Here is a 43,186-nt window from a genome sequence, read left to right on the forward strand (position 1 = left end):
CATACCGAACACGGAAGTTAAGCTCTTTAGCGCCGATGGTAGTTGGGGGCTTCCCCCTGTGAGAGTAGGACGTCGCTAGGCACCTTAAAAAGTCGTGGATTTATTCCTCGGCTTTTTTTTGCAATTTTTTTAGTCAAACATATTGGTTCCTGCCAATTATTAATCCAAAGGTGGGAAATGGAGAATCTTATTATAAAGATCGATGCTAAGAAACTTTTATTAAAATAGCTTACGTCTTTCGAAGCTTATTATCTATATCTTTTTATAAAAGTGAAGTTAACATAGGGCAAGATTGACAACAAGTCATACAAATGTTGTTTGGAAGTACTTTCTGTAAAAACTTTATAGCATTTAAAAAAAAAGTATATTGAACAATGATTGATCAATATACTTTCTTTTCCTGTAATATAGTAAACAGTTTATATAACGTTGATGGGTTAACGAGACAAATCTCTTTTTCTCCAAGTCGTTTTTCAAATTTAGGCTTAGCATTAACTTTTCTATGGTATCGTCAGTTTCAAAAATCCTTAGTATTGTAGCATTTCAGGATATTCTTTACCTAGTGTCTCCACTTTCGATTGGATTTTTCATTCCTTTAATCCCAAAACCTAGTGATGTATAGAGTGAAAACAATGAATCAATAACTATGTCAAAAATAATCACCCTTCATCAAAACCTAAATTAATCGGCTCTAATGGCAAGTTTTTTTCTTGACCAAGCATATTTGTTGATGTAACAGATAAATCTACTTCTTCAAACTAAAATCCATCAGCCCACACTTTACCTGTTCCTATTAATAGAATACCGAAGTGAATTGAAGCACTTTCTTTTGGTACATCTAATACAATCGAATAGAAGTTCCAGTCTGTTGTACCTTGAATAGGTCTATTATCCATATTATCAAACTGAATCACGTCACCTGTACTATTATCTACGCGACACCAAGCTCCACATTTTACAACTTCGTCTGTTTTTAAGAAACAAGACAGTTTTATACGTTTCCCTAACCAATTTTCTGCTGAAAAACTTTGCATCATTGTCCCGAATTGCCCTTCACCTACATCCGTTTTCGAAGCCAGTAAACCTGATTTCATGCCTGTATGAAATATTTGTCCATCCGTTTTCATTTCGTAAAAAGTAGGGTGTGAACCACTTAAAATCCAGCCTTTAATAGTCGTTAAATCACTCATGTTTTTTTCCTCCATCCCTTGAAGTGTTCGCATGATCTTGCGATATTTGCCAGGTGGCATTTTATATAGCTCTTTAAAAGAACGTGTGAATGCTTCTTGTGATTGATAACATAACTCAAACGCAATTTGAATTATTGATTCATCTGAATATAATAAATACATTGCTGCTATTGCCAGTCTTCGTTTTCGAATATATTCACTTATCGTCAATCCAGTTTCTTGTTTGAAAATACGTGATAAATGAAATTTTGAATAGCCAATATGTGATGCGTAATCATCTAACTGCCATTCATCTAATAAACACTCTTCTAAAGAATAAATTACATCTTGAGTCACTTTGCTATACACATTGCTCACCTCACTTCCTAAGTTTAGAGGATATATCATTTTATTTTTTTATATTAATTGCTATTTTATTTCTCTTTCTATAATCGGATGTATAGTATAAAAATTGATTTTGCAATCTAATCCCAAAAGAGGGGGGCAAACCGAGACACTTATTAAACAATCGCGCGCCAATCGCTGAGATGATTAAATCCCATAATAATCTCCCTTACTTATACCTATTTAATATTTCTTCTGGAATATGACAATAATCATCTGGGCATCTAGCTAACCTATCTTGATGTTCTTCTGCACTTCTCATATAGTTTGTAAGAGGTAATACTTCAACAACTATAAGGTTGTAATCATTTCTCTCACTAAGAAACGCCTTCGCCTCTTTTAAGTGGTCATGTTTTTCACTATATATTCCTGTTCTGTATTTCTCGCCAACATCCTGTCCTTGTTTATTCAAACTGTATGGATCAATGATTTCAAAAAAATATCCCATTAATTCCTTGATTGTTACAACTGTCGGATCAAATTCTGTTTTTACACATTCGGCGTACCCATCATAATCACCTTCAAGTGTACGACTTGTTCCATTAGCTCTTCCTGCTTCCGTAAACTTAACTCCAGGTAAAGTTTTTATAAAAGCTTGTACTCCCCATAAACATCCACCTGCAAAATATACTATTTCCATATTGACTCTCCTCTTTGTGTAAAAATAAAAAAATTCATTCCAAGTAAATAGGGGGAAATGTAGTAACTAAGTCTACTACAAATTAAAGTAATGACAAATTTTATTATTCTACAATATGGCTCGATTGTTGAACTAAACTGCGCCGGTAGTTCAATAAAGAAAAAAAGAGCTGCATATGCAACTCAGTGATCTATAATTCACGTTAGTTCAACAAGCACATTCACGTATCTTTCGCTACTGACTCGTTTATTAATTTGCAAAGATAGCCGACTATGTACCCTCTGCTTGTCGTTTCTTCAATATCATTATTCTCGGCAAGGTCATCTATACCTTTATTAATTGCGTCCCATAGTGGTGTGCCCTCAAATTGTTCATACGGATGTGACATACTACTGTATACCTCCAAAGCGTCCTTGTTAGTTCATTTCTTTAATCATAACATATGCTTTGTTGAACTATCCTGTTCCGTATTTCTTCACACTCTTTAGAGTGATATAAATTTAAATACCTAATAAAGAATTACCTTTAGCATAGCTGCAAGGAGATATCTAATCATGATAATAGGGTCATCGATTTACTCCCTTTGAATTTATCATAGCTTTTAGAAGCCAAAGAAAACTGTATGAAAAAAGTGAAATTACTATCATGCGATAGTAACTTCACATAGCTTGTTGACGAGGTTATTTCCAATTAAAACCTTTTTTCGCTAAGAAATCTTTAATATGAGGACGGCGCTGTTCAATTAAGAAATCAGCCATTTGCTTTGTCCAGTTATCAATTTTTCGATTGGATGAGCGATTATTATAGTATGCTTCCATTGTGTCATTGTAAGCTGGTAAAAGCTCCTCGTATTTTTCTGTATTGTATTCATTTTCATGTAATACTGCTGCGACAGGTAAACGAGGTTTTACTTCATTGCGACGTGCAGGAACCCCGATTGTTAAGCCGAATAGTGGGAAAACATAGTCAGGTAGATTGAATAATTCGCTTATTTCTTCTAGCTTATTACGCACTCCTCCGATGTAACAAATTCCATATCCCATAGATTCTGCAGCAACAACAAAGTTTTGCGCGAATAATGATACATCGGCCACCCCAACAAGTACATTTTCTGCGGAATCAGCAACGATGTCTACACCTTCTAATTTGCCTGCTGATTGAAGACGTTTGAAATCTACACAGAAGACAAAGGCACCGCCAGAAGTTTCGTATTGACGAGGATTACCTGAGAGTAACCCTAGTTTTTCTTTTTTCTCTTCATCTGTTACCCAAATAACACTATAGGCTTGCACAAAATGTGATGTAGCAGCCATTTGTGCAGTAGCAATTAATTCTTCAATAATTTCCTTTGAAATCGGATTTCCATCATAAATACGAACCGAAGAGTGGTTGCGTAATAATTCTTTAACCATTTATTAAATCTCCTTTTCCTCTTTCTATATATCAAGAGCATATCACGCTTCATCATCAAAATCGAATTTTTTTGGTACTCAAATTATTTTTAAATAATTTAAGAATGCATAAAATTTCTCGTAAAGTAAAATATTTTGTTACTTATAGATTAAAAATTCCGAATAGTTTAAACTTATATGCGGGAGGTTTATTTGGTTGGATTTCTAATAAATGGATAAAGGCGCCGATAGGAATAAACAGGGTAATCTAGTTGAGTATAATAAAGTGGGATGGAGGAATAAGGATGGAAGAAAAGTTGGTGAAAAAGCTTCGAAATGAACAGCTACGGAGCAAGGTAGTAACAGCAGATGAAGCAGCGTCTTGGATTAAGGATGGTATGGTACTTGGGATGAGTGGATTTACTCGTGCGGGTGACGTAAAAGTGGTACCACTTGCGCTTGTGGAAAAAGCTAAAAAGGAGAACTTCAAGGTAGATGTATATACAGGTGCATCACTAGGCCCAGAAGTCGACCAATACTTAGCAGAAGCTGGCGTTATTCGTAAACGTGGGCCTTTCCAAGCAGATGCCGGCATTCGTAACAAAATCAACAGTGGTGACATCACATTCGTTGATGCGCATCTATCACATAATGCGGAGCTAGTACGTCAAGGTATTATCGGTCCCATTGACTTTGCGATTATTGAAGCAGCTGCTATTACAGAAGACGGCTTACTAATTCCTACAACTTCAGTTGGTAACTCTCCGATTTTTGTGCAAGAGGCAGACCAAATAATTATTGAGTTGAACGTAGCTCAGCTTGATGAATTAGAAGGTGTCCATGATATTTTTGTACCAGGATTACAAGGGCAACGTGATCCAATACCATTGCAAAATGTATCCGATCGGCTTGGCACAATTGGTATACCACTAGATTTAAATAAAGTAAAAGGCATTGTAATTTCAGATATTTTAGATGCGCCGTCCACGATTGTTCCTGCGGATGAAGAAACAGATATTATGGCTAATCATTTATTAAATTTCCTACGTGAAGAAATTAAAGTAGGTCGTTTAACAACAAGCTTAAGGCCCATTCAATCGGGTGTGGGCTCAGTAGCAAATGCCGTTTTATTAGGTTTTAAAGATTCTGAGTTTGAGAACTTAGAAGTATATTCAGAAGTATTGCAAGATGCGGTATTCGAATTAATTGATGCCGGAAAGGTAAACTTCGCATCTGCTACTTCAATTACGCTTTCCGAGGAAGTTGGACATAGAGTTTATGGTAATTTTGAAAAATATACAGATAAACTAGTATTACGTCCGCAAGAGATTTCTAACCAACCAGAAATTATTCGCCGACTCGGGTTGATTTCTGTTAATACGGCATTAGAAGTAGATATTTACGGGAATGTGAATTCTACACATGTTTCTGGCACAAAAATGATGAATGGAATCGGCGGTTCTGGAGACTTTGCGCGTAATGCACGATTAGGTATTTTTGTCACAAAATCTTATGCAAAAGGCGGAAATATTTCTAGTATCGTTCCAATGGTGTCACATGTAGACCATACAGAGCATGATGTAGACGTCATCGTAACAGAGCAGGGAGTAGCAGACTTACGTGGGCTTGCTCCAAAAGAGAGGGTTGGACTCATTATCGATAACTGTGCACACCCGGAATATCGTGAGCAGCTATGGAAGTATTTTAATGATGCCAATGAAGCAACTGGTGGACATCATACGCCACATATTTTAGAAAAAGCGCTCTCATGGCATGTGAATTACGCAAAAAATGGCACGATGAAGAACCCAGCTTTATCGAAATAATAAATTAAAAAAGCCTTGAAGGATAGTTTATTTGTTCCTTCAAGGCTTTTCATTGTTAATAACATAATCCAAAAAGCTCAGGTATCTGTGGAATAGACGGGGAGGCCTACGAAGTGATCGGGTAATCCCCGAAATGCTCTGCGCCCGAAGAAAAACAAAGTTCCAAAGCTTCTTTTTACAATAATCCAATCCATTTCCAATATGTTGCGGAGAATAGAAGAACTAGGATGTATCCAATGATCGTTAATGGAATACCAGACTTTAAGAAATCCTTTGTTGTAAAGGCTCCTGTACCATAGGCAAGCATATTTTGCGGTGCACTAATAGGTAAGAGGAAGCCGAAGCTAATAACGAATTGTTGCACGATAACGAAACCAACCTGATCGACATTAGCTGTTAATGTTGAGGCTAAAACGATAAATACTGGTATAAGCGCAGATGCTAAGCTTGTTGCGCTCGCAAAGCCTAAGTGAATAAGAATATTGAATAAAGTGACAAGGGCAATGGTTGCAAGAATTGGCATAGAATCTAAACCGAGTGAACCGAATACTTTATCAGATAACCAAGATGCACCTTTAGTATTAAGCAAGACTGTTCCTAACATAATTCCTACTGCAAAGACGATAATTGTACCCCAAGGAATATGCGGTTCAACTTGCTTCCACGTATAGACACCGATTTTGGGCATTAATAAAATGGCGATTGCAACGATTGTGACCGTTGTCGTATCGAATGGGTGGAGTTTGCCCTCAGTAGCCCAGAAAAATAGTAAAACGGCAGATGTTATGATTAATCGAATTTCGGGAGCTTTTAGTGGGCCAAGTTCTGCAAGTTGTTTTTTGATTACTTCTCGGCCACCTTCGATATTACTTGTTTCAGGCTTAATTAGTGTAATCATAATGAAAAATAGAGCTACTGACATGATGATGGAGAAGGGGGCTGCGTAAAGCAACCAAGCACCCCAAGAAATATCCACACCAAATTGTTCTTTAATGAAATTTAAAGCAACCATATTTTGTGCTGCTGCTGTTTTAATACCGATATTCCAAATGGAGACAGCTTGCACAGAGGTAATGACAAGTAAAGCAGCAAGTCGACTATCACGTGGTAAACCAAATGCTGCTACCATTCCGAGTAGTATTGGTACAACTGCGCCTGCACGTGCAGTAGCAGAAGGGACGAAGAATGCGAGTGCAATAGATACTAAAATAGCACCGAAGACAATGGCTTTCGTTTTTGTCCCTACTAGTGAAAGAATCCATAGCGCAAGACGTTTATGTAAATTGGTAATTTGCATGGCTGCCGCTAGGAAAAGAGCTGCGGCTACTAGTGCAACTGCTGAATTACTAAATCCGCTTAATGCTAATTTTAATGCATCTGATGTTCCTAGCTCTCTCGTGGGATCTTCCATTGATGGAGCTAATCCTAGTAAAATTGTAACGAGAGCAATAATCATGGCAGAGCTAACGGGATAGGATACTGCTTCTGTAACCCATAGGATGACCGCGAAAGCTAAAATAGCCAAAGCCCGTTGTCCAGCTACAGGTAAATCGCCGTTGTTCGGTAAAAAAGTTATGATGATGAGGGATGCGAACGCTAATGCAATCCAGAGTGGCTTTAAATTACGTTTCGGTTTTGCTTGTTCAGAAGTAGACATACTTTCTCATCCTTTCTAGCATTTTCTATAACATCGACTAGTAAAATGCTTTATTAAGAAAGTAAATTGTCTATTTATTGTAAAAAAGCTAGTGTGTTCAAATGCTTTCTAGTAATAGCGATAATGGGCAGTTACGAGAAAATACGCGGTCATAGAAAAGACAAAAATATCCAAAGATATTAGTTTTTCTTCTTGAATGCTGAGGTAACTTTAGGCTCAGTTCCTAGCATCAATCGTTTAATATTTTCGATATGCAAAATGATGGCTATACCAAAAAGAAATAAGGCTATACACGTTGGGCCGACCCCAGGAATCCATAAATATGTGGCTGTGCAAAAAACGAGATAAAATTCAAGTACACCGACAATTAAAAAGCTCGTCACGAAAGAAAAAATAACAAATAAAATGAGTGCAAATAAGCCAACTTTCCAATCAATCGCAAGTAATATCCCGATAATTGAAGCAGTTCCTTTGCCGCCATTGAAGCCCATATAAAATGGGAAATTATGACCTAGAATGACACCGGCTGCTACGATATAAATAAAGAGCCAAACTTGTACTTCAGTTAATTGTGTTATATCAGCAAGATAGACATGTGCACCGATTATAGCTACAACACCTTTACCGATATCGATAAGTCCGACTAATATGCCGTATTTCCATCCAAGGGAAAGCGTGGCATTAGAGGCACCTGCATTGCCAAAACCAGTCTTTTTTAAATCTACCCCAGATAAAAACTGAGCAACTTTAGAGCCATGAATACAGCCAATCAAATAACCGACAAGAAGAAAAATGATAACGGCTTTTAACATAAAAGTCCTCCTTTCTATATAATAAGCTCATCACCAAAACGTGTGATTGATTTCCGTTCCGGCTGGGCGCTTTGTTGCTGACGCTGGCTTCGCCTCCACTCCAATCAACTAATAAAAAGGGCGTATATTTTAACAAATTTCATCCCGAAACTTTTAGTGATGAATTATGTAACACTAAAATAATGTATGCGTTCGTAATACGTAAAAAAGCAGACAGAAGTTTCGGAAAAAATAAAATTTTAGTGTTGACAGAGAAAATGTCTATGTTTATACTTTGTAACAACGATGGAAATTGAATCACATACTCTTATCAAGAGCGGCGGAGGGATAGGCCCTATGATGCCCGGCAACCAGTAAGTGACGAGCTTGCTAAGGTGCTAATTCCTACAGATTCTTACTTGGATCTGACAGATAAGGGGAGGAAAACTTGCAACCGCAACCCTCTTCTTAGCTGAAGAGGGTTTTTGTTTTCTACTTAAAAAATCCTCCTCATCTCCGGTGCCATCGTAAAAAAATAACCATATGGAGGTATACAATGACAAATTTTAAACCAGAAACATTGCTGTTACACGGTGGCCAAGAGCCGGACCCGGTAACAGGATCTCGTACAGTACCCGTATATCGCTCAACGGCATTCGTTTTTAAAGACACTGCTCATGCGCAACGTCTTTTTGCCTTAGAGGAAGCTGGCAATATTTACACACGAATTACAAACCCAACTGTAGATGTTTTTGAAAAACGCGTCGCTTTATTAGAAGGCGGTACAGCAGCGGTAGCACTTTCATCTGGTGCAGCAGCTATTGCATTTTCAATTTTAAATCTAGCAGGGGCAGGTGATGAAATTGTTGCAGGTAGCTCTTTGTACGGAGGTACTTATAATTTATTCGCCAACACACTACCAAACTACGGTATTAAAACAATTTTTGTAGACGAAACAAATCCAGAAAATTTCCGAGCAGCTATTACAGATAAAACAAAAGCAGTGTTCGCTGAAATTTACGGTAACCCAAGTTTAAAAGTGCTAGACATCGAATCAGTAGCGAATGTAGCACATGAAAACGGCTTACCATTAATTATTGATAGCACATTTGCTTCACCATATGGCTCTACACCAATTGATTTCGGTGCAGATATCGTTGTTCATTCCGCAACAAAATGGATTGGCGGCCATGGTACAACTTTAGGTGGCGTTGTAGTAGATGCAGGGAAGTTTGATTGGACTCGTGGACGCTTCCCAGGCTTTACAGAGCCAGATGCTTCTTATCACGGTTTGCGTTATGGTATTGACACAGCAGCGGCTGCATTTGCCACAAAACTGCGAGTGCAATTACTACGCGACTTTGGACCAACATTAAGTGCAGATGCAGCATTTAATTTATTACAAGGTTTAGAAACGCTTCATTTGCGTATTCCTAAACACAATGAAAATGCATTAGCGGTAGCTGAATATTTACGAAACCACCCATCTGTGGAATATGTAAATTACAATGGCTTAGAAGATTTCCCTACCCATGAGTTAGCTAAAAAGTATTTGAGAAATGGCTTCGGATCAGTGCTTACATTTGGTATTAAAGGTGGGCGTGAAGCAGGGCGTAAATTAATCGATAGTGTGAAATTATTCTCGCACGTAGCAAATGTAGGGGATGCGAAGTCATTAATTATCCATCCAGCATCTACTACACATCAGCAACTATCAGCTGAGGAGCTAATCCAAACTGGCGTAACCGAGTCGCTCATTCGCTTATCCATCGGTTTAGAGGCAGTAGAGGACATTATTGCAGATTTAGAACAAGCTATTGAACAAGTAACAGTTTCACAACAACAAGTAGAAGCCTAATAAATAAAAGAAATTGGCTAATGTTGTAGCGTTTACGTGTTTTCCCATTCGATAGGCCTCATTTGGTAATACGTAAAACGTTGCTGCATCATCCACTTGCCTCATTCGGTAAAGGTAACTGAAATTCTTTAAAAATAATACCTAGTAATTCAATAAGTATTGTTGACTTGTTTAAATCCTTGTTTTATACTAGGAAATAAGAAAATCGTTCGACATTTAGTTTTCATAAGTGCTCCCCCACTTTTGAAATATATGAAGCGGAGTAGTTGCTAAGTCAGTAACTACTCTTATCTACCAATACTGATGATAAAGGAGTGTTTTAAATGGGAAATGTGTATAGTGCGCAAAACATTGCATCTTATCTTATTTATGAGTTAAATGAAGGTCATGTTTTTGTGAACAACATGTCCATTCAAAACATACTTGCATCAGTTGAGAGTAAATGGCAAGAGAACTTTGGACATTCAGCTTTTAAGGAGTTTGTTTATGTCAAAGAAGAAGGCTATACAGTAAAAGAAGTTTTTGAGACTTATGAAGGCTACGGAGCAAGTCATATTCCTCTACCTGCGACAGAGTATTACTTAAAATACGGCACGTTCCAATTAGTTGAACGTACGTATGCAATACCAAATTTTAAGCTAGAGGAAATAAGACTGGTGCAACAAGTGCTAACACAATATCGTTATAAATTACTAGCCAAAGCTAGTTAAATCCCTCATATAATTATGCTCATTCTCTGCTGCTACAGGGAATGAGCTTTTTAATTAGATGTTGGAAGATATAGTAACATAATTGAAAAAATTTTTATTAATATATTTCAAAAGAACAATTTTTAGGAATGTATTTACATAAATATAATAGAAGAAAGGCATTTATTTTTGGCTCATCGCCAAAAGCTATGGGTGATATTTGTTAAAATTAAACAAATATAAGTTGATTGGAGTGGAGGTTGGGCGACTCCTTGGGGATCAGCGTCACAGATGAGACCCTGGAGCGAGCAATGCGAGTGAAGCGGCTCATCGGACGCCCCCAGGAAAGCGCCCAGCCGCAACGAAAATCAACCCCACACTATTGTGATGATCCTTATTTTTATATGAATCGTCAATATTTGTTCAATTATTTTATAGATCAAGTGAAAAATCATATAATAAAAGGAATGAAAACGATTTCCTTTGCACTTCTAGGGGAAACAAATGTCCATCCTAGAAAGATTTTTCTTGTGCAATGTATGTATTTACGATACAATCTTCAATAAGTTAAATTTTGAATTATTTGAATTTGTGTGTTTCACAGACTGTATTTTCATTCAGAATATTTTTTGTAGTGAGAGTGAAACACCATGACTAAATATCTGTCTGAAGACGAAGTGTTAAACACGGCAAACTGACCTGCTTTGTAAAGTCAGCGAACAATTCAAAATCTGTACGAATTAAGCTGAGACGAAATAAATATAATGAAACTGCGGAATGTAAGTTGGAGGGAATAACAGAAATGGCAACTATAAAGGCAGCTATATTAGGATTTGGAACGGTAGGTCAAGGAATTTACCATATATTAAACGAAAAGCGTGAAGAGCTTAAAAATAAATTAGGCATTGAGCTAGAAGTAGCAAAAATTTTAGTTACAGACGCCAGCCGTGAACGCGTACCAGGGACAGCACATTTAATGACAACTAGTATGGATGAAGTTTTAGCTGAACCAGGTATGCAAGTTGTTTTTGAGGCGATCGTGAATGAGGAGCCAGCATTTACTTACTTAAAGCGCGCTGTTGAACATAAATGTCATGTTATCACAGCTAACAAAGTAATGTTTGCAAAGCGAGGCTTAGAGCTACAGGACCTTGCAAAAGCAAATGGTGTGTTTGTGGGCTTTGAGGCAACAACCGCTGGTGGTGTACCAGTCATTAAAACGATGAAAAACATTTTGCTTGTCAATGATGTTAGTCGTATTCAAGGTGTTTTAAATGGGACATCCAACTATATTTTAACGAAAATGCGTTCACAAGGCTGGTCGTTCGAAACTGCTTTAAAAGAGGCGCAAAATTTAGGTTATGCAGAGGCAGATCCATATAATGATATTTCCGGGCAGGATGCCTTTAAAAAATTAATGATTTTAAGTGCTTTAGCATTTGGTGAACAACCAGATTGGGCTGACGTCGAGGTAGTTGGCATCGATAGTATATCGGCAGAGCAAGTAAAAGAAGCGTGCGAAAAAGGCTTGCGTTACCGCCACGTTGCTGAGGTTGAGAAGCTAGCCGATGGGAAAGTGATCGCAAAGGTTGGTCCACAATTAGTAGATAAAGAACATCCGCTTTATCCTGTTGATGACGTCAATAATGCAGTGGCATTGGATACAAATTATATTGGTACTTTAACGCTAGTTGGACCTGGGGCAGGTATGTATCCAACAGCCAGTGTAATGGTAGAAGATTATGCCGAAATTATCGGTAAAAGAGCCGGGTTTGTCGTAACAATATAATAGATATGCCTATCATTCAACAATGCTCAATTTGTTTGAATGATAGGCATTTTTTTAATCCTCATCTTTAACATCAATATCCTCTGGAATAGGAGTATTCCGCCAAATTTCAATTTCCTCTTTAATACGATCTAGCTGATCAAAATAAGTACTAAACTGCCCGCTATTAATCAGTATTTGGTCCCCATCGTATACTGAACGAATACGGCCCTCGTAAACTAAGCGAAGTATTTGATCCTCTGGCATACCAAGGTCGATGGCTGTTTCTTCAATTGTTTTATACATAATTTCGCTCCTTTTGTTGTTTATATTATAACCTCCCGTTAAAAGAAAGCCTACTGTAGGTTAATAAATGAAAGAAAAAGGAAAATGGTAATTGTTTACTTTTTGATAAATCTGTATTATTAATGTTAATGGGCTGTGGGGCTATTATTAACAATGTCTTTTTTTCTAATTAATTCGTCTAACAGGTACAACCATTTGAACGATTGATAGCACCTTTGTCTTTTTTTGTTTAGAAGGGATACTATGTTATTGACTTGCTAATATCCTGTATATAAGTTTGATTTCCGTTCCGACTGGACGCCCCCCGGGAAAGCGCCCAGTCGGAACGGAAATCAACCACACGTTTTGGTGATGAGATTCATTAAAATCTTAAGAATTTCTTCATTTTTATAATAACTGGTTTTTAAGATTTAAAAGGTACACTATTTATTGAGAGCGAGGTGTATATCATGACGAAACTAACAGTTCTTGTTACAGACGATGATCAAGATATTCGTGATGGTATTGAAATCTATTTAAAAAATGAAGGCTACAATGTCATTAAAGCTGCTGACGGCTTAGAGGCAATTGAAAAATTAGAAAACAATGAAGTACATTTAATTATTTTAGATATTATGATGCCGAATATGGATGGAATTACAGCGACGTTTAAAATTAGGGAAGAGCGCAATATTCCAATTATTATGCTTAGTGCAAAGGCAGAGGATGGCGACAAAATTCATGGTCTATCTGTAGGCGCAGATGATTACGTTACAAAGCCTTTTCATCCGTTAGAGCTATTGGCTCGTGTGAAATCTCAGCTGCGACGTTATGTACAACTTGGGACGTACAATGAAGGTGCAGCAAAGGTGGAAATCGACGGTCTTGTATTAGATGAAGATGCAAAGGAAGTCAACTTAGAAGGCGAACCTGTTCGATTAACGCCAATCGAATATAAAATTACGGAATTACTAATGAAAAATGCAGGACGTGTATTTTCGATAGGAGAGATTTATGAGCGTGTATGGAATGAGGAAGCTTACAATGCAGAAAATATTGTGGCTGTACACATTCGAAAAATACGTGAAAAAATCGAAGCAGATCCGAAAAATCCACGTTATTTAAAGGTGGTGTGGGGCGTTGGCTATAAAATGGAAAAATAAAGTAGAGCAGTATGTTACAATTGCAGGGTTTGTAGCAGGGGTTATTGGACTAATTTATTTTGGCGTGTATGCGTATCAGATAGTAACTGCCCACTCTCCGGGGATGTTACAATTGCTCGAGAGAATTTTCTAGAGAGGAGTTAAAAATATGGTGAAAAATTGGAAACCTCTTCTCGCTCTTTTATGTTTAATCTGGGCAATATTCGGTATTTTTACGTTTTCAAAAATTGGGTATCGATATATTGGGAAGTCTTATTTTCAATCTGAAAATTTACAACCTCAACTTGATAATTTTCAGTCGGAATTAGGACCATTAGTGTTAAATGTACCAACGGCTGAAGATTTAAAAAGTAAAATTGTGGTGACACAAAGCGAAATCGAGGAACACCGTAATCGCTATGGATCATTAGGAGAACAGATAGGTAATATTAAAGCCCAATATGAGGCGCGTATTCAAGAAGCTGCTAATGTAAATGCCGCGGATTTAAAAGCAAAGCTTGAGAAAGAGCGAGACGCCAAAATTAAAGATATTACAACTAATTTTGGGGATGATGAGCATGTCCGCAAAAAAATTCTCACTCAAAGGGAAGAGCTTGTTGATAAATATATAAATGCAGTACAAGAAGAAGCAAAGAGTTTTGTGAAAACTAATAATCACTGGTCTTATGAATTAACGAACACTGAATCAGGTAAAACATTTCGTTCGGGTAATGTTTCAGATAGTAGTGCTTTCAAAATAAAGTATACGGACCAACATCCATTAACGACTTCAAATATTAGTAGTGGTTATTTAAACGGGATTGTTTATCAAACTGATACTGTCTTGGATACAGAGGATCTTAGTGAGAATTTTGATTACACTGGCATAATATCCATCTCAAAAAAATCAGCACAAGCAGAACAAATCATGGTGGGATATAACAATTTTATAATCCATCAATACATTTTCTTCTTTATATGGTTAACGAGTATTGTGGCAGCTATTTTTGCATGGAAAGGACGCAAAGAAGTACTACAGATGATACAAGCTTTAAAGGGAAAAGAAGCTTTGGCAAAGATGAGAATTGATTACCCAATCGGATTATTATTATTAAGCGCATTTGTATATTTGGTAGCATCTCAAATTGCTTATGAATCGATTGTAGGCAATTTCGATTCATATAATTATGTAAGATATGTAATGATTATTTTGTTTAAAATTTGTGTATTATTCATGGTTGCTTTGGTGTTCTTTGTACAGCTAATTTGGTTGTATGATCGAGTGAATACAGCGCAGAAATTAGAAGAGAATTTAAAAGCTAGTTATTTATGGTCTCTAGGTGAATCCATTACAGATTTATTTATAAACCGTTCCATTGCATTACATTCCATTGTCATGATTGGAGCAGCATTTTTTGGTGGCGGAAGTCTTGTTGCCACACTGATAGGAGGTGGCGGATTCCCCTTCCTAGTATTGGCCTTCTGTGCGATGATCGGTATTCCAGCTATGCTTCTTTTCCTTTCTAGAATGGGCTACTTAAACCGAATTATGAAGGATACAAAAGACATGGCAAAAGGGCGTTTAAATCATGATGTCAAAGTAATGGGCAAATCACCACTCGCGGAGCATGCTGAAAACCTTAATCATTTAAGGGAAGGCGTCAGTACGTCTATGCATGAGCAGGCAAAAAGTGAACGTTTAAAAACAGAGCTTATTACGAATGTTAGTCACGACTTACGCACGCCACTAACATCTATTATTACGTATACAGATTTACTGAAAAATCCTGATATTACAGAGGAAGAACGTAAGCAATACATTCATATCCTTGATAAAAAATCAGAACGTCTAAAATTACTAATAGAGGATCTTTTTGAAGTATCTAAAATGGCGAGTGGTAATATGGAGCTTCATCGCAGTCGAGTTGATTTAACCCAGCTTGTCCAGCAAGCAGTAGGGGAGCATGAGGAAGATTTAGCTCAGGCGCATTTAGATTTACGCATGACAAAACCACATGAGCCAATCTACGCCTATGTAGATGGACAAAAATGGTGGAGACTAATCGATAATTTAATCGTTAATGTATTGAAATATGCATTAGAAGGCACACGAGTTTATGTCACATTGAAACGTACAGCAGAAGGTGATGCTGAATTCACAGTGAAAAATGTTGCAAAATACGAAATTAGTGAGAATGCCGATGAGTTATTCGAACGCTTTAAGCGAGCGGATGCTTCACGCCATACAGAAGGCTCAGGCCTAGGCCTAGCCATCGCACAATCCATTGTAGATTTGCATGGTGCTCGCATGAGTATAGAAGTAGATGGAGATTTATTTAAAGTAATCGTTCGAATTCCAACAGCATAAACCAAAAACAGCGGCAATCATTTTGCCGCTGTTTTTGTTATGACGGTTTTATCCGTCGATATGGTTCTTAGTTCCGTCGATATGGCCGATACATCCGTCGTTACGGCATATCATACCGTCGCTTTGTGGGGCTATCCACGAAATTGACGGTTCTATCCACGTTTTTGGGTGTTCTATCCACGAAATTGACGGTTCTATCCCGTTTTAGGGTGTTCTATCCACGAAATTGACGGTTCTATCCCGTTTTAGGGTGTTCTATCCACGAATTTGGCGATTCAATCCACGTTTTGACGGTTCTATCCGTCACTTCGGCTCTTCAATCCGTCGTTAAGGCCCGTCATACCGTCGCATTTGCGGGACCATTCACGACCTTGGCTACTATATCCGTCACTTCGCACTTAGTTCCGTCGCTGGGGCGGATACATCCGTCGATATGGCCGATACATCCGTCGTTACGGCATATCATACCGTCACTTTGTGGGGCTATCCACGAAATTGACGGTTCTATCCACGTTTTAGGGTGTTCTATCCACGAATTTGGCGATTCTATCCACGTTCTTGGGTGTTCTATCCACGAATGTGACGGTTCTATCCGTCACTCCGGCTTTTCGTACCGTCGCTTCTGCGCATCCATCCGTCGTTACGCCCCATCTATCCGTCACCTCGGCTCTTCACTTTAAATCGTGCCAATTCTCTAGCACTACACTTTCAACCTACACACCATTTGCGCCAGAATTTTATATTATCAAAACGAAGCGGTTCACCGGACGCCCACAGGAACGCCCCAGTCTAAACGAGAACCAACTCTACTGTCGAAGAGCCACACACACCACTTTCACAGTTATAACCCTAAATTCTTAGCAATAATTACTTTCATAACTTCGTTGGTACCTGCATAAATGGACATGACGGGAATGTCTCGATATCTTCTAGCAATCTTGTATTCCTCCATATAACCGTAGCCACCATGTAACTGCATACATTGGACAGCGAGCTCACGTGCATTCTCCGTTATCCAGTATTTTGCCATTGAAACTTTTGTTACAACGTCATTTCCTGCGATATGTTCTTCTATTAAGGATTCTAAAAAGGATTTGCCGAGTTCAATTTTTGTTGCCATTTCGGCAATTTTGAATTGCGTGTTTTGGAAGTCGCTAATTGATTTTCCGAAAGCTTCACGTGATTTTACATAATCAATTGTTAAAGCAAGCATGTCTTCAGCGGCCGTTTGTGCGGCGATGGCCACTGCTAAACGCTCTTGCTGTAGCTTTTCCATCATATAGATAAAGCCTTTACCTTCTTCACCAAGAAGGTTTTCTACAGGGACGCGACAATCCTCGAAATATAGCTCGGCTGTGTCCTGCGCGTGCATGCCAACTTTTTCGAGTTTGCGGCCTTTCGTGAAGCCTGGTGTCCCGTCCTCAATGACAAGGAGGCTAATGCCACGATGTTTCTTTTCTGCCTGAGGATTTGTTTTTACAGCAACGACTGCTAAATTTGTATGAATACCGTTTGTAATAAATGTTTTTTGTCCGTTAACGACATAGTGATCGCCATCCCGAACGGCAGTTGTTTGGATGTTTGCCAAATCTGAACCTGTACCTGGCTCTGTCATAGCAATGGCTGTAATATTTTCGCCTGTAACGCATTTTGGTAGCCAACGTGATTTTTGCTCATTGGAGCCGTATGCCTCGATATAGGGCACGACGATATCGTTATGCAGACCAACGCCGATAAGGCTTGAACCTACACGCTCTAACTCTTCTTGAATAATAACGCCAAAACTAAAATCGAGCCCGAGACCGCCATATTGCTCTTCTACTTGAGGGCATAAATAGCCCATTTCCCCAAGCTTACGCCAAAACTCAAGTGGAATAAGATGATCTTTCTCCCATTGTGGATAGTGTGGCTCGGCTTCCTCTGCTAAAAACTTACGTAAAGTTTTACGGAATAACTCATGCTCTGTTGATTCAAATTTATATTTTGTCATATGAACAACACCCCTTTTTTGCTCGTACATGCATAAATTTCCTCTTGCAACTATTATGTTACCCAAATATTCAGAAAAATTAAAGTGTATTATTTATAGTTTTTTAGGTTGCCTAGATGACAATATTGTAACTTTCCTAATTAGATTGTCATGTAAATCATACGATTAAATTATATAGAAGATGTACACTTGCAATACTGATAGTTGCCCCTTTACCCTTACTTTCTAGAAGAGAATGCTATAATCAACTAAGACTATATGAAAGTAGGGAACTAAAATATGCCTAAAGTAATTGGTGGAATTCTTTTAATAAGTATATATAGTGGTTTAACTTTTTACTTAGGGTGGGGATTAAAACAGTGGCTTGTGGCGATGGGGTGGTTCCGCTATCCAATTTTATATTGGTTAGTGCTGTATATCATTGCGTTTAGTATTATTATTAGTAGATTGCATGAGTCTTTGCGAATGTTTTCAATCATCAGTAATTACTGGATGTTTATTTTTGAATATGGATTATTACTTTGCTTAGTAGCACACTTGATTATTTGGCTAAGTCCCTTTAGCAGTGTAAAGATAGTTGGTAGTATAGCCATTGCTATGTTGTTTGTATTAGGGGTTGTGGGCACCTATCTAGCGTATTCACCCGTTGTCCGTCATTTAGACATAACGATGGATAAAAAGAGTAGTGAACTAGAATCGATGAGAGTTGTAGTTGCATCAGATTTTCATTTAGGAGTTCTATCAAATAAAAGTCATTTACAGCGCTTCGTAACTTTATCGAATGAAGCAAAGCCAGATATCGTCTTTTTAGCAGGAGATATTGTGGATGATGATCCTAAATGGTTTGTTAAAGAGGGAATGGCAGATGTGATGAAGCAATTATCATCTACATATGGCGTGTATGGTGTACTTGGCAATCACGAGTATTATGGCAAGAAAATCCCTGAGTTTATTGAAGAGATGGAAAACGCAAATGTAAAAATTTTGTGTGATGAAACTATTAGAATCGATAATGTGTTAGTATTAACGGGTCAAGAAGATATTACAAACAAAGATAGAAAGCAATTAGATGCATTGAAGACAACTGATGATTTACCTTGGTTTGTCATGAATCATACCCCGAATGATTTAAATACGCCTGCAAAACTAGGCGTAGACTTCCATATGTCAGGTCATACACATAAGGGTCAACTATGGCCCAATCAGTATATTACTGCTAGTGTATTTGAGCTTGATTATGGTTATAAGTTGAGGGAGAAAATGCATACACTTGTTTCATCAGGTTTTGGCTTTTGGGGTCCTCCAATGCGACTAGGTAGCCGCTCTGAACTATGGGTTGTGGATATAAACTTTCGTTAAAAGGTGAACTGGACACTCAGAAATCAAACCCACGTTATGGCAATGAGCTCATAGTGTATTTTATAATATGTTTGTATTTAATTAACAAAAGGTAAGGTGACAATGTGGATATCATTGAATTATTAAAGGCGCTTATTTTAGGCTTTGTCGAGGGTATGACAGAGTTTGCACCAGTGTCGTCGACAGGTCATATGATTATTGTGGACGATATGTGGTTAAAGACAGAGGAGTTTTTAGGGATGTATCCCGCCAATACATTTAAAATCGTTGTACAGCTAGGCTCTATTTTAGCCGTTATCGTTGTTATGTGGAAACGAATGTTAAATTTAGTGGGACTTTATAAAATTGAAGGCCAATCGAACTCAGTGAAAGGTCACTTCAATTTAGCACATGTTATTGTGGGTATGTTGCCAGCGACTATAATTGGCTTTGCGGCGAAAGATTTTATCGATGATCATTTATTTAAAGTGGAGCATGTTATTTATGCTTTAGTAGCTGGGGCAATTTTAATGATTATTGCAGATAAATTTGCAACGAAAAAACCAAGCGTTGATTCTTTAGATAAAATTTCTTATGGTTTAGCATTTAAAGTAGGGTTAGTACAATGTTTATCACTTTGGCCAGGGTTCTCTCGTTCGGGTGCAACAATATCGGGTGGTGTTCTATTTGGAATGAGTCACCGCGTGGCGGCAGACTTTACTTTCATTATGGCAGTACCGATTATGGCTGGTGCTAGTCTAGTATCTGTACTGAAAAACTGGGATACGCTATCTATGGATTATTTAGGATTCTATGTAGTGGGCTTCATTAGCTCATTTATCTTTGCGTTACTATCTATTAAATTCTTCTTAGCGCTTATTTCAAAAGTGAAATTAATGCCATTTGCTATTTATCGTTTAGTATTAGCTGCTGTACTAGCTGTTATTATCTTTATGTAATGTATAAAGTCACTCTTCTATTAAAGAAGGAGTGGCTTTTTTTTAGCGATTTTATTCTGTTCTAAGAAAAATGGTATGGTTATTAAGTATTGTTTGTAAGGTTGGTAGATTAATGCTTTTTACAAAAATAGATATTTTCTACCTATTTATTGTCATTTCAGTTGTATAGACAGTATAATTAATTTTAGAATTATTTGTTTTTAGTAGAATATACATAGGTGCGATGGGGTGTAGAACTTGTTTCATATTGGAAGTAAACCTAAGAAAAATACAATTGAGATTAGTGACGAATCAAGTATAGGCGTTATTATTCAAGATCAGGAACGTTTACAACAGTTAAATCTAGTAAATCTGACGAATGAAGATTTGCAATTAATTAAAAGTTTAAAGCCATATGTTGAACGAAATGTCGCAGAGGTGGTAGCCGCATTTTATCAGGCAATTGAAAGTGTGCCAGACTTATGTGAAGTTATTGAAAAGTACAGTTCTAGTGAGCGTTTACGCCAAACATTACGCCTCCATATTATAGAAATGTTCGAAGGGCGTATAGATGATGCATTTTTGGAGAAGAGAAGACGGGTCGCAAAAATGCATGTAAAGATTAACCTGTATCCCAAGTGGTATTTAGCAGCCTTTCAAAATCTTGAAAAATTGTTAAGAAAGATTGTATATACGCTTCAATTAACGAGGGAAGAAGAAGAAAAGTTTTGCGAAGCGATTAGTAAAATATGTAGCTTTGAACAACAGATTGTCCTAGAGGAATATGATCATTATGCTAAGACATTAATGGAACAGCAACAGGATAGCGTTCGAGTACATGTGAAGGAAGTTATAGGTGGGATATCTACGCAGCTAGATACTCAATCTCATAGCACGAATGAAACAGTGACCGAACTTGTTGATAACGCTAAGGAAGTGAATGAATACTTGAAGGACAGTATCGACGAGGCAAAAACAATGCAAAAGGTATCGTCTGAAGGTTATTCAAAAATAGTCCAAATCAATGAGCAAACAGGGGAGATTCATCATAAAACAGTTGAAATGTCGGCTATGGTGGAGCGATTAAATCACTCTTCCTCTAAAATTAATGCTGTTATTGAAATAGTGAAAAGGATTTCTGATCAAACAAATTTACTTGCGTTAAATTCAGCTATTGAGGCTGCACGTGCAGGGGAGCACGGAAAAGGCTTTGCTGTCGTGGCGAGTGAAGTTCGTAAGCTTGCAGACCAGACGAAAAGTTCAGTTGAACAAATTGGGGACCTTATTACGATGTCGAATGGTATTACAAAACATGTTGTTCAAGCTATTCATGAGATCCAAGAGCTGGTGAACGATAGTATTGAGCAAAACTCGGATTCTTTAAAAGCGTTTGATGCCATATCTGGTTCAGTAAACGGTTCAATCTCAAACTTCCAAAACGTCGGACTAAAAATAACAGAATTGGCGGAAATTATAGAAACCATTGGAGAATCATCCGAGGAATTAAAACAAGTTGCCAATCGTTTAGATACAACAATTAGAGAATTTTAACGACTATGCATAAAACTGTGCATAGTTTTTTATTTATTAGCATAGTGAAGGGGTGATTTCCGTTCCGGATAGGCGCTTTGTTGCTGCCGCTTCGCTTTCGCACAGAGCAAAGCTTCCTGGGGGTGTCCGATGAGCCGCTTCACTCGCGATGCTTGCTCCAGGGTCTCGGACCAACAGATGTTTTTTGCGCGAAAGCGTAGTGCTAACGTAGCGGCAGCAGAGGGTTTTGGTTTTGTTTATGCGAAAGCGCAGCGACAGCAACAGCATGATGTTGGTCACGGATGTGTTATCACAGGACATGATGCTTTTAGCCTTCGTGCCTCTATCGCTGATCCCCGAGGAGTCGCCCATCCTCCACTCCAATAAACCTATTTGCATGGCATACGTTTAACAAAATGTTATCCCTAACCAATTCATTAGAAATCACTTGTATGGCCTATTACCATAGCGAGTTTCTGTTCACTGGGCGCTATCAACTTAGCTCATGAACAAACCTTTTAAATAATATGCTATCCATAATTGATAGGCCTAGTTTTATTTTTCATAAATAATAAGACAAAATCACTTTTCAGAAGGACAAAACACAAAATAGGCGGATGAAGTTTGGGAAGTGATAAAAAAGGAATAGTGTCATAAATGCAAAAATAAGAAATCCCTAGAAAATGAGCGTTCTAAGTGTTACGCTATAGGCGAATTGAGTAGAGAGGTGTTCGAAATATGAAAAAGAAATTATTTATTACACGTAAGTTTCCGCCACATATAGTTGAACCATTGGAAGAGTTTTATGATATTAAACAATGGGAGGAGGAGGAAATTGTTATACCGCGGGAAAAACTATTGGCAGCTGTCGCAGATTGTGAAGCACTGTGGGTAACGCTTGCTGATCAAGTCGATGAAGAGCTATTAGTACACGCACCACATTTAAAGCTTGTGACAAATTTAGCAGTTGGATTTAATAACATTGATATTAAAGCTTTGCGTAAGCGCGGAATAATGGCGACAAATACGCCAGGAGTTTTAACAAATACGACGGCTGATTTTGTGATGGGATTATTGCTTGCAACGGCTCGTAGAATTCCAGAAAGCGATCGATATTTGCGTGAGGGTAAATGGAAAAGCTGGTATCCGATGCAATTAGTAGGCAAAGATGTTTCAGGGTCCACTATAGGAATTATTGGAATGGGACGTATTGGTCAAGCTGTTGCAAGACGCGCAAAAGGTTTTGATATGAAAATTTTATACAACAATCGTAGACGTCGCCATGAGGCAGAGGAAATGTACGGCTTTCAATATGTATCGTTAGAGGATCTTTTAAAACAATCGGATTTTGTTGTGATTATGACACCTTTTAACGATGATACAGTAGGACTTATTGGGGCAGAGGAACTTGCTTTAATGAAGGATGATGCGGTATTAATTAATGCGTCACGTGGTGGCATTATCGATGAGAACGCACTTTATGACACATTAAAAAGTGGTAAGCTGTGGGCTGCAGGGCTAGATGTTTTTGAGCAAGAGCCTATTGCGTTGGATCATCCATTGTTGACGCTTCCTAATGTTGTAGCACTCCCGCATATCGGTAGTGCCTCGCTCCAAACTAGAACGGCTATGCTGATGCTGAACGTTAAAGCACTTACTGCTTACGGGCAGGGCCAAACTCCTTCGAATCGAATAGATTGATGATAATGAAGAAAGGAGCACATCTAATTGTTTTTATTAAAAGTCAAGTTATAAGCTGAAACTACTTTAAATAGTGAATTCTTATTTAATGTCACACATTATATGTATAGAAATTTAGAGGATAGAAGAGCTTAAATAAATTCGCTCTATCTATCCTTTTTTCACCAAAGATATAGGTTGTTTTCTAAAAGATTGTTGCTATTCAACTAACGGGGCAGGTTACTTGAAGAAGGAAGAGTGCCCTCTTTTGTTGAAATAAAGGAGTAGGCAAGAAGGAATTATAAGAAGAGAGTGTTGTATATGGGTTTTGAGGAGAAAATCGTCAAACTTCTGTGGAAAGAAGGCAAGTTTACAGAAGAACTGCTGGAAATATACGAAGAAGCTCCAGATGACGAGGATTTTGTATTGTTAAAGATGAAGCTAACCGATGAGGTTATCAGTTTTAAAAGTGAAAACTACTTTGAGGCATTAGAACAACTTCGACATTACTTTGAACAAAAGAACATCCAAATCCAGTGTAACGGTGCAGCATTGAATGTTTATCCGTCTCCAATGACGCTTTCAATGGGAGTTGGACGGTTAGCCTACAAGCTGCATTTGGGAAGGCAAGCCAAAATGGAGAATTTGGTTGATATATTTAATTGTGATGAAGATTTAAAGTTTGTCACTATCAATGAACAATTGAATCACTACGAAGATTGGTTAAAGAGTTTGTGAAAAACTGTATTTAAAGTAACGGGTGCGTTAATTGAAGAGCAAAGAGTGAAAGATATTGTACAGTAACGAAAGGAGGAAATTTAAAATGATTTTAGGTTCAAATTGTTTAGTTTGTATAAATAACGGCTTAGTTTTAGGGAAAGTACAAGCTGTTTATCAGCATAACGTAGTCGTTGAAATATACGGTGACAAGATAGAAAAGAACCACAAGTAATAAGTAAAGAAAATGTGATTAGTTCAGTTTCTTCGGAAACATTTGAAGCAATTAAAGACCATTATCAAGTGTTAGTGAAAAAAGATTTTTGTAATACATATCGAAAGAAATTGCGAAACAAAGGAAGGAAGGAAAAAACGAACACCGTGAGATGTTCGTTTATATGTTTTTATTTTTCAGTTGCTGTATTCCCCATTGCAATAGAAATTCTATTCCAACTGTTAATCTGATTGATGATTAGAACAAGGTCAACATACTGTTGCTCATCATAGTATTCACGGACCCGATCATATAGGTCATCCGGAACTCTTTTAGTAGGAATTAAAGTTATATGTTCAGATAATTCTAGAGCAACTTTTTCTTCAAGTGTATAAAAAGTACATTCATTCCAAGCACTTAAACAATAAATACGCTGTTCGGTTTCACCCATCTTACGAGCATCGGAAGTATGTGTGTCAATGCAGAAAGCACATCCATTAATTTGAGAGACTCTAATTTTTATAAGTTCTCTAGTTGCCCGATTAATTGTAGATTTCTTAGTGTATTTCTCCATGTCCATCATAATTTTCATACCATCCGGTGCAACATCATAGTAGGCAACTCATTTTGCGGACCTTAGCAAGAATTTTCATAGTTTCAGTAGTGATGAAATACGGTTCTTCTTTGTCACGACCTTTAGGAATAGCATAAAAGGAATGTTTAATATCTTCATTAACTTTAATGGACTCTAAACATTCTTTTGTATAGTTGATTTGCAACAATTCATTTAGTCTCGCACCGGTAGATGTACAAATATCAATTCCCAGTAAACCGAAGGTTGCAGCTGTATAAAATGGCTCTACGTCGAATAAAAGACCTTCAGCTTTATCTTTGTTCCTAGTGATATAAGCGCTTTGTCCAAGGATTCCTTTATGATTACCATAAAACGGAATAGGTAACTCACCTTCATTTCCATAGCCCCATGAATTAAGTAGTTCAAGTTTTCGTTGGATTTTCTCTTCAGAAATATTATTAAATATTTGACTACCAATAATATCATTTTCGATTAATTCTAAAAACCATAGCCCTTCAGCTTCGTCATCATCGTTCAATCGTTCGGCCTTGATGAATTCTATGAAGTAATGATTGTTTTCGTCCGAAAAAGTTGAACTACGTCTATTCGCGGTTTCAATTCTGAGGGCATACGGGGCTTGTTCTTCCTTACACTATCGTTTTTAAGTTCATTTAAAACGGCAGAAGAATCTATCATAGGATTAGAATACTTGTATTTTTTTAATCTAATCAGAGATTTATAGAAAGATTTTAATGCTGAAAGAAAACGACTAACCGTTTTGATGCTTTTGTTTGTTTTGTTAACGAATCGAAAGGTATCTTTTTCTCTAACTTTACAATGCATATTATTCATCAGGTAATCTTCCACAGCTACTCGTATGACTTCAGGATTGTCACCCCATTGAACCCTTTTACCTTAATAGTTACTATACTTGTCCAACCAATTAAAGAAGGGAATAAGGTTGTTCAAATAGCCATTAGCCGTACTTTTGGCATTTCTCCCTATACAATCGTGATAATAGTCTGTTAAAGGCAGAAAAGGTCCGTTTTTATTAAAAACCAATAATTCATAACGGCTTTCTTTTCCTTTTGGGCAATATTGGTAATAATATTCATCACACATATTTAACCACCTTACTTTATGGATTTTAAACTGCTTTCAGCCCGTTATTAACAGGGATAGAAGGTTCTCAGTTGTTATTTATAACGGGGTTTTTAAACATTTTCGTGATAGGTCATACTCTCGTTTGCCTGATGTCTTCGATAGGAGTTGAAATCGGACTTGAATTTTCACGTATTGCTTTTTTGATGAACCCACCAGGATCCTTCACTTTCGATGGTGCCTGCTGCATTATCAATAATATTTCCAAGGTCCGTTTTATCCCCACGACAGACAGGGTTGATAACATTTCATCAGTAGGGAAAGTGAGAGTAACTGCTTGATACGCCAATTTCACTAACTCTGTTTCATCGACTTCTGGTTTTATAGTATCTATCTGTTCAACCTCACTAACTGGAACACTTTATTAAGTTTCAATAAATCAGATTCAATAACTCTCCAACCTTCTTTATCACTATTTCTATAAGCGTTAGGGAATTTACCTGACCGTATCCAACGTTTAATAGTTTCTTCGTGTTTACCTAATAAGTCCGCCACTTCTTTTACTTTATATTCTTTCAAGTTATTGCCTCCAAACAGAATGCAAGTTTTAGGAACGTGCGTTCTATTTTATCGCAACGTTTAATTACTGTGAATATTTCCTTACGCAGGTTAGTTGTGGTAGTGAATAAGTTCATTTAGAGGTCTAACAAACAAAAAAGCACACCACTATATATAAGTGATGTACTAATTATTTAATATAATGTGTGACATTAAAGACAACCTCTTGATATTACTGTTTTATAATACATTCACTTGTCTTTAATTTTACAGAGGAGATGTGCTCCTTTCTTGTTGATTAAGTATGGCTCTTTGCAAAACGAGGGGGTGATTTCCGTTCCTCTATTGCTAATCACCGAGGAGTCGCTCAGTCTCCACTCCAATCAACCACTTCAATTTAAGGTGAGTAGCCATAGCCTTCACTGCATAAAAATTATACGCGAATGCTGATTGGTTTCTTAAATAGCGTCTATTATTTATTAAACATATCAAATAAACCGCCGATGCCACCTTCGCCTTTAGATTGACCGCCACCGCCTTGGGAAATTGGTGCAGCAGCGAAGACGCGGCTTGCTAATCGGCTAAATGGTAAGGATTGAATCCATACTTTACCTGGCCCCTTTAAAGTAGCGAAGAAGATACCTTCACCACCGAACAATGCAGTTTTTACGCCTCCAACCATCTCGATATCGTATTGTACATCAGATGTCATGGCTACTAAACAGCCTGTATCAACACGCAATACTTCGCCATGCTGTAACACCTTTTCATGAATAGCGCCGCCTGCATGAACAAATGCCATGCCGTCTCCTTCAAGTTTTTGCATAATGAAGCCTTCACCACCGAAGAAGCCAACGCCGATTTTCTTTTGGAATTCAACGCCTACTGAAACTCCTTTTGCAGCAGCTAAAAAAGCATCTTTTTGACAAATAATTTTCCCGTTTAATTGACTTAAATCCATTGGAATAATCTTACCTGGGTAAGGAGAAGCAAAATAGACGTGACGTTTACCTGAACCAACGTTCGTAAATGTCGTCATAAATAAACTTTCACCAGTAATTAGGCGTTTTCCAGCTCCAAATAATTTACCCATAAGACCACTATCTTGGCTTCCTTTTGAACCATCGCCAAAGATTGTTTCCATATGGATAGCATCATCCATCATCATTAAAGCACCAGCTTCAGCTACTACTGTTTCTTGCGGGTCAAGCTCAACTTGCACATATTGCATATCGTCGCCATGTAATTTGTAGTCAATTTCGTGATTATTCATAATGGGATTCCTCCAAAATTCAATTTAGTATTATATACGATTATATGTTATGTAAGTTTCAATGAATAATTAATTATTTAAGAAAAAAAAGGAATAAGCTAGAAAATGTCGAATATAAAAAACTAGTATGAGTATTTTTTATTTTCGTTTAGCTGAAAATTTGTGATTGTTTTTTCAGTGATCACATAAGATTTTCATCTGTAACTTAGCTAAAAGGAAATAAAATCTCTGGTGATTGTCACCAATATTATTTTATCAAAAGCATGCTTGATAGATTGTTATATATTAAAAATTCGGAATTTTGACATATTTGATTCTGCATAGAGATTAATAGATGACAGCTATCTAAAAGCAATGCGACTGGTAACGATGATATAGAGGCAACATAGATACTTCAGGGGGTGTTTGTAGTGGAAATGAAAAACTATATCGGTGGTAAATGGGCAACAACTTCCCATTTACAAAGTATAGTAGTGACCAATCCTGCAAATGGGGAGCAGCTAGCTACGATTCCGCGTTCTACGGCAAGTGAGGTAGATGAAGCGGTAGCGGTTGCAAAACAGGCACAAAAAAGCTGGGCATTAGTACCTGCGCCTAAACGTGCTGACTATTTATATGCCATCGGTCAAAAAATGAAAGAGAAGAAGGAACATTTAGCGACCGTTTTAACAAAAGAGATGGGAAAGGTTATTGAAGAAGCTAGAGGTGAAGTACAGGAAGGGATCGATATGGCCTATTATATGGCTGGTGAAGGGCGAAGGTTATTTGGGGAGACAACACCGTCTGAGCTAGCCAATAAATTTGCCATGAGTGTACGGGCACCTATTGGCGTTGTAGCTTTAATAACTCCGTGGAATTTCCCTGTAGCGATTGCCACTTGGAAGTCGTTCCCGGCAATTGTTGCTGGCAATACGTTCATTTGGAAGCCGTCGAATGAAACACCGATGATGGCGTATGAAATGGGTAAAATTTTTGAAGAGGTTGGCTTACCTGATGGAGTAGCAAACATCGTCTTCGGTACAGGGCCAACAGTTGGAACAGCATTAATTGAACATCCAGACGTTAAGGTCATTTCATTTACTGGCTCTACAACAACAGGGAGTAAAGTAGCGGAGTTGGGTGGTAAACACCTGAAGAAAATTTCATTAGAGATGGGCGGGAAAAATGCAGTCATCGTGATGGATGATGCCGATTTACAGCTTGCGACTGAAGGAATCCTATGGAGTGCATTTGGAACTGCTGGTCAAAGATGTACAGCATGTAGTCGCGTGATCGTGCATAAAGATGTAAGAGAGGAACTAGAAAAACGCCTATTAGACGAAATGCATAAGCTAACAATTGGTGACGGTCTAGATGAAAGTGTGAAAATCGGACCTGTCATTAACAAAGCTGCATTGGAAAAGATTAATCACTATGTGCAAATAGGCAAACAGGAAGGGGCGACGTTGTTAGCTGGAGGTAGAATTTTAGCTGAGCCTCCTTATGACAAAGGGTTTTATTATGAGCCTACACTATTTACCAATGTGAAACCTGACATGATTATTGCACAGGAAGAAATCTTTGGCCCGGTCGTTTCTCTTATTGAAGTAGCAAGTTTAGATGAAGCAATCGAAGTAAACAATGGCGTAAAATTTGGCTTATCCAGTTCAATTTTTTCACAAGATGTGAATACGATTTTCCGCGCACAACGAGATTTAGATACAGGTATTGTTTATGTGAATGCTGGCACAACAGGTGCTGAAATTCATTTGCCATTTGGTGGGACAAAGGGTACGGGGAATGGTCACCGCGACTCGGGTGTAGCTGCCTTGGATGTCTATACAGAGTGGAAAAGTATTTATGTAGACTATAGCGGGAAATTACAAAGAGCACAAATCGATACAGAATAACAGATCAATGAAAGGGGATGTTCTTGATGAAAGTTGTTGTATTAGGTGCAGGTTTAATGGGTAAAGAGGTAGCTCGTGATTTAATAAAAAATAGCAAAGTGGAGTGTGTATTTTTAGGGGATATTGACGTGAAAATAGCACAGGACTTTGTAGATTCGTTAAATACAGATAAAATTGAGGTTGTAGAGCTTCATGCAGAGCGCGATGACTCGTTAATGGAGGTTATTTCAAAAGGTGATGTAGTCGTTAATGCATTATTTTATGCCTTTAATGAGCGTGTAGCAAGAGCAGCTATCGCGGCGGGTGTTCATTCTGTGGATTTAGGTGGTCATATTGGCGGTGTCACAGAAAAAATATTAAATCTCGACGAAGAGGCAAAAGCAAAAGGTGTAACTATTATTCCGGATTTGGGTGTTGCTCCGGGTATGGTCAACATTTTAGCGGGCTACGGTGCTTCGAAATTAGATGAGGTAGAATCTATTAAACTATTTGTAGGCGGTATTCCTACAGAGCCGAAGCCACCTCTTCACTATACACGCGTATTTTCTTTAGATGGTGTCTTTGATCATTATACAGAGCCATCAAAAGTGATTCTAAAAGGTAAACTTCAAGAAGTTCCGTCATTATCAGGCGTTGAACCTATTTATTTCAAAGATTTTGGTGTGCTTGAGGCATTTTATACATCTGGCGGTATATCGACGTTGGATAAGACATTCCCAAATGTCCAAACATTAGAATATAAAACAATTCGTTATAAAGGACATGCAGAGAAATTTAAGCTACTAGCTGATTTAGGATTCCTCGATGCTAGTAATAAGGTAGAGGTAGAAAATCAGGAGGTTTCTGTACGTCCAGTTGTTCGTGAGGCACTTAAAAAGAAACTTGAGCTTGGTTCAAAACCAGATGCTGTGCTATTGCGTGTTATTGTAGCGGGTGAAAAGGCACAGCAACAAGTGACGTATGAGTACGAAATGGTTGTAACTAAAGATATGTCGATTAATGAAACAGCTATGGCTCGCTCAACAGCCAATACAATCTCTGTCGTTGCTCAAATGATTGGAGAAAATAAAATTACAGAGCGCGGTGTATTTGCACCTGAATCAATTGTTCCGGGCGACATTTATATTGAAGAAATGGCTAAACGTGGTGTAGTTATTAAGGAAACGTCTCATACGTCTGCAATGATCGTGAAATGGTAGGTGCTCGGTCATGAATTTCGAATTTACCACTGAGCAGGAAATGTTACGTAAAACAGTACGGAAGTTTGTGGATGATGAAATACTTCCACATATTGCGAAGTGGGATGCTGAAGGTTGCTTCGATCCGAAGATTTGGTCAAGACTAGCTGAGCTTGGCTTAATGGGCGTTTGTGTCCCAGAACAATACGGTGGCAGTGGTATGGATTACAATGCACTCGCCATTGTTTGTGAAGAGCTTGAACGTGGAGATACAGCATTTCGTACAGCTGTTTCCGTTCATACAGGCCTGAATAGTATGACCTTAATGCAATGGGGAACAGAGGTTCAAAAACAGCGATATCTTGTTCCGCAGGCGAAAGGTGTTCGGATTGGAGCGTTCGGTTTAACAGAGCCTGGAGCGGGATCAGATGTAGCTGCTATGTCTACGACCGCTATAAGAGATGGAGACTTTTACGTATTAAATGGGCAGAAAACATGGATTTCCTTATGTGATATAGCTGACCATTTTATCGTTTTTGCTTATACGGATAAATCGAAGAAGCATCATGGCATTAGTGCATTTATCGTAGAGCGTTCTATGGCGGGCTTTACGTCGAAGGCGATTAAAGGTAAATACGGTATTCGTGCTGGTAACACGGGTGAGCTCTTTTTTGACAATCTACGTATACCTGTAGAGAATCGTCTAGGAGAAGAAGGAGAAGGCTTTAAAATTGCAATGTCCGCGTTAGATAATGGTCGTTTTACCGTAGCTGCTGGCGCTGTTGGTCTCATTCAAGCGTGTCTCGAGGCGAGTGTGAAATACTGTCATGAACGCGAAACATTTGGAAAGCCTATTGGTGAGCACCAGCTAGTAGGGCAAATGATTGCCAAAATGGAAGCTGGCTATCAAATGAGCCGCTTGCTTGTCTATCGTGTTGGAGAATTAAAAAACAAAGGTGTACGTAATACGCGAGAGACATCATTAGCAAAGTGGCAGGCTTGTGATTTTGCCAATAAAGCTGCAGATGATGCAGTGCAAATTTATGGAGCATATGGTTATTCGGATGAATATCCAGTTGCCCGTTATTTGCGTAATTCGAAAGCACCCGTTATTTATGAAGGCACGCGGGAGATTCATACAATTATGCAGGCGGACTATGTATTAGGAACCCGCCAAGATAAGCCATTAGCAAAAATGCTACCGAAATGGCCATTTGAAGAGTAAGCGTTTTAAAAAAAGAATCCGAATTTAGGGTTCTTTTTTTATGTTCAAACAAGATATTCCATTTAGTTACAATTGTACCTATTTTTATGCTTCAATTGTGTCTTAACGTTCAAATTATACTAGAAAATATTGTTATAATATAACATTTAATGTTGCTTTGCTCACATAATATGGTATTTTTAAAAAGGTGATATAGTTCTAAATAATCAACGTATTACCGAATTATAGATGTAGTACCATAGGAGGATTTTTTATGAAGAAAAAATTAAAACTCAATCAAGTGTTACTTGGAGTAAGTACAATGGCACTGTCGTTCGGAGCGTTACAAGCAGAAGCATCAGCAGCAGAAAAAACGCCTTATAATGTATTACAAATGAAGCCTGCCGGCATAGTGACTTCGAATGATGAAGTTACACATTCTACAACGGCTGATGAAACATTGTCATTTGAAAAACGTTTGGAAATTGGCGATTTTTCGGAACACCCAGCTCCAACTATAAAGCTTGCTGAAACGAAGCAATTGCAGGAACAGTACTCGACGGCAGAGCTTAATAAAATGAGCGATAGTGAGTTAATTGATACGCTAGGAAATATTCGTTGGTATCAAATTACAGACCTATTCCAATTCAATGAGGAAACAAAAGCTTTTTATCAAAATAAAGAGCGCATGCAGGTAATCATCGACGAATTGGGGAAAAGAGGACGTTCTTTTACGAAAGATGATTCAAAAGGTATTGAAACATTTGTTGAGGTATTACGTTCTGCTTTTTATTTAGGATTTTATAATAAGGAACTAGGTTATTTAAACGAGAGAAGTTTCCAAGATCAGTGTTTACCAGCATTAAAGGAGATGGCTAAAAATCCGAACTTTAAACTTGGTACAGATGAGCAAGATAAAGTGGTATCTGCTTATGGGAAATTAATCGGTAATGCCTCTAGTGATGCAGAAACAGTTCAGTATGCTACGAAGATTTTAAAACAGTATAAGGAAAATATCTCTACATATGAAAGCGATTCTTTAAAAGGGCAAGCAATCTATGATTTAATACATGGAATTGATTATGATTTACAGTCGTACTTGCATCAGACAGGTAAAGAAGCGAATACGACGATGTGGTATGGCAAGATTGATAGTTTCATCAATGAAGTGAATAACATTGCGCTTTTACATAAGGTGACAGATAACAATAGTTGGTTAATTAATAATGGTATTTATTATGCAGGGCGTTTAGGGATATTCCATAGTAATCCGGATATAGGTTTAGAAGTTGTTACACAAGCAATGCATATGTATCCATATTTAAGTGAAGCTTATTTTGTAGCAGTAGAGCAACTTACTACAAATTATGGTGGAAAAGACTCTAGTGGAAATGAAGTAGATTTAGAGAAAATGCGTGAAGAGGGCAAGAAGCAGTATTTACCGAAAACATATACATTTGATAACGGCTCGATTGTCTTTAAGACGGGAGCTAATGTAACAGATGACAAAATTCAAAGATTATACTGGGCTGCAAAAGAAGTAAAAGCACAATATCACCGTGTCATTGGGAATGATAAAGCATTAGAGCCAGGCAATGCTGATGATGTATTAACAGTTGTCATTTATGACTCTCCAGATCAATATCGCTTAAACCGTCAATTGTACGGCTATGAAACAAATAATGGTGGTATTTATATTGAAGAGAAGGGTACGTTCTTTACATATGAACGTACGCCGGAGCAAAGTATTTATAGTTTAGAAGAGTTGTTCCGTCATGAATTCACACATTATTTACAAGGAAGATACGAGGTTCCTGGTTTATTCGGGACAGGTGATATGTATCAAAATGAACGACTAACTTGGTTCCAAGAAGGAAATGCAGAATTCTTTGCAGGATCAACGCGTACAAATGATGTTGTTCCACGTAACAGTATTATTAGTGGATTATCAGATGACCCATCACAACGTTATACAGCTAAACAGACATTGTTTGCAAAATATGGATCATGGGATTTTTATAACTATTCGTTTGCGCTGCAGTCCTATATGTATACTCATCAATTTGAGACATTTGATAGAATTCAAGATTTAATTCGTGCGAACGATGTGACAAATTATGATGCGTATCGTGATTCTTTAAGTAAAGATTCACAACTGAATACGGAATACCAAGCGTATATGCAGCAATTGATTGATAATCAAGAAAAATACGAGGTGCCACAAGTAGCAGAAGATTATTTAGTGGAACATACACCAAAAGCGTTAACTGAAGTGGAGCAAGAAATTGCCGAAGTTGCTAACGTAAAAGATGTAAAAATGACAAAACATAAGTCTCAATTCTTTAATACATTTACACTCGAAGGTACGTATGTAGGTAGTGAAACACAAGGTGAATCTAACGATTGGAAAACGATGAGTAAGCAAGTGAACCAAGTGCTGGAGCAGCTGTCGCAAAAAGAGTGGAGCGGCTATAAAACAGTGACTGCGTATTTCGTCAACTACCGTGTGAATGCAGCAAACCAATTTGAATATGATATTGTTTTCCACGGCGTTGCGACGGATGAAGGAGATCATCAAGCGCCTATTGCAAATATCAATGGTCCATATGCTGGAGTCGAAAATGAAGAAATTCAGTTCAAGAGCGATGGTTCAAAAGATAAGGATGGTAAAATCGTTTCTTACCTTTGGAATTTTGGCGATGGCAAAACAAGTGATGAGGCAAACCCTACTCATGTATACGAAAAAGAAGGCACATATAATGTGACATTAACAGTGAAAAATGATAAGGGAATAGAAAGTAAAGATCGTACAATTGTATCTGTACGAAAAGGCGTACAAACAGAGAAACCTCATTCAGAAGAAGCGAAGACCATTCCATTTAATACGCCCCTAAAAGGTGATTTGGTTGGTGATGATGATACGGATGTATACACATTCGATGTTACATCTGCAGAAGAAATCGATATTTCTGTTTTAAATGAAAATCAAATTGGCATGACATGGGTGCTTTATCATGAGTCTGATAAGCAAAATTATGTAGCATATGGACAGGAAGATGGAAATAGTATAAAAGGTAAACTTCATGCGGAACCAGGGAAGTATCATCTATATATTTATAAAGTTGATAATGAAAACGGGACATATACAGTAAATGTACAAAATAGTGCACAAACAGAGCTAGAACCAAATAATCGTCCAGAAGAAGCGAATATGATTCCATTTAATAAGCCCTTAAAAGGTAGCTTGATGGATGATGATCATACGGATGTATACACATTCGATGTTACGTCTCCAAAAGAAATCGATATTTCTGTCCTGAATGAAAATCAAATTGGCATGACATGGGTGCTTTGTCATGAGTCTGATATGCGAAATTACGTAGCATATGGACAGGAAGATGGAAATAATATAAAAGGTAAATATAATGCGAAACCAGGCAAATATTATTTATACATTTACAAATTTGATAATGAAAATGGTGCGTATTCAGTAACAGTACAATAGTAGAAGCTAATTTGAAAACGAGAGGGATTCACGTCCTCTCGTTTTTTTACTGAGGAAAATTTCGGAATAATGTAACTCTTTTGCTCTTAAGTAGTCTAAATAATAAACAACTTTATGAAAGGTAGGAAAAATAATGAAAAATAAGTGGCTAGCATTGCTAATCATCATCGTACTAGCTATTTTGCCAGGAATTTTTACGCTCATGTCGACCCCGAAAGTGGAGGCACAGACTACAAATGAGAGTAAGACAACTCATAGCTGGCAAGTATCCTTTACGAAGGCACTAAAGGCAAGCAAAATAACGGAAGACAATGTTTACGTAACAAATAGCAAAAATCAAAAGGTAACAGCCACTGTCGCATTAACAGATGATAACAAGACAGTTCTCATTAGAGATTTGGTACCTGGTAGCTATAAATTACATGTGAAGAAAGAAGCGTTTGTACTAGGTGGTCCGAAAACAACATCGCAAGAAATAGCATTCACCATCATTGAAAAGCTGGAAGCCGTCAAATCAGAAAAAGAGTTACAACAATATTTTGAAACACTTATAACTAATGCACAAAGAGAGGTGCGTGAAGAAGCAAACACAGAAATGGCGAGTCGCGAGGACAAAGCAAGTGCAAAGGACTCCTCAACGACGAATAATCAAGTCGAAGGCGTGGAGGAGGGTGATATAGTCGTTGTCAAAGATGGCTATATTTACGCTGTAAAAGATCAGAACATTACTGTAGTGGATGCTAAAGATCCGAAAAATTTAAAGCTAGCAACAACGATCAAGATGAAGGAAACCCAATATATTTCGAAGCTAGCAGTATACGACCATTTATTAATAGCAATTAGCGATGAATATTTAGAAAAAATGGGCACGAGCATGACGAAAGCTTCTTTATATGATATTTCAAATCCAAAAAATCCAAAGCTAATACGTGAAGTGGGGCAAGAGGGGTATTTACAAGATATTCGAATTACAAATGACACATTATATTTAATCGGTAATATGCATCCGAATTATTGGATGCTTAGAGAGAAAAAAGCGCCAGACTTAAAACCGAAAACATATGATAGTGTAGAAGGAAAAGAATATAAAAGTTTACCTCTAGAGAAAATTTCTATTTTACCAAATACAATGGATGGAACATATAGCTTAATGACAGCGGTGGACTTAAAAAATGGTGCTCAGAAAACGGCGAATACGAAAGGATACTTAGGTGGCAGTAGTGGACTTTATATGTCGGAGAATGCACTTTATTTAACAACACCTATTTATGACGGAAATATAGTGCCTGCTGCTGGCATCATGATGGATAGAATCTGGATGCCAAGAACAACGAATACACAAGTTTTTAAATGGAATGTTGATGGAACTGACATGAATTTTGTAGGTACTACGGAAGTAAAAGGATCTGTGTTAAATCAATACTCAATGGATGAATATAAAGGTAATTTCCGCATCGTTACAACGGAAGGAAATGCATGGGATGAACAACAAATATCAAAAAATCACCTATTTATTTTAGATAATAAATTGCAGCAGCTCGGTGCTGTAAAAGATTTAGCTCCTGGTGAAAAAGTGTATTCTGCACGCTTTATGGGCGAAAAAGCATATGTAGTAACATTCAAGCAAGTGGATCCACTGTTTGTGATTGATGTAGCAAACCCGAAAAAGCCAACTGTGCTAGGGGAGCTAAAGATTCCAGGCTTTAGTAACTATTTACATCCATTAGACGATACACATTTAATCGGCATCGGCTATGATACGGAGCAACGCTATGATGCCTATACGAAGCGTAATTTTACGGTGACAACAAACATGAAAATGTCACTATTTGATGTGTCAGATTTCAAACATCCAAAGGAACAGTCAACCGTAAAAATCGGTGGTAAAGGCTCGTACTCCGATGTTCAATACAATCCTAAAGCGTTATTCCGCAACAAGGAATACAATTACTTTGGTTTCCCAGTTATCCTATATGATGCAGGAAAGGGCGATGAAATTGTCTACAAAGGTCAAGGCGCACAAATCTATGAAATCACTGCAGAGAAAGGCATCGTTCTAAAAGGAAATATCATTAATAAAAGTAAGGGCGATCAGTATGAAAACTGGGAGCAGCTTGTACAGCGAGTAGTCTATATAGATGACGCGCTTTACACAGTAGCTCGCAACGAAGTAAAGAGTTATCAACTAAAAGACTTCAAACCACTTGATACATTAACAATTAAATAACGAAAAGAGTCCAATGAACTTAAGGTGAGTTTATTGGACTTTTCATGTTGTTGAAAAACACGTCGGTGTATTAAATAAAGTTAGGCTCTTTTGCAAAGCGAGGGGTTGATTTTAGTTTGATCGGGACATTTTCGGGGATTATCGCCCAACTTCTGAATTTTATCGACATCCGCCTTCAGAAGGGCAAAAAGGTGTCACACACAAGACTGTGCGTGACACTTTAACTCATTGAAATAAATTAACACAAAAAAGTCCAATAAACCTTGAGTTCATTGGACTTTTTCTTTAATTATTTTTGACGATATGGAAGAATTTCTGATACTGTCACGAATTCATAGCCTTGCCCTTGTAAATAAGCAAGTACAGCATCAAGACCGTCGGCAGTCGATTGATGAATATCATGCATTAAGACAATGGCGTTATTGTGTATATTATTTTTAACATTAGGTAGGAGCTGTTGCGCATTGCGATGCTTCCAGTCTAATGTATCGATTGACCATAAAACAACAGGAATTGGAATTTGGGCATTAATCGTATCATTTGTTGCGCCATACGGTGGTCTAAATACAGTTGGCTTGTGATTAATGGCTTTTTCAATCTCCGCAAATGTAGATGTGTATTGATTCACTGCCTGCTCCAGTGGCAGTTTTGTTAATACAGGATGGTCCCATGAATGATTACCGATTTCATGTCCTCTTGCAAGTACATCTCTTGCGATGTCAGGGTAATATTGTACTCGACTACCAAGCATAAAGAAGGTAGCTTTTGCGTTATATTTATCGAGCGTATTTAAAATCTGTTCGGTAACTTTTGGATGTGGACCATCATCAAAAGTTAAGGCAATGCGTTTTTGGTTTGGATCACCTACGTTAACTGGCTTCGTCGGTTTTTCCATAGCAATCTGGAATTCAGAAGCTAACAATGGATTGATAAGTGAAAGGGGAAGCTTCACAGTTTGTGGACCAGCTACTCCGCTAGCAATCTCATACTCATCAAAATAGAATTGTAACGAACTATCAACGATAGCAAAGCGATGGAAGTTAGACCACTTCGGTTCAGTTGACTTGATGACATCATCCTTGAAAAGGTCTTCCTTTAACTTAGGATTTTGTTGTAAGTCCTTACGTACATAAGTAGCTAATGCCGATAAGTTGTTTTCATCGTTATTTAACAATGTTTCAATGGAAATTAATTTACCAGTTTCATGATTGATAAAGAATGTTTTTGTTGAAATATCAGGATTGGCTCCACCTGTATACAACGTTTTTGTTAGCACAAAGGAATAGTAGTGCTTCTGGTATGGGAAAGTTTCCAAACTAATATTCAGCTCACCCATTGCCTCTTTATCTTTATTTTTTTTCATAGATGACAGATAGTTTTCTTTTGAATCCGTTATGTACTTTAGTACAGCATCATTAAAAGCTTTATTATCTGTTTCTGGATAGTGAATAGCAAAAGGTGTTCGCTTATCATTAGAAACATCGGTTACAATACGTATACCTGGAAACGCAGAGCTTTCAGTGGATAGGTTACTCGTTATTGAATTTGTATCTGTCTCTTTTGAGGCACTGATTTTTTGAAACTTAAAGTCATCCTTTGATAGGATAATGACTAAAATAATAGTTGTTAATGAAATGATGAGGCCGATTAATAGGAAATCAATCATTGGCCCGCGTTTTTTTCTGCGTTCCGGCATTTTGAGGGAGACGCTCCTTTCCGTATTTATTTTTCTATACAATCAGACGTGTTAGTCATTGAAAAAGTTATACGAATCTACGAAGTTTTGCTATTAATTTGTGGGAAACAATCCTCATGAATAAATGACTCATTAGCTTATCATTTTCATCATATGAAAGCTAAAATACTTTTGTGTTAAAAGTTGAAATTTTAGTTGAGTTTTTATTTGCAGTTCGATACTATTGGCAAGGAACCTTTTAAAGGAGGTAGTTAACTGTAATGGTTTTACATGAAGTGGATAATGAACTTACGATTGACTGCTTATTGCTTGCGGGGCGAATTATGATTGAAAGTGGTGCAGAAACATACCGTGTGGAGGATACAATGCTACGTATGGCACATTCTCAAAATATGCTAGATGCGCAATGTTATGCCACACCCACAGGGATCATCTTTTCATTAGGCAAGACACAGCCAACGAGAATTTCATCAATTTCCAACAGGGTAACAGATTTACAAAAAATAGCCTTGGTAAATTCAGTATCTCGGAGACTCACATCTCACATGATAACATTAGAAGACGCTTATGACGAGCTAAAGTCGATACAAAAAACAAATTATTTTTTACCCACATATATTCAAGTCATATCAGCGGCTCTTGCGAGTGGTTGTTTCCTTATAATGTTTAAGGGAGGGTGGTCTGATTTCCTTTTTGCTTGTTTGGCAGGGGGGTTAGGCTTCCTAGTGCTTTTATTGATAAATGACTTAACAAAAGTGAAATTTTTCTCAGAATTTACAGCTTCATTAGTAGTAGGAACGATTGCTGTCTTTTCAGTGAAGTATGGCCATGGTACGGAAATAGATAAAATTGTTATTAGTTCTGTTATGCCACTAGTACCAGGTATTTTGATTACGAATGCAGTTCGGGATTTAATAGCAGGTCATTTTATTTCAGGGATGGCGAAGGGCGTAGAGGCCTTTTTAACAGCTTTTGCAATCGGTGCAGCTATTGCCGTCACTCTATCGTTTTAGGAGGAATGCGACTTGGACTATTTCATACAGTTGATTCTTAGCTTTTTTGCGACGGCGGGTATCGGAGTTATTTTTAATGTACCGAGAAAAAACCTCATTTATTGTGGTTTTGTTGGGGTAGTAGGCTGGATGATTTACTTCATCCTAACAGAGCATGGCATGGATATCGTATATGCCTCGTTCTTTAGCTCTTTCGTCATTGCAATCGTTGCCCATTTGTATGCACGACGCTTCAAAATGCCGATGATTATTTTTATTGTTGGTGGGATTATCCCACTAGTTCCGGGAGGCATGGCTTACAATGCAATGAGAAATGTTGTAGAAGCTGATTATATACAAGGGCTACAGTATGGGTTTAAGGCATTTTTAATTACAGGTGCCATCGTTATAGGACTTGTATTTGCAGAGGTACTGATACAGCTTATTTTCCGTTCTGTCCGAACTAGTAAGGCGACATTCAAGAAGGTCTATAAGAAATAAGGCTCCACAGCCAAAGCAATAGATTGAACAATATAAAGGAGGTTACGTTTTAAACGTAGCCTCCTTTAATTGTTGTACAGAGAAAACATTGTCGTTGTCGCTCCCGAGCTAGTAAGCTCATATTTTGTAGGCTATATCAGGAATTTGCGTACCCTTACAAGGTGCAGGAACAAGCAGATTCCTTTTTCTTTTGCCGTTAAAAAATGAGTAGAATATGAAGCGCATACATAACTTAGCGAGAAATTTCAAGAAAAGTGAATATCAACATATGTTCAAAAACCAGCAAAAGTTGATTTGTATCTTTTTGAGAGGATTGCTAGTGTTAATAACTGTAGAAAATAACAAATATTATTCATTTGCAGGTAGCTACCCTTTGTTATTTTTTCAATATGATGAAAAGGAGATTTCGAAAGGAGTAGATATTTGTGAGAGTAAGACATAACATTTCATCCCTAAATATAAACAACAGATTAACACAACATAAGAAAAAGGCTGATAGTGTATTAGAGAAACTATCTTCTGGATATAAAATCAATCATGCAGGAGATGATGTAGCTGGACTGGCAATCTCTGAAAAAATGCGTGGGCAAATTCGTGGTTTAAATATGGCCGGAAAAAATATTCAGGATGGTATTTCATTAATACAAACAGCTGAAGGGGCTTTAAATGAAGTGCATTCACTTCTTCAACGCGGAAGAGAGTTAAGTGTGCAAGCATCGAATGACACCAATACAGATAGTGATAGAGCAATGATCCAAATGGAATTAGAAGAGATTAAAAAAGAAATTACATCTATTAGTAATAATACGGAATTTAATACTAAAAAATTACTTAATGGTTCACTAAATACTTCATCACTTTCGTCAACTTCACCACCTTCACCACCTTCACCACCTTCACCAACCTCATCATTAACTGTTAATGGAGGCACGTATACAGTAGAAGATGGTTGGATTAATTTCAATAGTCTCGAAAACCCTAATGAGAAAAATAAAATTAAGCTTAATGAAGGCGAGAAGGTTATTGATGACCCTGCGAATGGTTATTTTACAGACATCGTAATAACTGCTGAGTATGTTAATGGAGTTCTGAAAAGTATGTCTATTCTGACTCGTCCCCCAGGTGGAAATGAGTATACTAAGTTTATTACAAAAGATAATCCTAGTTTAATATTTTCATATAACGGTGTGACAATTGATCTGCGTCATAGAACACTACCTCCTGGAACCACTGTTGGTTGTGTTGAAGGGCTTATTCAATTAACAGCAGGAGAAAATCGACCTATAGACCATACAGACCATACAGATCCTACAGATCCTACAGACCCTACAGACCCAACAGATCCAACAGATCCAACAGATCCAACAGATCCAACAGATCCAACAGATCCAGATCCTACAAATAACGGTTTAAAGCTTCAAATAGGAGCCAATTCTGGTCAGACAACAGAATTAATAATACCTGATATTCGTTCACGGGCCATAGGTATTAATGGTGTTTCAGTTTTGGATAGCTCATTGGCTCAAAGTAGTATTAGTAGTTTCGACGGTGCTATCAATATTGTTTCCAGTGTACGTTCTAGTCTAGGGGCACAACAAAACAAACTTGAACACGCTTATAATTCAGTTACCAATACATCTGAAAATCTTCAATCTGCTGAATCACGTATCCGCGATATTGATATGGCTAAAGGTATGATAATATTCACGAAAAATAATATTTTATTACAAGCTGCCCAAGCAATGCTCGCTCAATCAAATAAACAATCGGAAAATATTTTACAACTACTTCAATAAGTTACTTTAAATTAAGACCACATAAAGGTGGTCTTTTTCTTATTTCCGTACAATATATCCGTTATTCTTCACTCTACCATTCCAGCCAATTTCCTACATTAAGCCTACTATTTATTGATTGCAGAAGATCCTCACGCCCATTTAACCAATTATAAAATGTACAGGACGATCCTTATGTTCTTTGTCCGCCACAGATGCCAGATATGAACTGAACCCCGAATAGTGGACACTTTAAAAAGTGACCCTATTCGGGGTTTTTTGTTCATTTCACAAAAAAATCTCGTTATACTAAATAT

The 43,186-nt window shown here is 37.6% G+C and carries 33 protein-coding genes, 1 rRNA gene, 3 pseudogenes and 1 riboswitch; of the genes and pseudogenes, 24 read left to right on the forward strand and 13 right to left on the reverse strand.

Annotation, left to right across the window (positions count from 1 at the left end; all coding sequences use genetic code 11):
- Positions 1 to 81, forward strand: a 5S ribosomal RNA gene (gene rrf, locus ACQKN4_RS22880); the annotation flags it as partial.
- A 578-nt stretch (positions 82 to 659) separates the two neighbouring features.
- On the opposite strand, the pseudogene ACQKN4_RS22885 reads toward rrf, so the two are convergent.
- The 4 genes and pseudogenes from ACQKN4_RS22885 to chrR all read right to left on the reverse strand — a co-directional run bounded on the left by ACQKN4_RS22885 (position 660) and on the right by chrR (position 3,626).
- Positions 660 to 1,577: pseudogene (locus ACQKN4_RS22885) on the reverse strand (helix-turn-helix transcriptional regulator).
- A 166-nt stretch (positions 1,578 to 1,743) separates the two neighbouring features.
- Positions 1,744 to 2,214, reverse strand: coding sequence for a peptide-methionine (S)-S-oxide reductase (locus ACQKN4_RS22890; protein ID WP_079564028.1), 471 nt, complete (start codon positions 2,212 to 2,214; stop codon positions 1,744 to 1,746).
- 220 nt (positions 2,215 to 2,434) lie between these two features.
- Entirely contained in the window at positions 2,435 to 2,602 is a 168-nt protein-coding gene (locus tag ACQKN4_RS22895; RefSeq protein WP_427484906.1) for a hypothetical protein, read from the reverse strand.
- 292 nt (positions 2,603 to 2,894) lie between these two features.
- Positions 2,895 to 3,626 (reverse strand): class II chromate reductase ChrR, encoded by a 732-nt coding sequence (gene chrR, locus ACQKN4_RS22900; RefSeq protein WP_079564026.1) that lies wholly within the window; start codon positions 3,624 to 3,626, stop codon positions 2,895 to 2,897.
- Between the two features lie 284 nt (positions 3,627 to 3,910).
- Between chrR and ACQKN4_RS22905 the strand changes: the two genes are divergently transcribed.
- The gene (locus ACQKN4_RS22905) at positions 3,911 to 5,431 is read left to right on the forward strand and encodes an acetyl-CoA hydrolase/transferase family protein (protein ID WP_427484907.1); all 1,521 of its coding nucleotides are present in this window, start codon (positions 3,911 to 3,913) and stop codon (positions 5,429 to 5,431) included.
- A gap of 175 nt (positions 5,432 to 5,606) precedes the next feature.
- Here the strand turns inward: ACQKN4_RS22905 and ACQKN4_RS22910 are convergent, their stop codons facing one another.
- Both ACQKN4_RS22910 and ACQKN4_RS22915 read right to left on the reverse strand, forming a co-directional pair.
- Positions 5,607 to 7,088, reverse strand: a complete 1,482-nt coding sequence (locus tag ACQKN4_RS22910; protein ID WP_079564020.1) for a DASS family sodium-coupled anion symporter — start codon at positions 7,086 to 7,088, stop codon at positions 5,607 to 5,609.
- A 179-nt stretch (positions 7,089 to 7,267) separates the two neighbouring features.
- Positions 7,268 to 7,900, reverse strand: a complete 633-nt coding sequence (locus ACQKN4_RS22915; RefSeq protein ID WP_079564017.1) for a glycerol-3-phosphate acyltransferase — start codon at positions 7,898 to 7,900, stop codon at positions 7,268 to 7,270.
- 304 nt (positions 7,901 to 8,204) lie between these two features.
- Positions 8,205 to 8,318: riboswitch (SAM riboswitch) on the forward strand.
- Between the two features lie 117 nt (positions 8,319 to 8,435).
- Between ACQKN4_RS22915 and ACQKN4_RS22920 the strand changes: the two genes are divergently transcribed.
- From ACQKN4_RS22920 to ACQKN4_RS22930, 3 genes are all read left to right on the forward strand, one after another.
- A complete protein-coding gene (locus tag ACQKN4_RS22920; RefSeq protein ID WP_427484908.1) occupies positions 8,436 to 9,737 on the forward strand; it encodes an O-acetylhomoserine aminocarboxypropyltransferase/cysteine synthase family protein in 1,302 nt (433 codons plus the stop codon).
- Positions 9,738 to 10,060: 323 nt separating this feature from the next.
- Entirely contained in the window at positions 10,061 to 10,447 is a 387-nt protein-coding gene (locus ACQKN4_RS22925) for a hypothetical protein (RefSeq protein ID WP_079564012.1), read from the forward strand.
- A 781-nt stretch (positions 10,448 to 11,228) separates the two neighbouring features.
- The gene (locus ACQKN4_RS22930) at positions 11,229 to 12,215 is read left to right on the forward strand and encodes a homoserine dehydrogenase (RefSeq protein ID WP_079564007.1); all 987 of its coding nucleotides are present in this window, start codon (positions 11,229 to 11,231) and stop codon (positions 12,213 to 12,215) included.
- Positions 12,216 to 12,269: 54 nt separating this feature from the next.
- Here ACQKN4_RS22930 and ACQKN4_RS22935 read toward each other — a convergent pair whose 3' ends face one another.
- Positions 12,270 to 12,500 (reverse strand): DNA-binding protein, encoded by a 231-nt coding sequence (locus ACQKN4_RS22935; protein ID WP_079564005.1) that lies wholly within the window; start codon positions 12,498 to 12,500, stop codon positions 12,270 to 12,272.
- 449 nt (positions 12,501 to 12,949) lie between these two features.
- On the opposite strand from ACQKN4_RS22935, the gene ACQKN4_RS22940 reads away from it, so the two are divergent.
- From ACQKN4_RS22940 to ACQKN4_RS22950, 3 genes are read left to right on the forward strand one after another with little or no spacing between them, the layout of a single operon-like run.
- Positions 12,950 to 13,642 carry a response regulator transcription factor gene (locus tag ACQKN4_RS22940; RefSeq protein WP_079564002.1) on the forward strand — a complete coding sequence of 231 codons (693 nt, stop codon included), beginning with the start codon at positions 12,950 to 12,952 and terminating at the stop codon, positions 13,640 to 13,642.
- Positions 13,620 to 13,775 (forward strand): hypothetical protein, encoded by a 156-nt coding sequence (locus ACQKN4_RS22945; RefSeq protein ID WP_170939071.1) that lies wholly within the window; start codon positions 13,620 to 13,622, stop codon positions 13,773 to 13,775. Before ACQKN4_RS22940 ends, ACQKN4_RS22945 begins: the two co-directional genes overlap by 23 nt.
- A gap of 15 nt (positions 13,776 to 13,790) precedes the next feature.
- Positions 13,791 to 15,989: a sensor histidine kinase gene (locus ACQKN4_RS22950; protein ID WP_079563999.1), complete on the forward strand. Its 2,199-nt coding sequence runs from the start codon at positions 13,791 to 13,793 to the stop codon at positions 15,987 to 15,989.
- An 841-nt stretch (positions 15,990 to 16,830) separates the two neighbouring features.
- Here the strand turns inward: ACQKN4_RS22950 and ACQKN4_RS22955 are convergent.
- Positions 16,831 to 17,979 (reverse strand): acyl-CoA dehydrogenase family protein, encoded by a 1,149-nt coding sequence (locus ACQKN4_RS22955; protein WP_427484909.1) that lies wholly within the window; start codon positions 17,977 to 17,979, stop codon positions 16,831 to 16,833.
- A gap of 279 nt (positions 17,980 to 18,258) precedes the next feature.
- Here ACQKN4_RS22955 and ACQKN4_RS22960 point away from each other — a divergent pair, with 279 nt between their 5' ends.
- The 7 genes from ACQKN4_RS22960 (at position 18,259) to ACQKN4_RS22990 (ending at position 24,417) form a co-directional block, all read left to right on the forward strand.
- The gene (locus tag ACQKN4_RS22960) at positions 18,259 to 19,338 is read left to right on the forward strand and encodes a metallophosphoesterase (protein WP_079563997.1); all 1,080 of its coding nucleotides are present in this window, start codon (positions 18,259 to 18,261) and stop codon (positions 19,336 to 19,338) included.
- Between the two features lie 104 nt (positions 19,339 to 19,442).
- On the forward strand, positions 19,443 to 20,276 hold the full coding sequence (locus tag ACQKN4_RS22965; RefSeq protein ID WP_079563994.1) for an undecaprenyl-diphosphate phosphatase: 834 nt from the start codon (positions 19,443 to 19,445) through the stop codon (positions 20,274 to 20,276).
- A 237-nt stretch (positions 20,277 to 20,513) separates the two neighbouring features.
- The gene (locus tag ACQKN4_RS22970) at positions 20,514 to 21,806 is read left to right on the forward strand and encodes a globin-coupled sensor protein (RefSeq protein WP_079563992.1); all 1,293 of its coding nucleotides are present in this window, start codon (positions 20,514 to 20,516) and stop codon (positions 21,804 to 21,806) included.
- Positions 21,807 to 21,983: 177 nt separating this feature from the next.
- Positions 21,984 to 22,172 (forward strand): hypothetical protein, encoded by a 189-nt coding sequence (locus ACQKN4_RS22975; RefSeq protein WP_139377003.1) that lies wholly within the window; start codon positions 21,984 to 21,986, stop codon positions 22,170 to 22,172.
- A 351-nt stretch (positions 22,173 to 22,523) separates the two neighbouring features.
- Positions 22,524 to 23,486, forward strand: a complete 963-nt coding sequence (locus ACQKN4_RS22980; protein ID WP_079563987.1) for a 2-hydroxyacid dehydrogenase — start codon at positions 22,524 to 22,526, stop codon at positions 23,484 to 23,486.
- A gap of 300 nt (positions 23,487 to 23,786) precedes the next feature.
- Entirely contained in the window at positions 23,787 to 24,203 is a 417-nt protein-coding gene (locus tag ACQKN4_RS22985) for a hypothetical protein (protein ID WP_427484910.1), read from the forward strand.
- 85 nt (positions 24,204 to 24,288) lie between these two features.
- A complete protein-coding gene (locus tag ACQKN4_RS22990) occupies positions 24,289 to 24,417 on the forward strand; it encodes a hypothetical protein (protein WP_427484911.1) in 129 nt (42 codons plus the stop codon).
- 169 nt (positions 24,418 to 24,586) lie between these two features.
- Here ACQKN4_RS22990 and ACQKN4_RS22995 read toward each other — a convergent pair whose 3' ends face one another.
- From ACQKN4_RS22995 to ACQKN4_RS23010, 4 genes are all read right to left on the reverse strand, one after another.
- Positions 24,587 to 24,988, reverse strand: coding sequence for a carboxymuconolactone decarboxylase family protein (locus tag ACQKN4_RS22995; RefSeq protein WP_427484912.1), 402 nt, complete (start codon positions 24,986 to 24,988; stop codon positions 24,587 to 24,589).
- Positions 24,989 to 25,004: 16 nt separating this feature from the next.
- Positions 25,005 to 25,508, reverse strand: coding sequence for a hypothetical protein (locus ACQKN4_RS23000; protein ID WP_427484913.1), 504 nt, complete (start codon positions 25,506 to 25,508; stop codon positions 25,005 to 25,007).
- Positions 25,509 to 26,461: 953 nt separating this feature from the next.
- Positions 26,462 to 26,650, reverse strand: a complete 189-nt coding sequence (locus tag ACQKN4_RS23005; protein WP_427484914.1) for a helix-turn-helix domain-containing protein — start codon at positions 26,648 to 26,650, stop codon at positions 26,462 to 26,464.
- Between the two features lie 451 nt (positions 26,651 to 27,101).
- On the reverse strand, positions 27,102 to 27,902 hold the full coding sequence (locus tag ACQKN4_RS23010) for a TIGR00266 family protein (RefSeq protein WP_427484915.1): 801 nt from the start codon (positions 27,900 to 27,902) through the stop codon (positions 27,102 to 27,104).
- A gap of 416 nt (positions 27,903 to 28,318) precedes the next feature.
- On the opposite strand from ACQKN4_RS23010, the gene ACQKN4_RS23015 reads away from it, so the two are divergent.
- The 6 genes and pseudogenes from ACQKN4_RS23015 to ACQKN4_RS23040 all read left to right on the forward strand — a co-directional run bounded on the left by ACQKN4_RS23015 (position 28,319) and on the right by ACQKN4_RS23040 (position 37,905).
- Positions 28,319 to 29,791: an aldehyde dehydrogenase family protein gene (locus ACQKN4_RS23015; protein WP_427484919.1), complete on the forward strand. Its 1,473-nt coding sequence runs from the start codon at positions 28,319 to 28,321 to the stop codon at positions 29,789 to 29,791.
- Between the two features lie 26 nt (positions 29,792 to 29,817).
- Complete coding sequence (locus tag ACQKN4_RS23020; RefSeq protein WP_079563980.1) at positions 29,818 to 30,990, forward strand: saccharopine dehydrogenase family protein; 1,173 nt, start codon at positions 29,818 to 29,820, stop codon at positions 30,988 to 30,990.
- Between the two features lie 10 nt (positions 30,991 to 31,000).
- Positions 31,001 to 32,194, forward strand: coding sequence for an acyl-CoA dehydrogenase family protein (locus ACQKN4_RS23025; protein ID WP_427484916.1), 1,194 nt, complete (start codon positions 31,001 to 31,003; stop codon positions 32,192 to 32,194).
- 253 nt (positions 32,195 to 32,447) lie between these two features.
- A pseudogene (locus ACQKN4_RS23030) lies at positions 32,448 to 35,333 on the forward strand (collagenase); the annotation flags it as partial.
- A 12-nt stretch (positions 35,334 to 35,345) separates the two neighbouring features.
- Positions 35,346 to 35,678, forward strand: a pseudogene (locus ACQKN4_RS23035) (PPC domain-containing protein); the annotation flags it as partial.
- Positions 35,679 to 35,811: 133 nt separating this feature from the next.
- Positions 35,812 to 37,905: a beta-propeller domain-containing protein gene (locus ACQKN4_RS23040; protein ID WP_427484917.1), complete on the forward strand. Its 2,094-nt coding sequence runs from the start codon at positions 35,812 to 35,814 to the stop codon at positions 37,903 to 37,905.
- A 289-nt stretch (positions 37,906 to 38,194) separates the two neighbouring features.
- Here ACQKN4_RS23040 and ACQKN4_RS23045 read toward each other — a convergent pair whose 3' ends face one another.
- Positions 38,195 to 39,601 carry a polysaccharide deacetylase family protein gene (locus ACQKN4_RS23045; protein ID WP_079563970.1) on the reverse strand — a complete coding sequence of 469 codons (1,407 nt, stop codon included), beginning with the start codon at positions 39,599 to 39,601 and terminating at the stop codon, positions 38,195 to 38,197.
- Positions 39,602 to 39,861: 260 nt separating this feature from the next.
- Here ACQKN4_RS23045 and ACQKN4_RS23050 point away from each other — a divergent pair, with 260 nt between their 5' ends.
- The 3 genes from ACQKN4_RS23050 (at position 39,862) to ACQKN4_RS23060 (ending at position 42,890) form a co-directional block, all read left to right on the forward strand.
- Positions 39,862 to 40,614, forward strand: a complete 753-nt coding sequence (locus ACQKN4_RS23050; protein ID WP_079563968.1) for a threonine/serine exporter family protein — start codon at positions 39,862 to 39,864, stop codon at positions 40,612 to 40,614.
- A gap of 12 nt (positions 40,615 to 40,626) precedes the next feature.
- Positions 40,627 to 41,094 carry a threonine/serine exporter family protein gene (locus ACQKN4_RS23055; protein ID WP_079563965.1) on the forward strand — a complete coding sequence of 156 codons (468 nt, stop codon included), beginning with the start codon at positions 40,627 to 40,629 and terminating at the stop codon, positions 41,092 to 41,094.
- A gap of 425 nt (positions 41,095 to 41,519) precedes the next feature.
- The gene (locus ACQKN4_RS23060) at positions 41,520 to 42,890 is read left to right on the forward strand and encodes a flagellin (protein ID WP_427484918.1); all 1,371 of its coding nucleotides are present in this window, start codon (positions 41,520 to 41,522) and stop codon (positions 42,888 to 42,890) included.
- The last annotated feature ends 296 nt before the right edge of the window (positions 42,891 to 43,186 follow it).

The organism is Lysinibacillus sp. NPDC093692, from assembly GCF_050280125.1.
Taxonomy (GTDB): Bacteria; Bacillota; Bacilli; order Bacillales_A; family Planococcaceae; genus Lysinibacillus.

Excerpts from the sequence above, each read along its gene's own strand:
- ACQKN4_RS22890 (WP_079564028.1), bottom strand. The coding sequence starts at position 2,214 with ATGGAAATAGTATATTTTGCAGGTGGATGTTTATGGGGAGTACAAGCT.
- ACQKN4_RS22895 (WP_427484906.1), bottom strand. The coding sequence starts at position 2,602 with ATGTCACATCCGTATGAACAATTTGAGGGCACACCACTATGGGACGCA.
- chrR (WP_079564026.1), bottom strand. The coding sequence starts at position 3,626 with ATGGTTAAAGAATTATTACGCAACCACTCTTCGGTTCGTATTTATGAT.
- ACQKN4_RS22905 (WP_427484907.1), top strand. The coding sequence starts at position 3,911 with ATGGAAGAAAAGTTGGTGAAAAAGCTTCGAAATGAACAGCTACGGAGC.
- ACQKN4_RS22910 (WP_079564020.1), bottom strand. The coding sequence starts at position 7,088 with ATGTCTACTTCTGAACAAGCAAAACCGAAACGTAATTTAAAGCCACTC.
- ACQKN4_RS22915 (WP_079564017.1), bottom strand. The coding sequence starts at position 7,900 with ATGTTAAAAGCCGTTATCATTTTTCTTCTTGTCGGTTATTTGATTGGC.
- ACQKN4_RS22920 (WP_427484908.1), top strand. The coding sequence starts at position 8,436 with ATGACAAATTTTAAACCAGAAACATTGCTGTTACACGGTGGCCAAGAG.
- ACQKN4_RS22925 (WP_079564012.1), top strand. The coding sequence starts at position 10,061 with ATGGGAAATGTGTATAGTGCGCAAAACATTGCATCTTATCTTATTTAT.
- ACQKN4_RS22930 (WP_079564007.1), top strand. The coding sequence starts at position 11,229 with ATGGCAACTATAAAGGCAGCTATATTAGGATTTGGAACGGTAGGTCAA.
- ACQKN4_RS22935 (WP_079564005.1), bottom strand. The coding sequence starts at position 12,500 with ATGTATAAAACAATTGAAGAAACAGCCATCGACCTTGGTATGCCAGAG.
- ACQKN4_RS22940 (WP_079564002.1), top strand. The coding sequence starts at position 12,950 with ATGACGAAACTAACAGTTCTTGTTACAGACGATGATCAAGATATTCGT.
- ACQKN4_RS22950 (WP_079563999.1), top strand. The coding sequence starts at position 13,791 with ATGGTGAAAAATTGGAAACCTCTTCTCGCTCTTTTATGTTTAATCTGG.
- ACQKN4_RS22955 (WP_427484909.1), bottom strand. The coding sequence starts at position 17,979 with ATGACAAAATATAAATTTGAATCAACAGAGCATGAGTTATTCCGTAAA.
- ACQKN4_RS22960 (WP_079563997.1), top strand. The coding sequence starts at position 18,259 with ATGCCTAAAGTAATTGGTGGAATTCTTTTAATAAGTATATATAGTGGT.
- ACQKN4_RS22975 (WP_139377003.1), top strand. The coding sequence starts at position 21,984 with ATGTTTTTTGCGCGAAAGCGTAGTGCTAACGTAGCGGCAGCAGAGGGT.
- ACQKN4_RS22980 (WP_079563987.1), top strand. The coding sequence starts at position 22,524 with ATGAAAAAGAAATTATTTATTACACGTAAGTTTCCGCCACATATAGTT.
- ACQKN4_RS22985 (WP_427484910.1), top strand. The coding sequence starts at position 23,787 with ATGGGTTTTGAGGAGAAAATCGTCAAACTTCTGTGGAAAGAAGGCAAG.
- ACQKN4_RS22990 (WP_427484911.1), top strand. The coding sequence starts at position 24,289 with ATGATTTTAGGTTCAAATTGTTTAGTTTGTATAAATAACGGCTTAGTT.
- ACQKN4_RS22995 (WP_427484912.1), bottom strand. The coding sequence starts at position 24,988 with ATGAAAATTATGATGGACATGGAGAAATACACTAAGAAATCTACAATT.
- ACQKN4_RS23010 (WP_427484915.1), bottom strand. The coding sequence starts at position 27,902 with ATGAATAATCACGAAATTGACTACAAATTACATGGCGACGATATGCAA.
- ACQKN4_RS23015 (WP_427484919.1), top strand. The coding sequence starts at position 28,319 with ATGAAAAACTATATCGGTGGTAAATGGGCAACAACTTCCCATTTACAA.
- ACQKN4_RS23020 (WP_079563980.1), top strand. The coding sequence starts at position 29,818 with ATGAAAGTTGTTGTATTAGGTGCAGGTTTAATGGGTAAAGAGGTAGCT.
- ACQKN4_RS23025 (WP_427484916.1), top strand. The coding sequence starts at position 31,001 with ATGAATTTCGAATTTACCACTGAGCAGGAAATGTTACGTAAAACAGTA.
- ACQKN4_RS23040 (WP_427484917.1), top strand. The coding sequence starts at position 35,812 with ATGAAAAATAAGTGGCTAGCATTGCTAATCATCATCGTACTAGCTATT.
- ACQKN4_RS23045 (WP_079563970.1), bottom strand. The coding sequence starts at position 39,601 with ATGCCGGAACGCAGAAAAAAACGCGGGCCAATGATTGATTTCCTATTA.
- ACQKN4_RS23050 (WP_079563968.1), top strand. The coding sequence starts at position 39,862 with ATGGTTTTACATGAAGTGGATAATGAACTTACGATTGACTGCTTATTG.